Origin of the sequence: Rhodococcus mengyinensis, assembly GCF_048381435.1 — a bacterium.
GTDB lineage: Bacteria > Actinomycetota > Actinomycetes > Mycobacteriales > Mycobacteriaceae > Rhodococcus_F > Rhodococcus_F opacus_D.
Map to the genome: position 1 here is coordinate 172012 of NZ_JBLWIT010000121.1, position 57671 is coordinate 229682.

47 protein-coding genes and 1 pseudogene (2 of these 48 only partly in view) are annotated in these 57671 nt (G+C 68.6%); 27 read left to right on the plus strand and 21 right to left on the minus strand.

The window, feature by feature from the left end:
* The 3 genes from tnpB to ACNJ7E_RS27775 all read right to left on the minus strand — a co-directional run.
* A protein-coding gene (tnpB, locus tag ACNJ7E_RS27765; RefSeq protein WP_418341483.1) for an IS607 family element RNA-guided endonuclease TnpB crosses the window boundary here: on the minus strand, positions 1-352 show its 5' end (the start). Its footprint begins 1193 nt before the window's first position; 352 of the gene's 1545 nt are visible here — the first part of the coding sequence; the start codon lies at positions 350-352; the stop codon falls past the left edge of the window.
* Between the two features lie 595 nt (positions 353-947).
* Positions 948-1409, minus strand: a complete 462-nt coding sequence (arfB, locus tag ACNJ7E_RS27770; RefSeq protein WP_164062823.1) for an alternative ribosome rescue aminoacyl-tRNA hydrolase ArfB — start codon at positions 1407-1409, stop codon at positions 948-950.
* Entirely contained in the window at positions 1406-2398 is a 993-nt protein-coding gene (locus ACNJ7E_RS27775) for an alpha/beta hydrolase (RefSeq protein ID WP_280780659.1), read from the minus strand. The genes arfB and ACNJ7E_RS27775 overlap by 4 nt, the downstream gene beginning before the upstream one ends.
* A gap of 172 nt (positions 2399-2570) precedes the next feature.
* Between ACNJ7E_RS27775 and ACNJ7E_RS27780 the strand changes: the two genes are divergently transcribed.
* Both ACNJ7E_RS27780 and ACNJ7E_RS27785 read left to right on the plus strand, forming a co-directional pair.
* The gene (locus ACNJ7E_RS27780) at positions 2571-3677 is read left to right on the plus strand and encodes a GmrSD restriction endonuclease domain-containing protein (protein WP_418341484.1); all 1107 of its coding nucleotides are present in this window, start codon (positions 2571-2573) and stop codon (positions 3675-3677) included.
* A gap of 107 nt (positions 3678-3784) precedes the next feature.
* Complete coding sequence (locus ACNJ7E_RS27785; RefSeq protein ID WP_280780657.1) at positions 3785-4081, plus strand: response regulator transcription factor; 297 nt, start codon at positions 3785-3787, stop codon at positions 4079-4081.
* A gap of 5 nt (positions 4082-4086) precedes the next feature.
* On the opposite strand, the gene ACNJ7E_RS27790 is transcribed toward ACNJ7E_RS27785, so the two are convergent.
* Complete coding sequence (locus ACNJ7E_RS27790) at positions 4087-5373, minus strand: alpha-hydroxy-acid oxidizing protein (protein WP_418341485.1); 1287 nt, start codon at positions 5371-5373, stop codon at positions 4087-4089.
* 104 nt (positions 5374-5477) lie between these two features.
* Between ACNJ7E_RS27790 and ACNJ7E_RS27795 the strand changes: the two genes are divergently transcribed.
* Positions 5478-6251: a VOC family protein gene (locus tag ACNJ7E_RS27795; RefSeq protein ID WP_317570005.1), complete on the plus strand. Its 774-nt coding sequence runs from the start codon at positions 5478-5480 to the stop codon at positions 6249-6251.
* A gap of 33 nt (positions 6252-6284) precedes the next feature.
* Here ACNJ7E_RS27795 and ACNJ7E_RS27800 read toward each other — a convergent pair whose 3' ends face one another.
* On the minus strand, positions 6285-7214 hold the full coding sequence (locus tag ACNJ7E_RS27800) for an alpha/beta fold hydrolase (protein WP_011597417.1): 930 nt from the start codon (positions 7212-7214) through the stop codon (positions 6285-6287).
* Positions 7215-7263: 49 nt separating this feature from the next.
* The gene (locus tag ACNJ7E_RS27805) at positions 7264-7881 is read right to left on the minus strand and encodes a TetR/AcrR family transcriptional regulator (RefSeq protein ID WP_418341486.1); all 618 of its coding nucleotides are present in this window, start codon (positions 7879-7881) and stop codon (positions 7264-7266) included.
* An 86-nt stretch (positions 7882-7967) separates the two neighbouring features.
* Here ACNJ7E_RS27805 and ACNJ7E_RS27810 point away from each other — a divergent pair, with 86 nt between their 5' ends.
* From ACNJ7E_RS27810 to ACNJ7E_RS27820, 3 genes are all read left to right on the plus strand, one after another.
* The gene (locus tag ACNJ7E_RS27810) at positions 7968-9326 is read left to right on the plus strand and encodes a cytochrome P450 (RefSeq protein WP_418341487.1); all 1359 of its coding nucleotides are present in this window, start codon (positions 7968-7970) and stop codon (positions 9324-9326) included.
* 72 nt (positions 9327-9398) lie between these two features.
* Positions 9399-10559, plus strand: coding sequence for an alkaline phosphatase family protein (locus tag ACNJ7E_RS27815; RefSeq protein ID WP_280780653.1), 1161 nt, complete (start codon positions 9399-9401; stop codon positions 10557-10559).
* Positions 10560-10633: 74 nt separating this feature from the next.
* A complete protein-coding gene (locus tag ACNJ7E_RS27820; protein ID WP_418341488.1) occupies positions 10634-11395 on the plus strand; it encodes an HNH endonuclease family protein in 762 nt (253 codons plus the stop codon).
* On the opposite strand, the gene ACNJ7E_RS27825 is transcribed toward ACNJ7E_RS27820, so the two are convergent.
* Together ACNJ7E_RS27825 and ACNJ7E_RS27830 are read right to left on the minus strand one after the other, a co-directional pair.
* Positions 11396-12019, minus strand: coding sequence for a DUF3060 domain-containing protein (locus ACNJ7E_RS27825; protein ID WP_418341489.1), 624 nt, complete (start codon positions 12017-12019; stop codon positions 11396-11398).
* 34 nt (positions 12020-12053) lie between these two features.
* The gene (locus tag ACNJ7E_RS27830) at positions 12054-13073 is read right to left on the minus strand and encodes a beta-ketoacyl-ACP synthase III (protein ID WP_105417277.1); all 1020 of its coding nucleotides are present in this window, start codon (positions 13071-13073) and stop codon (positions 12054-12056) included.
* A gap of 285 nt (positions 13074-13358) precedes the next feature.
* On the opposite strand from ACNJ7E_RS27830, the gene ACNJ7E_RS27835 reads away from it, so the two are divergent.
* The 4 genes from ACNJ7E_RS27835 (at position 13359) to ACNJ7E_RS27850 (ending at position 18250) form a co-directional block, all read left to right on the plus strand.
* Positions 13359-14474 carry a glycoside hydrolase family 183 protein gene (locus ACNJ7E_RS27835; RefSeq protein WP_280780650.1) on the plus strand — a complete coding sequence of 372 codons (1116 nt, stop codon included), beginning with the start codon at positions 13359-13361 and terminating at the stop codon, positions 14472-14474.
* Positions 14475-14495: 21 nt separating this feature from the next.
* Complete coding sequence (locus tag ACNJ7E_RS27840) at positions 14496-15119, plus strand: class I SAM-dependent methyltransferase (protein ID WP_418341490.1); 624 nt, start codon at positions 14496-14498, stop codon at positions 15117-15119.
* Between the two features lie 82 nt (positions 15120-15201).
* Positions 15202-17037 (plus strand): acyl-CoA dehydrogenase, encoded by a 1836-nt coding sequence (locus tag ACNJ7E_RS27845; RefSeq protein WP_418341491.1) that lies wholly within the window; start codon positions 15202-15204, stop codon positions 17035-17037.
* Positions 17038-17266: 229 nt separating this feature from the next.
* Positions 17267-18250, plus strand: coding sequence for a type IV toxin-antitoxin system AbiEi family antitoxin domain-containing protein (locus ACNJ7E_RS27850; protein ID WP_418341492.1), 984 nt, complete (start codon positions 17267-17269; stop codon positions 18248-18250).
* Positions 18251-18321: 71 nt separating this feature from the next.
* On the opposite strand, the gene ACNJ7E_RS27855 is transcribed toward ACNJ7E_RS27850, so the two are convergent.
* Both ACNJ7E_RS27855 and ACNJ7E_RS27860 read right to left on the minus strand, forming a co-directional pair.
* On the minus strand, positions 18322-20616 hold the full coding sequence (locus ACNJ7E_RS27855) for a VanW family protein (protein WP_418341493.1): 2295 nt from the start codon (positions 20614-20616) through the stop codon (positions 18322-18324).
* Between the two features lie 330 nt (positions 20617-20946).
* Positions 20947-22281 carry an acetyl-CoA C-acetyltransferase gene (locus tag ACNJ7E_RS27860; RefSeq protein ID WP_061700443.1) on the minus strand — a complete coding sequence of 445 codons (1335 nt, stop codon included), beginning with the start codon at positions 22279-22281 and terminating at the stop codon, positions 20947-20949.
* A 130-nt stretch (positions 22282-22411) separates the two neighbouring features.
* On the opposite strand from ACNJ7E_RS27860, the gene ACNJ7E_RS27865 reads away from it, so the two are divergent.
* Entirely contained in the window at positions 22412-23758 is a 1347-nt protein-coding gene (locus ACNJ7E_RS27865; protein ID WP_418341494.1) for a 3-oxoacyl-ACP reductase, read from the plus strand.
* Complete coding sequence (locus tag ACNJ7E_RS27870; protein WP_280780643.1) at positions 23758-24621, plus strand: MaoC/PaaZ C-terminal domain-containing protein; 864 nt, start codon at positions 23758-23760, stop codon at positions 24619-24621. The genes ACNJ7E_RS27865 and ACNJ7E_RS27870 overlap by 1 nt, the downstream gene beginning before the upstream one ends.
* A 48-nt stretch (positions 24622-24669) precedes the next feature.
* Here the strand turns inward: ACNJ7E_RS27870 and ACNJ7E_RS27875 are convergent, their stop codons facing one another.
* A complete protein-coding gene (locus ACNJ7E_RS27875; RefSeq protein WP_280780642.1) occupies positions 24670-25269 on the minus strand; it encodes a TetR/AcrR family transcriptional regulator in 600 nt (199 codons plus the stop codon).
* Between the two features lie 102 nt (positions 25270-25371).
* Entirely contained in the window at positions 25372-26547 is a 1176-nt protein-coding gene (locus ACNJ7E_RS27880; protein WP_418341495.1) for a glycoside hydrolase family 3 N-terminal domain-containing protein, read from the minus strand.
* A gap of 118 nt (positions 26548-26665) precedes the next feature.
* Between ACNJ7E_RS27880 and ACNJ7E_RS27885 the strand changes: the two genes are divergently transcribed.
* The 4 genes from ACNJ7E_RS27885 (at position 26666) to ACNJ7E_RS27900 (ending at position 32915) form a co-directional block, all read left to right on the plus strand.
* Positions 26666-27133 (plus strand): universal stress protein, encoded by a 468-nt coding sequence (locus tag ACNJ7E_RS27885; protein ID WP_005243718.1) that lies wholly within the window; start codon positions 26666-26668, stop codon positions 27131-27133.
* A 29-nt stretch (positions 27134-27162) separates the two neighbouring features.
* Positions 27163-28254 (plus strand): isochorismate synthase, encoded by a 1092-nt coding sequence (locus tag ACNJ7E_RS27890; protein ID WP_283330884.1) that lies wholly within the window; start codon positions 27163-27165, stop codon positions 28252-28254.
* 127 nt (positions 28255-28381) lie between these two features.
* Positions 28382-28555: a DUF2613 domain-containing protein gene (locus ACNJ7E_RS27895; RefSeq protein ID WP_005258546.1), complete on the plus strand. Its 174-nt coding sequence runs from the start codon at positions 28382-28384 to the stop codon at positions 28553-28555.
* Between the two features lie 46 nt (positions 28556-28601).
* The gene (locus ACNJ7E_RS27900; RefSeq protein ID WP_418341496.1) at positions 28602-32915 is read left to right on the plus strand and encodes an alpha-(1->3)-arabinofuranosyltransferase domain-containing protein; all 4314 of its coding nucleotides are present in this window, start codon (positions 28602-28604) and stop codon (positions 32913-32915) included.
* 23 nt (positions 32916-32938) lie between these two features.
* On the opposite strand, the pseudogene ACNJ7E_RS27905 reads toward ACNJ7E_RS27900, so the two are convergent.
* Positions 32939-33985, minus strand: a pseudogene (locus tag ACNJ7E_RS27905) (acyltransferase family protein); the annotation flags it as partial.
* 220 nt (positions 33986-34205) lie between these two features.
* On the opposite strand from ACNJ7E_RS27905, the gene pgfA reads away from it, so the two are divergent.
* Positions 34206-35360 (plus strand): cell envelope lipid trafficking protein PgfA, encoded by a 1155-nt coding sequence (pgfA, locus tag ACNJ7E_RS27910; RefSeq protein ID WP_280780638.1) that lies wholly within the window; start codon positions 34206-34208, stop codon positions 35358-35360.
* A gap of 133 nt (positions 35361-35493) precedes the next feature.
* Here pgfA and ACNJ7E_RS27915 read toward each other — a convergent pair whose 3' ends face one another.
* Complete coding sequence (locus ACNJ7E_RS27915) at positions 35494-36693, minus strand: polysaccharide biosynthesis protein (protein WP_418341497.1); 1200 nt, start codon at positions 36691-36693, stop codon at positions 35494-35496.
* Between the two features lie 63 nt (positions 36694-36756).
* On the opposite strand from ACNJ7E_RS27915, the gene ACNJ7E_RS27920 reads away from it, so the two are divergent.
* Complete coding sequence (locus tag ACNJ7E_RS27920) at positions 36757-38478, plus strand: MmpA family trehalose lipid delivery protein (RefSeq protein WP_418341498.1); 1722 nt, start codon at positions 36757-36759, stop codon at positions 38476-38478.
* Here ACNJ7E_RS27920 and ACNJ7E_RS27925 read toward each other — a convergent pair.
* Positions 38419-39639 (minus strand): glycosyltransferase family 4 protein, encoded by a 1221-nt coding sequence (locus tag ACNJ7E_RS27925; RefSeq protein WP_280780861.1) that lies wholly within the window; start codon positions 39637-39639, stop codon positions 38419-38421. The two genes, ACNJ7E_RS27920 and ACNJ7E_RS27925, sit on opposite strands and share 60 nt — an antisense overlap.
* Positions 39640-39813: 174 nt before the next feature.
* Here ACNJ7E_RS27925 and ACNJ7E_RS27930 point away from each other — a divergent pair, with 174 nt between their 5' ends.
* The 6 genes from ACNJ7E_RS27930 (at position 39814) to ACNJ7E_RS27955 (ending at position 46361) form a co-directional block, all read left to right on the plus strand.
* On the plus strand, positions 39814-40569 hold the full coding sequence (locus tag ACNJ7E_RS27930) for a class I SAM-dependent methyltransferase (protein ID WP_418341513.1): 756 nt from the start codon (positions 39814-39816) through the stop codon (positions 40567-40569).
* A 2-nt stretch (positions 40570-40571) separates the two neighbouring features.
* On the plus strand, positions 40572-41459 hold the full coding sequence (locus ACNJ7E_RS27935; protein ID WP_418341499.1) for an ROK family protein: 888 nt from the start codon (positions 40572-40574) through the stop codon (positions 41457-41459).
* 80 nt (positions 41460-41539) lie between these two features.
* The gene (locus ACNJ7E_RS27940) at positions 41540-42709 is read left to right on the plus strand and encodes a phosphotransferase family protein (RefSeq protein WP_280780634.1); all 1170 of its coding nucleotides are present in this window, start codon (positions 41540-41542) and stop codon (positions 42707-42709) included.
* Positions 42706-43851 (plus strand): Rv3169 family protein, encoded by a 1146-nt coding sequence (locus ACNJ7E_RS27945; protein ID WP_317569981.1) that lies wholly within the window; start codon positions 42706-42708, stop codon positions 43849-43851. Before ACNJ7E_RS27940 ends, ACNJ7E_RS27945 begins: the two co-directional genes overlap by 4 nt.
* A 28-nt stretch (positions 43852-43879) precedes the next feature.
* The gene (locus tag ACNJ7E_RS27950; protein WP_061042465.1) at positions 43880-45328 is read left to right on the plus strand and encodes an aldehyde dehydrogenase; all 1449 of its coding nucleotides are present in this window, start codon (positions 43880-43882) and stop codon (positions 45326-45328) included.
* Between the two features lie 73 nt (positions 45329-45401).
* A complete protein-coding gene (locus ACNJ7E_RS27955) occupies positions 45402-46361 on the plus strand; it encodes a cation diffusion facilitator family transporter (protein ID WP_280780631.1) in 960 nt (319 codons plus the stop codon).
* Positions 46362-46390: 29 nt separating this feature from the next.
* Here ACNJ7E_RS27955 and ACNJ7E_RS27960 read toward each other — a convergent pair whose 3' ends face one another.
* From ACNJ7E_RS27960 to ACNJ7E_RS27980, 5 genes are all read right to left on the minus strand, one after another.
* The gene (locus ACNJ7E_RS27960; protein WP_418341500.1) at positions 46391-46891 is read right to left on the minus strand and encodes a hypothetical protein; all 501 of its coding nucleotides are present in this window, start codon (positions 46889-46891) and stop codon (positions 46391-46393) included.
* Positions 46892-47043: 152 nt separating this feature from the next.
* Entirely contained in the window at positions 47044-48873 is a 1830-nt protein-coding gene (locus tag ACNJ7E_RS27965) for a phosphoenolpyruvate carboxykinase (GTP) (protein ID WP_009478209.1), read from the minus strand.
* Positions 48874-49147: 274 nt separating this feature from the next.
* Positions 49148-49459 carry a DUF6802 family protein gene (locus tag ACNJ7E_RS27970; protein ID WP_280780629.1) on the minus strand — a complete coding sequence of 104 codons (312 nt, stop codon included), beginning with the start codon at positions 49457-49459 and terminating at the stop codon, positions 49148-49150.
* Positions 49460-49564: 105 nt separating this feature from the next.
* The gene (locus ACNJ7E_RS27975; protein ID WP_418341501.1) at positions 49565-51013 is read right to left on the minus strand and encodes a GTPase Era family protein; all 1449 of its coding nucleotides are present in this window, start codon (positions 51011-51013) and stop codon (positions 49565-49567) included.
* Positions 51010-51882 carry a hypothetical protein gene (locus ACNJ7E_RS27980; RefSeq protein WP_418341502.1) on the minus strand — a complete coding sequence of 291 codons (873 nt, stop codon included), beginning with the start codon at positions 51880-51882 and terminating at the stop codon, positions 51010-51012. Before ACNJ7E_RS27980 ends, ACNJ7E_RS27975 begins: the two co-directional genes overlap by 4 nt.
* Before the next feature lie 121 nt (positions 51883-52003).
* On the opposite strand from ACNJ7E_RS27980, the gene trmB reads away from it, so the two are divergent.
* Genes trmB through ACNJ7E_RS27995 form a run of 3 tightly spaced genes read left to right on the plus strand, consistent with a single transcriptional unit; the run spans position 52004 to position 56518 of the window.
* Positions 52004-52780, plus strand: a complete 777-nt coding sequence (trmB, locus tag ACNJ7E_RS27985; protein WP_011597391.1) for a tRNA (guanosine(46)-N7)-methyltransferase TrmB — start codon at positions 52004-52006, stop codon at positions 52778-52780.
* On the plus strand, positions 52777-53508 hold the full coding sequence (locus ACNJ7E_RS27990) for an NYN domain-containing protein (RefSeq protein ID WP_009478204.1): 732 nt from the start codon (positions 52777-52779) through the stop codon (positions 53506-53508). Before trmB ends, ACNJ7E_RS27990 begins: the two co-directional genes overlap by 4 nt.
* Positions 53509-53518: 10 nt before the next feature.
* A complete protein-coding gene (locus ACNJ7E_RS27995; RefSeq protein WP_418341503.1) occupies positions 53519-56518 on the plus strand; it encodes an MMPL family transporter in 3000 nt (999 codons plus the stop codon).
* Here the strand turns inward: ACNJ7E_RS27995 and ACNJ7E_RS28000 are convergent.
* Positions 56493-57671: the 3' portion of a DUF2339 domain-containing protein gene (locus tag ACNJ7E_RS28000; RefSeq protein WP_418341504.1), read on the minus strand. 684 nt of this gene lie beyond the right edge of the window; the window shows 1179 of its 1863 coding nt (coding positions 685-1863); its start codon lies beyond the right edge, outside the window; its stop codon occupies positions 56493-56495. The two genes, ACNJ7E_RS27995 and ACNJ7E_RS28000, sit on opposite strands and share 26 nt — an antisense overlap.

Below are 57671 nucleotides of genomic sequence, written 5' to 3' on the forward strand. Positions count from 1 at the left end.
CCTGCCCGGTGTCGGTGTTGACGGCGACGTCGTCTTTCACGGTGTTCCAGTATTTGCGCAGGCCGTACGCCGACCAGGACACCGGCGGCGTCAACTCCGCGTCCGGGATCTCGTAAGACCGTTCCGCAGTCCGTTGGTCGAGGTTCGCCTTGACCTGCGACAGTGCCCAGTTGTAGGCGAAGCGCTGCGCCCCACAGTGCGACCGCAACACCGACGCCTGCTCCGGGGTCGGCTCGAGGACAAAAACGTAGGCACGGATCACCGTCCGAGAAGAGTCCGCAACCTGGTCGAGCGCCGCGCCCGGAGCCGTAACGTGGTCACCGGGATCGGCGAGCACAGCTGTGGGCGTCACGACAGATCCGCCGCAGCGGTCACCGCAGCTGCGGCACTCCGGCGTGAACCACGCCGCCCGCATCGGCGGGCACACAGCGAGGCCTTCACCTCGGTCATATCGCGCACCAGATCATCACCACCCGTCGTCGGTCAACACAAGCACGGTACGACAGGGCACCGACAACACAGCCTCGATGAGGCCGAACCCGAACCTGGCGAGTCGGTCCCGATGCCGACGACACAATCGGATCAGCCACTTGCCTGCGAAATGTAGTGGTCGGAACCGATCTCGGTGACCGTCCTCGACACACCCAGACCCCGCGTTCCATATTCGGTCACACCACACCCCCGCCTGGCGTTCCAGATCGGCCTACTGACAGGACGACACCCGGCAACACGCACCAACGCACCCACCGCCGGGTCCCGACCGCCGGAACCCCCACCACAATCGTCTCCGAGAGCAAACAGTGAGCCTGGACCGGCAGTGCCGCCGCGTGGAACTACACCAACGGGGTCCGATACTGCACACCGGTCGCCCAACCCCGCAACATCACTGCACTAAACAACACGAAACGACATCAAACATTCAGAACACGCAGACTGTACGCAACCCCCTACATGTCCGGCTTCCTCCGCAGGTTCTTGGTCTGGCCGCGTTGTTTCTTGGCGTCGAGTCTTCGTCGGTGCGAACCCTTGGTCGCCTTGGTCGGACGCCGGGTGCGGGTTTCGGCGAGGACCGCCGCGCGCAACAACGCCGCCATCCGGGCCCGGGCAGCGCGCCGATTGCGCAGCTGCGAACGGGTTTCGGACGCCGTCACGGTGACCACCCCGTCAATGAGCCTGTGTCCCAGCTGAACCTGCATGCGTTCGAGCTGGGACGGCGACAGCGTCGACAACGTCCACAGGTTCACTCGCAACTCCACCCGCGAGTCCGTGGTGTTGACGCCCTGACCGCCGGGACCGCCGGCGCGGGAGAACCGCCACTGCAACTCGGCGGCCGGAACGACGAGCGACCGCGTGATCTCGAGGTCGTCGGTGACCTCGCCGCCGGGAAACACCGGAGGAACTTCGCTCACACTCCCAGCGCCCGAGCGAGCACCGGCCAGGAATCGTGCAGGTCGTCCTGCCAGTATCCCCACGAGTGTGTGCCCGAGTTACGGAAACTTGCGGTTGCAGGTATTCCCAGTTCCCCCAGGCGATCCGTAAATCGGTGGGTGCAGTAGTTGGTCACCGCTTCGATGGGACCACCCGCGTAGATCTGACGCGCGAGCGTCGCGACGTTCCCGTCGATCCCGGGGCCGTCCAGGGTCTCGTGGCGCCCCGGCAGACCGTTGCCGTTGGAGAGGAACAGTTCCGTTCCGCGCAGTTCGGCGGCGTGAACGTAGGGATCGTTCGCCGCCCACGCCGGATCGTCCGCCTTCCCGTACATGTTGGCCGGGTTGCCGTAGCCGTAGTTGTCCATGGTGATCTTGATGAAGAGCTGACCGAGCGGATCACTGGTCAGAGCGCAACCGCTGTAGGCGGCCACACCGCGGAACAGGCCGGGAGCGGCAATCGCCAACTGCAGAGCGGCAGTACCCACCCGTGACATGCCGGCGAGCGCGTTGACTCCGTTGGTGCCGAGGGCAGCGTCGACGACCGGCGGAAGTTCCTGAGTCATAAAGGTCTTCCACTTGTTCACCCCCATCACCGGGTCGGGGCTCTTCCAGTCCGTCCAATACGCGTTCTCGCCGCCGGACGGGCTGACGACGTTCACGTTCCGGTCGGCCAGGAACTCTTCGACATCGGTCTTCTCCCGACGGACCTGACCGTCGAGGAAGTACAGCGTCGGCCTCGGCACGCTCGTGTCGGCGGGGCGCTGCACGTACACCGGAACGACCCGCTGCATCGACGCCGAGAAGACGTGCAACGTCAGGTGTCTCGAATCGATCACGGTGACGTGATCGAGCGTCGACCCGTTCGGCGCCACCGCGGAACCGAGCGCCTGACCGGTGTCGACGATCGGGTCGGCGGCCGCCGCGACGGTGCCGCCGAGGCAGAGAGAGACCACGGTCACGGCCGTCACGGCCGCTGTTCGCAATTTCCCCCGAAAGATCTGTCGTGTCACGACCGACTACCGCCCTCCACCCGCACGAATTCCGGTCCCGGGCATGCTAACAGTTCCCGCGATACCGAGTAACGGAAGAGCCTTTCCGCGCGATGAACATTCGACCCCCCACGTTCATTGAAGGACCGGCATGACGCTTCCCCCGCCCTCATCACCTGCCACTCGTAAGAAGTGGCCCTGGATCACCGGCGGGATCGTCGTAGTCGTGGCCGCGGTCTCGTTCCTCAGCCCCGGACAGGACGACCAATCGGCCCAGGCCACAGCGGTATCCGCGTCCGTGACGCCCACGGTCGCCGATTCGACGACGGCGCGTGCCGCGTGGAGTTCGTCGCCACCGGTGCCGGTTTCGTCTGCGCTCGCCCTCTCACCCGTCGAACCCGCCGCGGCCGGCGGCGCCGGCGCGACCGCCGCGTTGCAGCAACTCGCCGGCCTCGAGGTCAAGGGACGCGCACCGAAGACCGGCTACGACCGGGATCTCTTCGGCCAGGCGTGGACCGACGACGTCACGGTCGACGGCGGTCACAACGGGTGCGACACGCGGAACGACATCCTCGGGCGCGACCTCGAACAGATCGTGTTCAAGCCGGGCAGCCGCGACTGCGCGGTACAGACCGGAACGCTGCTCGACCCGTACACGGGCAACACCATCTCCTTCGTTCGCGGTGAGGGCACGTCGAATGCCGTGCAGATCGATCACGTCGTCGCGCTGTCCGACGCCTGGCAGAAGGGGGCGCAGCAGCTCGACACCGCGACCAGGACGAACTTCGCGAACGATCCGCGGAACCTGAAAGCCGTCGACGGCCCCACCAACCAGCAGAAGTCGGACGGAGACGCCGCAACCTGGCTGCCCCCGAACAAGAGCTATCGGTGCACCTACGTGGCCGATCAGGTGGAGGTGAAGGCCGCGTACGGGCTGTGGGTGACCCAGGCCGAGCACGATGCGATCGCCCGGGTTCTCCAGGACTGCGGGGCGGCGACGCCTGCCGTCGCGCCCGCTCCGACTACCAGCACGGTCCCGGAAGCAGCACCTGCGCCCGCTCCCGCTCCCGTTCCCGTTCCCGTTCCCGCTCCGGCACCCGCACCGGTCCCGTTCGTCGACACGGCACCGCCGAGCGACGTCTACTACAAGAACTGTTCGGCGGCCAAGGCGGCCGGTGCCGCGCCGGTCCACATCGGCGAGCCGGGCTACGGCACCCACCTCGATCGCGACGGCGACGGCGTCGGCTGTGAGAGCTGATCCGGGCCTGACGCGACAAGCACCTCCGCCACCAGTTAACCTGAACTGCCTGCAGGGACGTCGGGTACCTGTAGCGCTTTCGTACATGTCAGAAAGATGAGATCGGCATGACTACTGCACCCGACGCACTCGGGCACCCCCCACATACGGACGAGCCGGCAGTCGCCCGCACGTATTCGAAGCCGGCGTTGTCGGCGCGCGAAATCGAGGTTCTCCGCCACTGGTTGCGCGGCGACTCCAAGCTCGCCGTCGCCGCCGACCTCCACATCGCGCTCGGAACGGTCAACACGCACCTGACCCGCATCCGCGAGAAGTACGCGCTGGTCGGACGTGATGCGTCCACCAAGACGGCGCTGCTGGTACGGGCCCTTCAGGACGGGATCATCACGATCGCCGAGCTCTGACGTGCCTACGCCCTGCGCAGGGCGTCCCGGTCGATCTCGGCCACCGACGTCAGGCCACTGAGACCCATCGTGAGGTCGAACTCGGCGATCACGTTGGCGGTGGCGTCCCGCGCACCGGCCTGACCTGCGAGGGCCAGGCCGTACAGGTGGGGCCTGCCGAGCGTCACCGCGTCCGCACCGAGGGCCAGGGCCTTGAAGACGTCTGCTCCCGTGCGGATTCCGCTGTCGAGGAGCAGCGTCAGCCTGCCGTCGACGACGGGCGCGATGTCCACGAGCGCGTCCAGCGACGACACACTGCCGTCCACCTGCCGCCCACCGTGATTCGACACCACGATGCCGTCCACCCCGGCGTCGAGCGCGCGCCTGGCGTCGTCCGGGTGCAGCACGCCCTTGAGGAGGATCGGCAGCGACGTCCTGCTGCGAAGGGTCTCGATATCGGCCCAGCTCAGCGACGGCCGGGAGTAGATGTCGAGGAACGTCTCCACAGCGGCCCGCGGTTCCGGCGACCGCAGGTTGTCGAGAAAGCGGCCCGGGAAGCGCCGGGTCATCGACACCAGTGACCGGATCGCGCCGAGCGTCACCTCGACGTCCGCCTTGCCTGCGGCGGCCTTGATCCGCTCGTGCACGATCCGGCGGAACACCTGATCGGACGTGTACTGCGCGATCCCCTGCCCCTGAGCGAAGGGCAGCGAGCCGAGGTTGAGGTCTTCCGGGCGCCAGCCGAGCATGGTCGTGTCGAGGGTGACGACGACGGCGTCCGCACGAATGTTCTCGGCACGCTGGAGCAGGCTGTCGACGAGATCGTCGTCGGTGCTCCAGTACAGCTGGAACCACCGGGGTGCGTCGCCCATCGCCGCCGCACTCTCCTCCATCGGTGCGCAGCCCTGGTTGGAGAAGATGTACGGCACACCCAGTTCGGCGGCCGCGGCCGCGATCGCCACATCCGCCTCCGGCCTGGCCAGTTCGGCCGCGCCCACCGGGGCGAGCAGCACCGGGGCCGGAATCCTGCGCCCGAACAACTCGACCCCGATGTCGCGCTTCGAGACGTCGCGCAACACCCGGGGAACGATCTGCCACTTGTCGAACGCATCGCGGTTGGCCTGCATCGTGCGACCCAGCCCCGCGCCGCCGTGGACGTACGCCCACCCCTTCGCGCTCATCTTCCTCTTCGCGCGTCGCTCCAGCGTGTCGAAGTCGGTGGGAACGGAGGGTGTGCGGCCGAGGACGCCGTCGCGGTAGATCAGATTCTGGCGGGCCCGGCCCGGACTGTCCTGGTTCTCGCTCGCAGACATGCGCCGAGTCTTCCACAGGCCGGCACGAACCGACGGCAGGTCGCCGGGACGCGTAGGTTTGTGACCGGCACCACACCGAACCCCAGACATCCCAGGAGACCGAGATGCCCGACCGCCCGTCCCTCACCGGCGCTCCCTGCTGGATCGATCTCACCAGTTCCGACCCACGACAGGTCATTCCGTTCTACACCGGACTGTTCGGGTGGAGGTCGGACACCAACGAGGATCCGCAGTACGGCGGTTACTCCATCTTCAGCATGAACGGCAAACCCATTGCGGGCCTTGGCCCGCAACAGCAGGGCAACCCGTACGGCAACGTGTGGACCACGTACATCGCGTCCGAGGACGCGGAGGCCACCGCGGCGAAGGCCGCCGAGGCGGGCGGCCAGGTGATGATGCCCGCAATGGTCGTGGGCGACCAGGGCACGATGGCCATCCTCGGTGATCCGGCCGGCGCCGTGATCGGCGTGTGGCAGGCCGATCAGCACGACGGATTCGGTCTCGTGGACGAGCCCGGCGCGCCCGTCTGGCACGAAACGCTGTCGCGGAACTACGCGGCGGCGCTCCCGTTCTACGCGGACGTTTTCGGCTGGACCTTCCGGACCCTCGGCGACACAGACGAATTCCGGTACTCGCAGGCGAACCTCGGCGACCACACCGTGGCCGGAGTCATGGACGCCGACTCGTTCCTGCCCGAAGGCGTCCCCTCGTTCTGGCAGTTCTACATCGGCGTCGAGGACACGGATGCGGCGGTCGCGAAGGTGACCGAACTGGGCGGCAGCGTCCGGCGCGAACCGGAGGACACCCCGTTCGGGCGGCTCGCGTCCGTCGCCGACCCGCTCGGCGCCACCTTCCAGATCACGACGCTGCAGTCCTGATCCGGTGACGGTGGCGCGCAGAACGCGCCACCGTCACACCGGGCCGAACGGCGCCTGCGCCTCCTTGGCGTCCCAGATGTCGAGGAGCGAGCGGAGAATCTCCTCCGACATGCCCAGACCCCCGAGATGGCTTTCCCCGTGCATCGTGTGGAACTCGGCGTCGGGAAGAAGCGACACCATGTGCTGCCCGTGCCGGAGCGGAATGATGTGGTCGCAGTCGCCGTGCCACCACCGCACCGGGGTCTTCACCGCATTCACCCGGAATCCCCAGTCCCGCGCGAACAGGACGAGGTCGGCGAACGGTGCACTGAGCTGCTTACGGCCGCCGTTGAGCAGGTCGTCGAGGAACATCGCCTTGAACTCCGGCCGCGCGAGCAGACGGCGGTCCCCCTCCGGCGACAGCCGCCCATACAGGTCGATGATCGGCGACGCGAACGGTCTCGCCAGCCTGATCACGGAACTCGCCGCCAACCCGACGGGGACACCGCCCGCCGACAGCACCGGAGCCGCCAGGACGGCGAGATCCATCAGCCCGCTGCGGATCGCGTCGGGACCCTTCGTCGGCGCGACACCCCCGAGGATGCCGGTCGCGACCACGCGGTCGGGCATCGCGTACGCCGCGGCCAGTGTGTAGGGCCCGCCACCGGACAGGCCGACCACGGCCATCTGGTCGACGCCCAGCGTGTCGGCGACCGTCCGCAGGTCTTCGGCGAAGTCGATCACGGCGCCGTAGCGGTGCGGCGTCGACGACCCGACCCCCGGCCGGTCGATCCCGATCAGCCGCACGTGCTCGCGTTCGGCGAACGCCCGGGCCTCCATCGGCACCTGACGCCGCGCACCGGGTGTGCCGTGCAGCCAGAACACCGCCCTGCCCTGTGCCGAACCGAACTCCGCGAAGCCGAGCCGACGCCCCTCGCCTACCGCGACCGTGCCCTCCAACTGCGGGCGTGCGATATCCACCATGCCCACAGCTTCGCACGTGACACCCGTCACGTTTCCGCCCGGGACCCGCTCAGCGGTGTGCGGTGGACGTGAACTGGTAGGTCGCGGCATCGACGATCTGCTCGGGAGACACCTCGATCTCGCCGTTCAGCCACGCCGTCATGAGCTCCGCGAGCCCGCCCACGAACAGCAGCGCGGTGATCTCGTCCTGCGGCGACGACCACGCCCGGTCGCCGTAGAGTTCCTTCGATTCCTCCGCGACCAGCAGGGCGAACGCCCGCAACAATTCACGCCGTCGCGTCCGCAGCGGTTCGGCGCCCGCCGATTCGATGATCGACACCCGCCCTTTCCGCGGGTCCGCCGTCAGGATGTCGACGAACGTCGCGATCGCCGCCCGCGCCCGCACCTCGGGGTCGCCGGTCACGGACTGGAGAGTGACCCCCGTCGCCTCCGCGATCTCCGCGGCAATGCCCTCGATCACCTGCACCAGCAGGTCGTCCCGGTCGCGGAAGCTCTCGTAGAAATAGCGTTCCGTCAGTTTCGCCTCGGCGCAGATCGCGGTCATGGTCGCCTTCTCGCCGCCGACGGTGCCGAACACCTGTAGTCCCGCCTCGAGTAGTCGCGCGCGGCGCTCCGCGGCGCGTTCCTCCGAACTTCGACCGCGGTACTGGCGCGCCGGTGAACTCATGACTCGATGTTGACAGACCCGCCGGTGTGACGCACACTACAGGCATCTGACAGAGGGTCCTGTCACATATGCCACTAGGAGGGCCGATGCCCAAAGTTCTCGCTGCTCCCCCACCGCAAAGCACCCTGCAACCCATCTCGGGCAATGCCGGATTCCCCGTCATCGGACACTCACTGGACTACTTCCGCGACCCGATGGGACTGCTGCAGAGTCGCTGGGATCGCTACGGCCCCGTGTCGTGGCTGAGCATGGCCGGCAAGCGGTGGGTCACCGTGCTCGGACCGGACGGCTGCCAGACGGTGCTGCAGAACAAGGACCGGGCCTTCGTCAACAGCGACGGATGGAGCGTGCTGATCGGGCCGTTCTTCCACCGCGGGCTGATGCTGCTCGACGGCGACGAACACCTCGCCCACCGGCGAATCATGCAGCAGGCCTTCACCCGCGACCGACTGTCGCGCTATACCGAGGCACTCCATCCGGCCGTCGAGAAGGGGCTCGACGGCTGGCAGCCCACCCCGGGCTTCGCCGCGTACCCCGCGCTGAAGGAGCTGACACTCGATCTCGCCACGAGCATCTTCATGGGAGGCGCCGAGGGGTCGACGCCCCGGGAGATGGCCGAGATCAACAAGGCGTTCATCGACAGCGTGCAGGCCGCCACGTCGGTGATCCGGTATCCCCTGCCCGGAACGCGATGGAAGCGTGGCATCGACGGGCGCGCACGACTCGAGGAGTTCTTCCGCCGCTACCTGCCCGCGCGGCGAGCGGGCGCCGGCGACGACCTGTTCTCCGCGCTGTGCCACATCGAATCCGAAGAGGGGCAACGGTTCAGCGACGACGACGTCGTCAACCACATGATCTTCCTGCTGATGGCGGCGCACGACACGTCCACCATCACGCTGTCGACGATGATGCAGTACCTCGGTCAGCACCCCGACTGGCAGGAGCGGTGCAGACGGCAGTCGGCGGCACTGGGCACGTCCACCCCGACCTACGGTCAACTCGACGAACTGACCGACCTCGACCTCGTCATGAAGGAATGCCTGCGCCTCGTTCCGCCGGTCCCGGTGGTCGCCCGCCGCGCGGTCGAGGACACCGAGGTGCTCGGCCACTACATCCCCCGGGGCACGTACATGTCGGTGGTCGTGCACTTCACCCATCACATGCCCGAGTACTGGCCCGATCCGGAGAGGTTCGACCCCGAACGGTTCGCACCCGAACGCCGCGAGGACAAGGTTCACCGGTTCGCGTGGGAGCCGTTCGGCGGCGGCGTGCACAAATGCCTGGGGATGCACTTCGCGGGCGCCGAGATCAAGACGGTCATGCACCACCTGCTGCGGCGATTCGACTGGCAGGTGAGCCCCGGCTACGTCGCCCCGCTCAACTACACCTCGCTGCCGTTTCCCTCCGACGGCCAGCCCGTGGACCTGTACCACCGTGTCGGCTGAGCCGACTCTCCACATTGCGGGCTGAGCCGATATCCCAAGTGCAGCCCGAGCCGATCCACCATAGTGGAAGTCATGACCGTTACGGCGCCCCCGCTCGACGTGTATTCGCAGCCGACGCTGTCCGCCCTGATGCCGTCCGTCCTCGCCGCACTCGGCGTTGCCGGCGAACCCAACCGGCTGCACCTGCCGGACAGCAGGCACACCGTGGTGTTCTTGATCGACGGCCTCGGCTGGACATCGCTGCGTCGCCACCGCGAACACGCCCCGTTTCTCGACAGCCTGACGGGACGGCCGATCCGGGCCGGCTTCCCCACCACGACCGCCACCAGCATCGCGTCGTTCGGCACGGGGTTGCCGTCCGGTAGTCACGGCATCACCGGCTACCAGTCATACGTTCGTGAGGTTCGCGGCACGCTCAACTGGTTGTCGTGGCGCGCGGGCCACAAGGGCGACGAACTCACCCGGCTGGTGCCCGAGGTCGTCCAGCCCGCTCCGACCGTGTTCGAACGCGCCGCGGCAGCCGGTATCACGTGTACGACGGTGGTTCCCGCGAAGTTCGACGGGTCCGGGCTCACCCGCGCCGTCCTCCGCGGCGGCACGTTCGCAGGAATACACGCATACGGTGACCTGATCGCGCACGTCGTCACCGCGGCCCGGGCAGGCGACCGGACCCTCACCTACTGCTACCTCAGCGAAATCGACACGCTCGGTCACATTTACGGACCGGGATCCGAATCCTGGTTGCACCAGGTCGCCCTCGTCGACCGGCTCGTCGAGAGGCTCGCCGCGGGACTCGCGGCGGCACAACCCGACACCCACCTGTACGTCACCGCCGACCACGGCATGGTCATCGTCGACGACGCGGACAAGATCGACTTCGACGCCACTCCCGCCCTGTCGGACGACGTGGTGGCGCTCGCCGGCGAACCGCGGTGCAGGCACGTCCACACCCGCGCCGGAGCCGGGCACGACGTCGCCGACCGGTGGAGGAGTGAACTGGGACACCGCATGTGGATCGGCACGAGGGACGAGGCTGTCACGGCGGGACTGTTCGGCCCGGCCGTGCGGTCCGAGGTGCAGGGCCGTATCGGGGACGTCGTCGCCATCGCCCAGGGCGGCGTCGCGGTGGTCCGCCGCAAGGCGGAGTCGAGGCTGTCCGCCCTGCCCGGGCAGCACGGCGCACTCAGCGACGACGAGTTGCTGATTCCTCTGCTGCACGGCGCCACCACGTAAACCCGGGTCGCTCACCGGTCCGCGCGGCCACTCCTGATAGAAATGACGAACAGCGTTGATTTCAGGAGAGATTCATGCCCCGCTCTGCGGTACCGAACACCGGCTCCATCATCACGACCATCCGCACGAAGTGGCCCTGGATCCTCGCCGGGCTGTTCATCGTCGTGCTCGTCACGATGCTCACTCCGGACCCCGACGACACCCTTGCCGCCGGAACCGGACCGGTCGCACCCTCGGAAGTCACTGACGCACAACAGATACAGACGGCGTTCACGCAACTGTCCACCCTCGAGGTGAAGGGCCGGGCACCCAAGACGGGCTACGACCGGGAACTGTTCGGCGCCAGCTGGACCGACAACGTGTCGGTCGAACTCGGACGCAACGGCTGCGACACCCGCAACGACATCCTGCGACGCGACCTCGTCGACATCACGTCACGGGACCGCACCCGCAACTGCGTGGTGCAGTCGGGCACGTTGCGGGATCTCTACACGGGCACCATCATTGCGTTCACCCGGGGCACGAAGACGTCGGACGCCGTGCAAATCGATCACGTGGTGGCACTCTCGGACGCGTGGCAGAAGGGCGCTCAGCTCCTCGACGCGCAGACCCGGGCGGACCTCGCGAACGATCCCCGCAATCTGCAGGCGGTGGACGGACCCACCAATCAGCGCAAGAGCGACGCCGACGCGTCGACATGGCTGCCCCCGCTGGCGGCGTACCGCTGCACCTACGTGGCGCGGCAGGTGGAAGTGAAAGTGGCGTACCGGCTCTGGGTGACGCCGCCCGAGCGCGATGCGATGTCCGCGGTGCTCACCGGCTGCGGAGCCCGGTGATCACGCGCCGGGCGGGGTGAGCCGGTTCTCGGAGCCCGTGTCGACCGACGGGGCCGGCGCACCGGAATCCCAGTCGACGGAGTTGTTGGACCCGGTGAGTTCGAGGGAGTCGAGGGACACGGCGCGCACGAAGTTGTCGTTGCCACTCACCGTCATCGAACCGGAGTCGTCCACGGTCACGGAGTTCCCGCTGCCGCCGACCGAGATCCGCCCCGCCTGCTTGCCGAGCACGGTGACGGCGTTGCCCTGCACGTCGATCGACTCGACGACGTCGATGGTGGCACTGTTGCTGCGTCCCGAGATGGTGAGCGTTCCGGTCTGCCCGCCGACGACGTTGGTGTCCTGACCGTTCACGACGACCGCGTTCGACGTCGCGACGTTCGCCGAGACGCCGTTGGCCTCGATGGTGACGGTGCCGCACTCGCCGTCGAGGACGACCACGGCACCGTCCCTGTCGACGATCACGTCGCGGCCCGCGCAGTCACCGCCCGAGTTCAGTTCCACCGCGGAGCCGGACACCGTCGAGGTGCTGCCGCCGCCGGTGCTCCCGCCGCCGCAGCCCGCGAGGGCCACGGCGCCGGACATCAGCACCGCGACGGCGACCGACTGCCGGGTGATACTCATCGACCCCTGCTTTCCTGACCCCGACGGGCCCGGATCAGTTCTTCGCGAGTACCGGCATCGTCACGACCTGGGCCGCGTAGGACAGCCCGGCTCCGAAGGCGAGCAGCAGGGCGGTGTCGCCGGGCTTGGTTGCGCCGGACTGCAGCATCTCCTCCATGGCGAGCGGCACCGACGCGGCCGACGTGTTGCCGCTCTCGGCGATGTCGTCGGACACGGGCACGTTCTCGGGGAGCTTCATGCTGCGGGCGATCACCTCGGTGATCCGCGAGTTGGCCTGGTGCGGGACGAACGCGTCGAGATCGTCGACCGACATGCCGGCCTTCTCGATCGCCCGCAGGGCCACCTTGCCCATCTCGAAGGCGGCCCAGCGGAACACCGCGGTACCGGCCATCTTGATGTACGGGCGCGTGGCACCCGGCGTCGTGATGTATTCGTACCAATCCAGGTCCTGCACGATGGCGTCGGCCTGGGCGCCGTCCGAACCCCACTCCACCGGACCGATGCCGGCGACGTCGCTCTTGCCCACGACCACGGCGCCGGCGCCGTCACCGAAGATGAACCGCGTCGAGCGGTCGGTGGGGTCGGTGGTGATGCTCATCTTCTCGACGCCCACGACGAGGGCGTAGTCGACGGACCCTCCGCGAACCAGATCCGACGCCACGGTCAGCGCGGTGCAGAAGCCCGCGCAGCCACCACCGAGATCGAACGCTCCGGGCCCGTTGGTGCCCAGGGCGTCGGCCACCACCGCCGCGGCGGGCGGGGTCAGCAGGAGGTACGTCGACGTCGCGACGATGACGCAGCCGATCTGCTCGGGATCGATCCCGCTCGCTTCGATCGCCTTACGCCCGGCTTCGATGGACATCGTGACGACGTTCTCGTCCTCCGCCGCGAACCGCCGGTTGCGGATACCCGAGCGCGACTGGATCCACTCGTCGTTCGAGTCGATCAGTTCACAGATCTCGTCGTTGGTGACGACCCGTTCGGGCCGGTACACGCCGAGCCCGAGAAGGGCGGACTGCCGACCTCCAGCCACGGTGGCAATCTGCTTTCCCATCGATCGATCTCCTCATCAGGTCCCGCGTGGTTACGCGCAGTGTGGACTTGTCGCCAGCACACGTTACGTCGGCGACCGCCCAGCGGGTAGCACCGGTTCCTGTTACTCGTCGGTAATATCGGTTCGGTGGGGGTGCCGATGAAACGAACACTGCGGTCAAACCGACACTTTCGTAAGAACAGACTTGTTAGACTTCTGGCGATTTCCAGCAGTTGATCACCGGTAGGGGGAGTGGTCTCTTCGGGCCACGCAGTGCCGCCTGCTGCTAGAGATGGAGTGTCCTTCGTGAAGCGAACCAGAGCTCTTGCAGCAGCGTCACTCGTCGGCGCGGCCGTGACATTGATCGCATTCGCCGGCCCAGCCGCCGCGAATCCCAACGCCATCAATCCGATCCCCGGACTCAACGGCACCAACGGGATTCCGCACCTCACCGGACGCACCCAGGCGGTCGCACAGCAGACCGGCATGCTCAGCCCGAACCGCACCCAGGACGCCAACGTCCTCGGCACCGACCTCGGCATCATGTGGGACAACGGCCAGGGGCAGGTCCTCACGGCGTTCGGCGACTCCGCCGGGCTCGGACTGCCCAACCTGCTGTCGGGCAGCCTGTGGGCCTGGCGCAGCAGCACACTGTTCCGCAGCACGGACGGCATCCTTGCCGACGGGATGAACTTCGACAGCTCTCCCCGCGACATCTTCGGCCAGTCCAAGGAGCTCGTCCCGAGCCCGAAGATCCCGTTCGTCGAAATCAGCCGCATCCCCACCGCCGGCGTCGCCGTCGGCAACACCCAGGTTCTGAGCATGATGTCGGTGAAGAACTGGGGACCGGCGGGAACGTGGGACACCAACTACTCCGGTCTCGTGTACTCACACGACAACGGCGAGAACTGGACCGTCGCCCCCGAGACGCAGCGCCCGAACGTCGGCGGCAACGCCAACTTCCAGATGAGCGCCTTCGTCAAGGCCGACGGCTTCGTCTACCAGTACGGAACACCCGCCGGCCGCGGCGGACTCGTCCACGTCGCGCGGGTTCCGGAACCCCAGATCATGGACCTCGGCGCGTACGAATACTTCGACGGCGCCAAGTGGATCAAGGGCAACCCCGACGTCGCCAAGCCGATCATGCCGGGCGGAGTCGGCGAACTGTCCGTCGCGTACAACGAGTACCTCGGCCAATACCTCATGCTGACCACCGACCAGTACAACTCCGTGGTCATGCGACGCTCCCCGTCGGTCACCGGACCGTGGGGCCCACCGGAGGTGCTCGTCGACACCCGGGAGCTGCCCACGGCGTACGGCGCCTACATCCACCCGTGGTCGTCGGGCCGCGACCTCTACTTCCTCACGACGGTGCACAACAACTACAACGTGCTCCTCATGCGGACCACACTCACGCCGTAGCCCGCGTACTAGCGTCGGGGCATGGATGCAGCTGCCTGGGACGAACGGTATTCACAGAGCGACTTGGTGTGGGGCGCGCCACCCAACGCCGTCGTGGTCGAGCGGGTCACCTCGCTCCCCCGCGGCCGCGCACTCGACCTCGCATGCGGCGAGGGCCGCAACGCGCACTGGCTCGCCACCCGCGGCTGGGAGGTGACGGGGCTCGACTACTCGGCCGTGGCCGTCGACAAGGCCCGCCGGGTGGCCGCCGAGGCACCCCGCTCGGTCCGCGAAAGGCTCGACTACCGCGTCGCCGACGTCACCGATACGGACGTCGGCGGCGAGTACGACCTCGTGCTCATGATCTACCTCCATCTCGCCCCCGAGGAGCGTCTGCAGGTTGTGAACCGCGCCATATCTGCGCTGAAACCTGATGGAATCCTCATGATTTTGGGGCATGACGCCGTTAACTTGTCACAGGGAGTCGGGGGTCCCCAGGACGCTGAAATCCTATACACACCAGACGATTTGGTGAACGCGTTCGGCGGGCAACTCTCCGTCGACGTCGCCGAACGACGATTCCGCGAGACGGACGCCGGAACGGCGATCGACGCGCTCGTCGTCGCACACCGCCCGAGTCTTGGCAGTCAGGTAAATCGGGCGTAATATCGCTGATGTTACCGACGAGTAATAACTTGGGCGGTACTAACGGATAGACCGCACCATCTCACTGGGAGAGACAGAAGACATGGGCCATTACAAGAGCAACGTCCGCGACCTGGAGTTCAACCTCTTCGAGGTACTCGGTCTCGAGCAGCCGCTGAGTGAAGGCGTGTGGGGCGATCTCGACGCCGACACCGTCCGCAACATGCTCAGCGAAGTTGCCCGCCTCGCCGAGGGGCCGCTGGGCGAGTCCTTCGCCGACGCCGACCGCAACCCTCCGGTCTTCGACCCCGAAAACCACACCGTCACCCTGCCGGAATCGTTCAAGAAGTCGTTCCGCGCACTGTGGGACGCCGAGTGGTACCGCATGGGACTCTCCGAGGAGATCGGCGGCGTACCCGTCCCCCGGTCCGTCGTGTGGGCCATCGGTGAGCTGATCCTCGGCGCCCAGCCGGCCGCGCACATGTACCAGGCCGGACCCGCGTTCGCGGACGTGCTGTTCCACAACGGCACCGAAGAGCAGAAGAAGTGGGCCGCCACCTGCGTCGAACGCGGCTGGGGCGCCACCATGGTCCTCACCGAACCCGACGCCGGCTCCGACGTCGGCGCAGGCCGCACCAAGGCCATCAAGCAGGAGGACGGCTCCTGGCACATCGAGGGCGTCAAGCGGTTCATCACCTCCGCCGACTCCGACGACCTGTTCGAGAACATCTTCCACCTGGTCCTGGCCCGCCCCGAGGGCGCAGGCCCCGGCACCAAGGGACTGTCGCTGTTCTTCGTCCCGAAGACGCACTTCAACTTCGAGACCAACGAATTGGGCGAGCGCAACGGCGTCTTCGTCACCAACGTCGAGCACAAGATGGGCCTGAAGGTCTCCGCCACGTGCGAGGTCACCTTCGGCGGCCACGGCATTCCCGCCCAGGGCTGGCTCGTCGGCGAGGTCCACAACGGCATCGCGCAGATGTTCGACGTCATCGAGCACGCCCGGATGATGGTTGGCACCAAGGCCATCGCCACCCTCTCCACCGGCTACCTCAACGCCCTCGACTACGCGAAGGAACGCGTCCAGGGCGCCGACCTCACGCAGATGACGGACAAAGCCGCGCCGCGCGTCACCATCACGCACCACCCCGACGTCCGTCGCGCCCTCGCCATGCAGAAGGCGTACGCGGAGGGCCTGCGCGCCGTGTACCTGTACACCGCGGCGCATCAGGACGAGGCCACCGCCAAGCTGGTGTCCGGTGCCGACAAGGACCTCGCGTTCCGCGTCAACGACCTGCTGCTCCCCATCGTCAAGGGCGTCGGTTCCGAGCGGGCCTACCAGTACCTGACGGACAGCCTGCAGACCTTCGGTGGCTCCGGCTTCCTGCAGGACTACCCGATCGAGCAGTACATCCGCGACGCCAAGATCGACTCGCTGTACGAGGGCACCACCGCCATCCAGGCGCAGGACTTCTTCTTCCGCAAGATCGCCCGCGACCGCGGTGTGGCACTCGCCCACGTCGCAGGCGAGGTCAAGAAGTTCATCGACAGCGAGGCAGGCAACGGTCGCCTCAAGGCCGAGCGCGCCCTGCTCGCCACCGCCCTCGAGGACGTCCAGACCATGGCCGCCACCCTCACCGGGTACCTCATGGGTGCGCAGGAGCAGCCGTCCGAGCTGTACAAGGTCGGCCTCGGTTCCGTCCGCTTCCTGATGTCCGTCGGCGACCTGCTCATCGGCTGGCAGCTCCTCCGCCAGTCCGAGATCGCCATCAAGGCCCTCGACGAGGGTGTCTCCGACAAGGACAAGGCGTTCTACGAGGGCAAGGTCGCCATCGCGTCCTTCTTCGCGAAGAACGTTCTGCCGGAACTGACCGCCACCCGCAGCATCGTCGCCAACATCGACAACGACATCATGGAGCTCGACGAAGCAGCGTTCTGATCGGCTTCAGACGGCCCGGCGGCCGGGGTAGCTCCCCGGCCGCCGGGCTTTTTCGTGTCCCGACCATGTGGACTCCGGCACTCTTTCCCGGTCGACGCACCCCTTTTCGGCTCCCATAGGTAGTGCGCGAGCCGAGAGAGAGTGCGGGAGTTGTCCACAAGCCTCAGTTCATCCACAGCCGGGCACTTCGGACCGGATTCTTCAGGCGGCTCCGGCGAGAATCGTTCCCATGGAACATGACCCGGGGGCGATGCTGCGACGCCAGGAGGCGTTGGACCGCGGATACAGCGACGACGAGATCCGACGCCTGTACACACGCGGCGAATGGCAGCGCATCGGGCGCGGCGCATATCTCTCCGCGTCGATGTACTCGGCGCTCGGCGAGAAGGAACGTCATCGCTTCCTCATCGACTCGACAATTCACGCCGTGTCGGACGACGCAGTGCTCAGCCACCAATCCGCGGCCGTCGTGTACGGGCTGCCGTTGTGGAAGACGCCCCTCGACCGCGTGCACGTCACCAGAAACCGACGCGGAGGTGGCCGGATCAAGCGGCGGACCACGGTGCACTGCGCGCCCATCGGAGAGCGTGTGGCAGTGGTGGACGGGCATTCGCTGACCCTCCCAGCGCGGACCCTCATCGACCTCGCGAGAACTCTGCCGTTCGAGCAGGCCGTCGTGGTGGGTGACGCGGCCGTCCGGAGGTTCGGCATCAGCCGAGAGGACCTGGACGCCGAAATCGCCCGCGCTGCGCGTCGTCACGGTGTCGATGCGGCGCGGAGGGTCGTCCGCTTCGTGAGCGGGCACAGCGAAAGCGTCGGTGAATCTCGAAGCCGGGTCATGTTGTCGAGTGCCGGGCTGCCCGCCCTGTCCCAGCAAGGCGAGGTGTTCGAACCCGGCGGGCGCCGAATCGGACGCGTCGACTTCCACTTCGACGGCATCGTGCTCGGGGAGTTCGACGGACGCGTCAAGTACGGACGGCTGCTGAAACCCGGGCAATCCCCCGGCGACGCGGTCTTCGCCGAGAAGCAACGCGAGGACGCGCTGCGCGACCTCGGATTCCAGGTGGTGCGGTGGACCTGGGACGACCTCGGGTCACCGCGGCTGGTGGCGGAGCGTGTCCGCCGCGCGATCGCGCGTGCCGGGTCGCCACGAGGCTGGGTGACGCAGGCACCGCTCCCGTCCGCCCAGCGGCTTACGGTGCGGTCGCTGTAGTCGCACCCTTTCTCGGTTCGCGCTCTACTTTTCGGGCCCGAAAAGCGGTGCGCGAACCGAGAGTGGTGCGGCTACTCGCCGTCGTTCGGATTCGGCTTCGGGGTGGGTTTCGGGCTTTCCGCCGGGGCGGAGGGGGCCGGCGAGGCGGCGGGGGTGCGCTCGTCGGGTTTGGGTGCGGCGGCGGGTTCCTCGCACTTGACGATCGGGACGGGGTCGTAGCGGACCGTCCTGGTGTTCCGGGAGATTTCCTGACCGGTCGCGTGATCGGAGATCACCCGGGTGTCGCTGGCGGTGAATCCCGGTGCGCCACTGGAGGCGATGCAGTGATCGCCGGCGGGCAGGGTGACCGTGTCGGGCTCCGTCGGCTTGGTCCGGTTACCGGTGATCGACTCGACGTCGACCGTCTTGGTTCCCCAGAACCGGATGGTCAGATCCGAGGCGCCGCCGATGGCCTGGATCATCACACCCGTCTTGGCGGTGTTGCGGAACTGCAGGTCGATGGCGCCTTCGAAGACGGTGGCCTCACGCGCCTCGGGGTAACGCGAGATGTAGTACGAGTGCTCGGTGTGCGCGACGTCCTCCATGCCGGCGAAATACGCGGCGTTGTAGAGCGTCGTCGCCACCTGGCTCACACCGCCGCCGACCGCGGTGTCCGGGCGACCGTTGTTGATGATGCCCGACTCCACATAGCCCTGGGCCGTGCCGCGCGGGCCGGTGTACCCGTTGAGGGAGAACGTGTCGCCCGGCTTGATGAGCGCCCCGTTGATCTCACTGGCGGCGAGCCGGATGTTGGTACCCGACGCCGCAGAGAAGCCGCCGGTCGTGAACTCGCCGATCACTTCCTTCACGCCGAGCGCCTGCGCGGCCTCCGTGGTGAGGGCGGGAGGAACAGGCCCGTACACCGCGGCAGTGGCGTGAGAACCATTGCCGCGCAACAACTCGGGCAACGTCTCCAACGTCTTGGGCCACTGCACCAGGTCGCCGACGACCGCGGGGACGACGGTGGGCGATCCGCCGTCGAGCGTGATCGTCGCGTCCTTCGGTGCGATCTCCGTCGAGACGAGCTGCGGCGCCAGGATGCCGATCGCGGCCTCGATGTTGTAGGTGGGCTTCAGCCCACCGTTGCCGTCCGGTTCGAAGCCGACGATGGCACCGATCTGCTGACGCGCCGCGGTCGCGACCTTGCCGTCACGACCGGTCACCACCAGATCGGCGGAGGCAGCGGGCACCGCCACCTCGGCGAGCGCCCGCTGGACGCCTTCCTTCGTCACCGTCACGGGCACGACGTCGACGGGCAGGTCCACGGTCCGGCCGAACGCCCATTCCTCGGTCAACGCCGCCTCGGCGCCCTCGCCGTTCAGGTTCTGCCCGGTCGACGGGTCCACCGGAACCGGGGTCGGGCCCTCGAACACGACGGTCCCCTCACGGGACGCGCGATCGGTCTCACTGCGGAGGCCGTCGACGGCGGAGGCCAGCGCGGCCTCGTCGCGGGTCGACACCACACCGATCTCGTCGGTGGTGAACAACGACGTGAGCCTCGTGAACGGGTTGAGCGGCTGCGAATCGGCCCGGTCGAGGGTGGCCTCCCAGTCGACACCGAGCCCGGCGGCCGACGGAACGAGTTGCGTCGACACGTCGCCGGCAGTCACCGTCAGCGGCTGATCGGCGCGCGGGCCGACCTGCGCCTGCAGAATGGCCTCGGCCTCCTCGCGGGACGAACCGCCCACGTCGACGCCTGCCACGGTCACCCCGCGCGGGACGTTCCCGGAGGACACCGCGAGGTCCGCGGCGTACGCGATGCCGATCAGGGCGATCACACCACCGGTGACTGCTGCGATCTTCACCCAGGGAGCACGGGCAGGTTTGGTCGGTTCCGCGGACGGCTCGGCGGGCGCGGAAGTTTCCGGTGCCGGCTGCGGCGGGACCTGCGCCGCGGCAGCCGGAGCCACCACGGTCGACTCGTCCGCCGGTGTGGTGTACGCCGCCGTGGGCCCGGGGACGGGTCCCGGCGGAATGGCGGGGATCACCTGCGTGACGTCCTCGTTGGCCGGGGGCTCCACCCACAACGGCGCGTCGGGAGCCTGCTCCTCGGAGCGTTCCCCGAGGTCACCGAGGTTCAGCTGCGTCGTCGGGGCGTCGTCGGCACTCGGCTGTTCCGCCTGATCCTCGAGAGCCGGGGCATCGTCGACGGCCGGAGCGTCCTCGGGAGCCGGAGCGTTTTCGGGTTCCGGGGCATCGTCGGGAGCGGGGACCTCGGCGGCCGGGTCGGCCACGGTCTCGGGTTCGACACTCTCGGGCGTCGCGGAAGGGTCCGGCGTCGACCGTTCGGGTGTCTTGCTCCCCTTGTCGCCGTCTTCGTCGTTCACCGTGGCCCTCTCACCGAGTTGTCCTTCGTGCGGGCCTCAGCTTGCCGTCGGTGCTCGTTGCATTTCAAGCGCGATCCGATCCGAGCGAGGCCCGGTCGAGACCCCCACGTCAGCGTACCGGCCGCCGGAAATGCAAGAGCCCCGCGCTGCTGCCAGGTCGGGGGTCAGGCAGCAACACGGGGCTGACAGGGATATCGCCAGCTAATCTCCAGCGTTACACCTGTCGGAAAAGATTTCGGGGATCCGGCCACCCCTCGTTGCCGGATCCCCGCTCGCACTGCGCGCACGCTGGCCTTTCCGGTCTCCCAGCTACCGGAAAGGCCAGTCGGATCACGCCTCTATGATTGCCGTCACACCCTGGCCGCCGGCGGCGCAAATCGAGATCAGGCCGCGGCCCGAGCCCTTCTCCGCCAGCATCTTGGCGAGCGAGGCGACGATGCGGCCGCCGGTCGCGGCGAACGGGTGCCCCGCCGCCAGCGAGGACCCGTTGACGTTGAGCTTGCTGCGGTCGATGGACCCCAGTGCGCCGTCGAGGCCCAGGCGTTCCTTGCAGTACTCGTCCGATTCGAACGCCTGCAGCGTCGCCAGCACGACGGACGCGAACGCCTCGTGGATCTCGTAGTAGTCGAAATCCTGCAGGGTGAGGCCGTTGCGGGCCAGCAGGCGCGGGATGGCGTACGTCGGCGCCATCAGGAGCCCGTCCTTGCCGTGGATGTAGTCGACGGCCGCGGTCTCGGAGTCGACGAGATGCGCGAGCACCGGAAGCTTGCGCTCGGCGGCCCATTCGTCCGTGGACAGCAGGACTGCGGACGCGCCGTCGGTGAGCGGGGTGGAGTTACCCGCCGTCATCGTGGCGTCGCCCGCCTTCACCCCGAAGACCGGCTTCAGCTTGGCCAGCTTCTCGGCGCTGGAGTCGGGCCGCAGGTTGTCGTCGCGGGTGAGTCCGAGGAACGGCGTCACCAGGTCGTCGAAGAATCCGCGGTCGTAGGCGGCGGCCATGTTCTGGTGGCTGGCGGCGGCGAGTTCGTCCTGGTCCTCACGGCGGACGCCGAATTCCTTGGCCGTGATGGCGGCGTGCTCGCCCATGGACAGCCCGGTGCGGGGCTCGCCGTTGCGGGGGATCTCGATGCCGAGCATGGACGGGCGGACGTTGCCGAGGAGCTTGATGCGGTCGCCGGTGCTCTTCGCGCGGTTCAGCGACAGCAGGAACTCGCGGAGTTCGTCGTTGACGCCGATCGGCGCGTCCGACGTGGTGTCGACGCCGCCGCCGACACCCGCATCGATGCGGCCGGCCGCGATCGCGTCACCGACGGCGACGATCGACTGCAGTCCGGTGCCGCAGGCCTGCTGCAGGTCGAAGGCCGGCGTGTACGGGCTGAGGGCGCTGCCGAGGACGCATTCGCGCATCAGGTTGAAGTCGCGGCTGTGCTTGAGCACGGCGCCGCCTGCGACGAGGCCCAGCTTCTCGCCCTGGAGGTTGAAGCGGCTCACCAGTCCGTCGAGGGTGGCGGTGAACATGTCCTGGTTGGACGCCTGCGCGTACTTCCGGTCGGAGCGGGCGAACGGAATGCGGTTTCCGCCGACGATCGCGACGGGACGCTGCTGCTTTCCGCCTGGCTTCGGCGCCGCTGCGGAGTTCGAGTTGGTGCGAGCTTTGCTGGTCACTGACGTCTCCAAGGATCTGGTGCGATTACCTGTTGGCTACTATTCTTACTCAGGAGTAAGTTACTTGTCGACACCGCACTTCACTCGGTGCTCGGTGACTGACCGCCAAACGACGACAGAAGGTAGGACCGTGGCAGCCAGCAAGGGAGCTCCCGACCTCTATTCCCAGTTCCTCTCATCCGCACCCGGCGCATTCATCGCCGCGAAAGCAGGACTGCCGCGACCCGAGAACCTGCGGCGATACAAGCACAGCGAACCGCCGCTCGCCGGCCCGGTCCTGATCGGCGGCAAGGGCCGTCTCGTCGAGCCGTTGCGCGAACTGCTGTCCGACTACCCCGCCGCGGGATCGGGTGACGACACGTACGGCGCATTGGTGTTCGACGCCACAGGCATCGGTTCGGTCACCGAACTCGAGCAGTTGTTCGAGTTCTTCCAGCCGGTCGTCCGCAACCTCGCGCCGTCCGCGCGCGTCGTCGTCATCGGCACCACCCCCGAAGAGACGTCCGGCGTCGACGAGCACATCGCCCAGCGCGCGCTCGAGGGCTTCACCCGCAGCGTCGGCAAGGAGGTCAAGCGCGGCGCCACGGCTCAGCTCGTCTACGTCTCGCCGAAGGCTTCCGCGGGACTGTCGGGTCTCGAATCCACGCTGCGGTTCCTGCTGTCGGCCAAGTCCGCGTTCGTCAGCGGCCAGGTCATCCGGGTCGGCGCCGAGGATTCCGTCGCACCCGCCGACTGGGACAAGCCGCTCGACGGGAAGGTCGCCATCGTCACCGGTGCGGCCCGCGGCATCGGCGCGACCATCGCCGAGGTCCTCTCCCGCGACGGCGCGCACGTCATCTGCGCCGACATTCCGGCCGCCGGTGAGGCGCTGTCGGAAACCGCCAACAAGGTCGGTGGCACGTCCCTCGCCCTGGACGTGACCGCGGACGACGCGGCAGACAAGCTCGCCGAGTTCGTCCTCGAACGGCACGGCGGCGCGGACATCATCGTCCACAACGCCGGCATCACCCGCGACAAGACCCTCGCCAACATGGACGAGGGCCGCTGGAACATGGTGATCGGCGTCAACCTCCTTGCACCGCAGCGCATCACCGATGTCCTCGTCGCCAAGGGTGCACTGAAGGAAGGCGGCCGCGTCATCGACGTCTCCTCCATCGCCGGCATCGCGGGCAACCGGGGCCAGACCAACTACGGCACCTCCAAGGCCGGTGTCATCGGCCTCGTGCAGGCCTCCGCGCCGGTGCTCGCGGCGAAGAAGATCACGATCAACGCCGTCGCACCGGGCTTCATCGAGACGGCGATGACCGCGGCGATCCCCTTCGCCACCCGCGAGGCCGGACGTCGGATGAGCTCCCTGCTGCAGGGCGGCGAGACCGTCGACGTCGCCGAGACCGTCGCCTACTTCGCGAGCCCCGCGTCCAACGCCGTCACCGGACAGATCGTCCGTGTCTGCGGCCAGAGCCTGCTGGGGGCGTGATGTCCGGCAAGGTCGTGCAACTCACGGAGAAGCCAGGCACGCTCGACATCTACACCCGGGCCGTGCGCAGCGCGCTGCCGGTCATCGGCGCGAGCGGGCACAGTGCCCCGGACACGACGCTGGTCTTGAACGGGGTGCGCGTCGACCCCGACAACCTGGCGGCGTACGACCGGGTGACCGGGCTGCGATTCGGCGACCACCTGCCGCTGACGTACCCGTTCACGCTGGTGTTCCCGGTCGTGATGAAGCTGATGGTGTCCGACGGTTTCCCCTTCCCCGCCATCGGTTCGGTGCACGCGGAGAACGTCATCGAACAGTTCCGTCCCATCTCGGTGACCGAGCCCCTGGACGTGTCGGTGCACGCGGAGAATCTGCGTGAGCACCGCAAGGGACTCCTGATCGACGTGATCAGCGAGATCCGGGTCGGACGCGAACTGGTGTGGAAGCAGACGTCGACGTTCCTGCGTCAGCAGAAGACGTCGCTGTCCGGTCAGCCCGGTCCCGAGCCGAAGGCCGAGGAGGAGCCGCCGCGTCCGCTGCGGACGCTGCGGGTCGATCAGAAGACGATCGGCAAGTACGCCGCGGTGTCCGGTGACCGGAACCCGATTCACGTGTCGACGTTGGGCGCCAAGGCTTTCGGATTCCCGAAGACCATTGCGCACGGCATGTGGAGTGCTGCCGCCGTCCTCGGGTCGGTGGAGGGCCGGATCCCGGACGCCGTCACGTACAGCGTGCGCTTCGGCAAGCCGATCCTGCTGCCGTCCACGCTGAACGTGTACGCCGATCAGACGGGCGACGGCTGGGATCTGTCGATCAAGCACCCGAAGAAGGGGTACCCGCACCTCACCGCGACACTGCGCTGACGGGGACGAACGGGACGCTCGTTCGATCTGATCGAACGAGCGTCCCGTTCACTCCGGCTTCTTCTTGCCCGCGAGGCCGCGCCACGCCAGGGATTCCAGCAGATCGGCGGCGGCGTCGACCTCGATCTCGCCGCCGGCGACGCGGTCGGCCACGGCCTCACCCGCACCGACGAGGGCGATGGCGATCAGTTCGAAATCCTGTCCAGGCTGGGGATCCTTGGTGCTGGACTCGAGCAGGTGCGCGGTCAGCTCGATCAGCCGGTCGCGGCTCGACTGCACCGACCCCACGAACGCCTGCTGCCCCATCGCCTGGCGGTACAGCACCATCCACGACTTGCGGTGCTTGCCCACGAATCCGAGAAACCCTTCGAGGGCCCGGCGCAGCTGTTCGCGCGGACTCAGCCCCGGATCGCCCGCCGGAGCGAGCGCTTCGACGAAGCGCAGGCCCTCGCGTTGGATGCACGCCGCGAACAGTTCGTCCTTGGAACCGTAGTAGAGGTACAGCATCGGTTTCGAGATTTCCGCCTTGGCCGCGATCGCGTCCATGGACGTTTCGTGAAAACCTCTGTCGGAGAAGACGTCGACAGCAGCGTCGAGCATCTGCTGCTCGCGCACTGCGCGCGGCAGTCGCTTGGTGCCGCCGGCCATTCGTCCTCCATCATCGTCGAACCCGCTATCTTACTCTACGGTAATAAAGTGGGCCCGACCGGCGGACGAGAAGAATACCAGCACCCGGTCGCGGACTCCGCACTAGCAGGCGATGACGCCCTTGGCGCGCGCGACGGTCAGGACCGCCTCGTCGACACGCTGCTGCGGCAGCTTGCCCGAGGCCACAACGCTTTCGAGGTGATCGAGCACCCGCGGGACGTCGTCGGTGGTGAGCCACAGGGCGACATCGACACCGGATTCCAGCGCGGTCTCGACGGCGACGGTGATGTCGTAGCGGTCGGTGATCGCCTGCATGCCGCTGAGGTCGTCGGTGAAGATCGGCCCGGTGAACGGCGGCGCCCCGTATCCGGTGCCGCCGCGCAGCAGCGCCACGGCGTCGGGACTGATGCTGGCGGGAATCCCGGGTGCGGTCAGACCCGGCACCTCGAGGTGGCCGAGCATGACGCCGACACCCGTGGACACCAGGTTCCGGAACGGGACGAGGTCCTTCGTCTGCAACTGCTCGAGCGGCGGGGTGGTGACGGCCCCGGTGTGTGAGTCGCCGGACGCCGATCCGTGTCCGGGGAAGTGCTTGATGACGGGCAGGATTCCCGCGTCCCGCATTCCGCGCGCATACGCGTCGGCGTAGCGGGTGACCACGGCGGGATCGTCGGAGTAGGAGCGGTCGCCGATCACGCTGTCGTCCGGCTGGCTGCTCACGTCCACGTCGGGGGCGAAGTTCACGGTGACACCGAGGTCCTTCAGTCCGCGACCGCGCTCGAGCGCCATCTGGTACGTCTGCTCCTCCGTCATCGTGGCTGCGGTCTGCCGGGCGGACGGATCGGCACCGAGCAGGTTCTCGACGCGCGACACGCGCCCACCCTCCTCGTCGATCGTCACCATCAGGGGCAGCGACGACGCCGACGCCACCTGGGGAATCTCACGGTTCGCGAGCATGGCCTCGTCGGTCCAGCTTCCGACGAAGATGCCGCCGATCTGCTCGTCACGGACCACCTGAGCCGCATCCGCCGTGCCGGTCACTCCGACGTTCAGCAGTTGAGCGAGCTTGCGCCGCAACGGCAAAGACTGCAGGAACTCCGTCTCGCACGACGCCGGCGCGGCGGCGGGCGCTGCGGTGCCGGTGTGCGACGCCGGCTCGACGGAGGACGGCGACAGTGCCGCCGACGACGACTCCGCGACCATCTCGCCACCACCCGACGAACATCCGGCGACGAGGCCGGTACAGGCAGCGAGCGCGAGTGCATACTTGATCCGCATGGGTTCGACGGTAGCCCAGTTCGCCGTCGGCACCCCCGCGGCAGGCGCCGAATCGACGACCGCTGCCGCCCGTCTTGGTAATCTGGACACAGAGGAAGCCCGTACTCAGGAGGTCGTAGTGCCCGGTGGTTTGATGTTGATCGCCTACGACGGATCCGACAACGCCAAGCGTGCGGTGGAGTGCGCAGGTCGTTTCCTCGCCTCCAATCGCGCTGTGCTGGTGACGGTGTGGGAGCCGATGGTCCGTCAGGCCGCCCGCATGTCAGGTCTGTCCGGTGTGATGCAACCCGAGTGGGTGCCCGACGAGGAGACCGAGGACGTCGCGTTCTCCGACGCCAAGGTCACCAACGAAGAGGGTGTCCAACTCGCCGAGGCCGCCGGACTCGCCACCGAGGGTCGCTGCATCGAGTGCACCAGCACGATCTGGACGGCCATCGTCGAGACGTCCGACGAACTCGCGGTCGACATCATCGTCACCGGCACCCGGGGCACCACCGGCCTGCGGTCGTTGCTGCAGAGCAGCGTCGCCGACCACGTGTTGCGCCACAGTCACCGCCCGGTGCTGATCGTGCCTCCCGGGAAGTAGTCCGGACGCCCGACTACTGTCGGGTGACCATGGACGGCTTCCTTCTCTCCCGCGCCGACCGGACGTTGCGTACGTCCGGTGCGCGGCACGGGTACGACACCGCGGCAGCCGCTGTCGCGGCCCTCGCGAACGGTGATACCGAGTTGATCGTCGGAGCGCTGCCGTTCGATCCCCAGCGTCCTGCCGCGCTGACCGCCCCGGAATCGTGGGAGTTCACGGACGGTCCGTGGCGGCCCGGCACCGTTCCCGACCTCCCGCCCGTACGCCTCACGCGACAAATCCCCGACCCCGCCGAGCACGTGGCTCGGGTGCGGTCCCTCGTCGACCGCCTGCGCGAGGGCATCCTCGGCAAGGTGGTGGCCGCACGCAGCGTCACCCTCCGTTCGGACACCCCTATCTCCGCAGAAGCGTTGGCCGCGAGAATGATTCACCAGAATCCCACCGCGAACGGGTTCGCCGTCGACCTCTCCGCGGCCGGCGAGGGCTTCCGCGGACGCAGCCTCGTCGGCGCCAGCCCCGAGGTGCTGCTCAGTCGGCGCGGGCGACGCGTCACCTGCCGTCCCCTCGCCGGAACAGCCCCGCGGCGCGCCGATCCGGAGGCCGACGAGAAGGAAGGTCGCGGCCTCCTGGAGTCCACGAAGAACCTGGCCGAGCACGCGTTCGTCACTGCCTGGATCAGGGAGGTCCTGGCGCCGCTCTGCACCGAGTTGACCGTCCCGGACTCCCCGGTTCTGACGAGCACGCACGAGGTGTGGCATCTCGCGACCCCCATCGAAGGCGTGCTGCGCGACGCGTCGACCAGCGCTTTGAGCCTGGCCACCCGGTTGCACCCGACCCCCGCGGTGTGCGGCACCCCCACCGACCTCGCCCTCGCGACCATCCGGGACGCCGAGGAGGATCGGCGGTTCTACGGCGGCGCCGTCGGGTGGTGCGACGGCGACGGCGACGGCGACTGGGTGGTGGCCATCCGCTGCGCCGAGATCGCCGCGGACGGACTCGAGGCACTGGCGACGGCGGGCGGGGGCATCGTCGCCGAGTCCGACCCGGAGTCCGAACTCGACGAGACGACCACCAAACTGCGCACGCTGCTCCGGGCGCTCGGCGTGCAGCAGAGCCTGTGAACTGCAAAAACGGTGGCCCACGAGCACCAATCAGCAGTTCGCCGGCCCGTGGGTGATACCTTGACCCGAGCAATTCGTACGCGGGAGTAGCCGTGTGCGTCGATGGCACGACGGTGGGAGATGTCTGATGGGGAAGTTCCTTGTGCCCGGTGTGGTCAGCGCCGTGGTCGGTGTCGCTCTCGGCACCGTGGCGACGCTCGGCATCACCGCAGCCGCACAGGACAACACGCGTCCCGAGATCGACCGCAGCGGCAACGCGGATTCCTCGCTCCTGAACCAGGTTGAGTACGGCAGCCGCTGAGAGCGCCGGCTCAACAAGTTCCCGCACTTCCCCCGAGTCGGCGGCCATGTCGTCCATGGCGCCCTCGGCGGAGCCTCTGTCACGGCGGTGGCTGTTCGGCGCCTCTGTCGTAGCGTTTCTTCTCGCATTTCTCCAAACCCCCGGCCGGCTCGCCGCTGACACCAAGTACGACCTGTCCCAGAATCCGATCGGATTCCTGGAACGGGCCGCGCATCAGTGGAGCAGCCAGGCCCCCATGGGCCAGGTGCAGAACCAGGCCTACGGTTACTTCTTTCCGCACGGCGCGTTCTTCGCGCTCGGCGACGTCCTGAGCGTCCCGCCGTGGATCACCCAGCGGATCTGGTGGGCCCTGCTGCTCGTCGCCGGATTCTGGGGCATCGTCCGTCTCGCCGAGGCGCTCGGCGTCGGCAGCCGCTCGTCCCGCATCATCGCCGGTGTCGCGTTCGCGTTCTCCCCCCGTGTCCTCACCACCCTCGGTTCGATCTCGTCGGAAACCCTCCCGATGATGCTGGCGCCGTGGGTCCTTCTGCCCGTGGTCGTCGCCCTCGCCCATGTGAGTGACAAAGCGTCCCGGGACACACGGTGGCACTCACCTGCACGGCTGGCGGCCCAGTCGGCGCTCGCCGTCGCGTTGATGGGTGCCGTCAACGCCGTCGCGACCGTCGCCGCGTGCCTCGTCGCAGGTCTGTGGTGGATCGCGCACCGGCCGAACCGTCGGTGGTGGGTGTTCACCGCCTGGTGGTTCCCGTTCCTGGCGCTGGCCACGCTGTGGTGGATCGTGCCGCTGCTGCTGCTCGGCAAGGTGAGCCCGCCGTTCCTCGACTACATCGAGTCGTCCGGGGTGACCACCCAGTGGACGTCCCTCGCCGAGATTCTCCGCGGCACCGACAGCTGGACGCCGTTCGTCTCCCCCGAGCGCATCGCAGGCGCGGTCCTCGTCACCCAGCCCGCCGCGGTCGCGGCGACCGGCCTGATCGCCGCCGCCGGTCTCGCCGGACTGTGCATGCGGGCGATGCCGGCCCGCGGTCGCCTCACTCTGATCCTGTTCGTCGGCGTCGCCGGACTCGCGGCCGGGTACATCGGCGAACTGGGCTCCCCGTTCGCCGAGCAGGTGCGACTGTTCCTCGACTCCACCGGGGCACCCCTCCGGAACGTGCACAAACTCGAGCCGCTCGTCCGACTGCCCCTCGTGCTCGGGTTGGCGCACCTGCTGGCGAAGGTGCCGCTGCCCGGGTCCGCGCCGGTCGCGCGGTGGCGCAGCGCGTTCGCGCACCCCGAGCGCGAACCGATGGTCGCGGTGACGAGCCTGGTGCTGGTCGCCCTCACCCTGGCGACGTCGCTGGCGTGGACGGGCAAGCTCGCACCGCGGGGCACGTATTCCGAGGTCCCCGACTACTGGCAGCAGGCCGCCTCGTGGCTGGAGGACAACGCCGGGGGCACGAGCCCCGACGGTTCCGACGCGGAGCGTGCGCTTGTGGTGCCGGGCGCACCGTTCGGCAGCCAGCTCTGGGGTCTCACCCGCGACGAGCCGATGCAGGCGCTGGCGTCCACGCCGTGGGCGTCCCGCGACGCCGTCCCGCTCACCCCGCCCGGCACCATCCGGGCCATGGACTCGATCCAGCGGCTGATCACGGACGGCCGCCCGTCGGATGGCATGGCGCAGACCCTGCTCGGCCAGGGCATCCATTACCTCGTCCTCCGCAACGACCTCGACCCCGAGACGTCGCGGTCGACGCGCCCACTGCTCGCGCACCAGGCCGTCACCGGCTCGCCCGGATTCACGCAGGTCGCGGAATTCGGCGAGGACATCGGTCCCGGCGATGTCGAAGGCCTGGTGATCGACAGCGACCTGCGTCCCCGGTATCCGGCGATCGAGATCTTCGAGGTGTCGATGCCGGACGGTTCGCCGACGACGAGCGGGCCGTACACCGCGAACCTCGACGGCATCCCCCGGGTGCAGGGCGGGCCCGAATCGCTGCAACGCCTGCGGGAGAACGGCGCCCTGCCCGGAGCCGGACCGGTACTGCTGGCCGCGGACGCGACGCGCGCCGGCCTACCGGTCGACGACGTCACCGTCACGGACACGCCCCGGAACCGGGAAACCGATTACGGCCAGGTCGACAATCACAGTTCGGCACTGCGCACCCCGGACGACGCCCGCCGCACGTTCAATCTCGTCCCCGACTATCCGGTGGCGGACACCCCGCTGGTGGAGGGGCAGTGGGAGGGCGCGACGCTGAGCGTGTCGAGTGCGGCGTCCGACGCCACGCAACTCGGCGGCACCTCCCCCGCCAGCAGCGCCGCCGCGACCGTCGACGGCGACCCGGCGACGGGCTGGTTCAGCAACGGCATCGAGCGGGCGCTGGGCCAGTGGCTCCAGATCGACTTCAACACCCCACTCACGAGTTCTCTGCTGCACATCACGACCAGCCCGGCGGCGATCGGCGCCCCCGTCCGCTGGATGGAGGTGTCGACCCCCAACGGCAGCACGGCCGTGAAGGTGGATGCCCCGGGCAAACCGATCGCCGTGTCCGTTCCCGGCGGTGTCACCCCGTGGGTGCGGATCACCGCGACCCGAACCGAGAACGGTTCCGCGGGAACGCAGTTCGGCATCAGCGAGGTGTCGGTCGAGGACTTCTCCCAGCGTGACGCCCCGGTTACCGTGCCGATCCGGTACCGGACCGTGTTGCCTCCCACTCCTCAGGGTGTGTCCGTCTCGGGTTGGGATCTCAGCCAGGAACTCCCCGGCCGCAACTCGTGCGCCGAGTCCCCGGACCGCGTGCGGTGCAGTAACGCCTTCGTCCTGCCGCCCGAGGAGGTCGGCACGTTCGAGAGAACGTTGTCGGTGCCCGAACCCACCGCGGTCACGCCGCAGCTCGCGCTGCGGGCACGCCACGGCGCACCGCTGGAAGAGATTCTCACTCAACGGGATTCGCCGTCCGCCCACGGGACCAGCAACATCACCGACCTTCGTGGGTCGGCGTTCGCCGCCACCGACAACGATCCGCGTACCAGCTGGTCGGCGAAGCAGGACACCACCAGCGGCAAGGGCGCGAAACCGACCCTCACGATCGACCTTCCCCAACCCACGCTGGTCACCGGCCTGCAACTGACGCCCAGCGCGGGCGCCGTGCCCGCCGCCCCCGACCGGGTCGCCGTCGACCTCGGGAACGGACCGCAGGTGCGCGACGTCGACGAGGACGACGGGACCGTGACGGTCGAACCCCGGGTGACCGACCGGATAGTGCTCAGCCTCGTGTCCTGGAAGAGCACCCTCGATCAGAACGCGCTGGGTTTCGCCCAGCTGCAGCCGGCGGGCCTCGCAGAGGTCGGGGTGCTGGGCGAGGACGGCGTCCTGCTGCCCGGTTCGGGTCCGGCCGACGACGCCGGCGCCCGCCCGGTGACGGTGCCCTGCGAGGAGGGGCCGGTCGTGACGATCGGCGGGCAGCCGGTGCGCACGAGCGTCACGGCAACCGTCGGGCAAGTGCTGTCCGGTGACCCGGTTCCCGCAACCCTCTGTGACACCCCCGGCCCCGTTCCGCTGGGAGCCGGATCCCAGGACGTGACCGTCGACCCGGGGTCGGCGTTCTTCGTCGACAGTCTCCGCCTCGACGCCGGACCGCAGGCCCAGGCCGTTCCGACCGAGCAGGTGTCGACCACCGCATGGACGGAGAACCACCGGGAACTCACGGTGCCCCGCTCGGACGCCGAGCGCGTCGTCGTCGTCCCCGAGAGCACCAACGTCGGCTGGGTGGCCACCGCACCGGACGGCAGCGAACTGACACCGATCGTCGTGGACGGCTGGCAGCAGGGGTGGATCCTGCCCGCGGGAACCGAGGGGACGGTGACCCTCGACTTCCCCACCGACCACTGGTACCGCCTGGGGATCTTCGGCGGTCTGCTCCTGCTGATTCCGCTGATCGCCGCCGCACTGTGGCCGCGCCGCGCACGCGAGCGCGATCCCGGCCCGGCACCGCGGACCTGGGGCAGCGCGACGGTCGGGTGGCTGGGAATCCTCGCTGCCGCCACCGTGATCGGTGGTCCCGTCGGCGCGGCGACGACGGTCGTGGTGACGCTACTGGCCGTCACCCTCGTCCGCCTACGCGGAACCGCCACCACCGCGCGCGTGCTGGTGGGGGTCGCCGGAGCGTCGACGATGCTCGGCATGGCGATGCTCTCCACCGGCCCGTGGCGGGCACCCGGCGGGTACGTGGGGCACTCGTTCCTCGTTCAGTTCCCGCTGCTGCTGGCGCTCGTCGCCACCGGGCTGGCGGTGCTGCCGCTCGGACGGTCGGCGCTCCTGGCGCGCGCCTCCCAGCGCTTGACGGCGCGGCGGGCGGGTTCCTCCACCAACGCGTAACTGGCCGACGCGACCGCGACGCTCATCACGGTCGTGAGGAACAGGATGTAGACGAAGTGGCCGGTGAACGGAACGAGCCCGAACACCGGAAAGACGATCGACAGCACCGCGAGGTGCCAGATGAAGATGCCGTACGACCAGCGGCCCACTGCGAGAGCGAGCGGACTCGCGAGGTAGCGGTGGGTGGACGTGTCGGACAGCACCAGCGGGGCCATCAGCGCGAAGCTGATGACGGCGCCGAGCGCCATCTTGACGGCGTACTGCCACGGTTCGGGACGCACCAGCCCCTCCGGGCCGGCCAGATCGGTCGCGGTGAGCGCGAATGCCACTGCGGCGACGAGAAACATCCGGACGCGATGATGCGCCCAGCGGTGCATTCGCCCGGGCGGACTCACCGCCAGCTCGGCGAGCAACATCCCGGCTCCGAACCAGGGCAGGTACCCCGGTAGCCAGTTGTCGTGATGAATGCCACCCGGCGTCGACACCGGCACGAATGCCCACGTCAGACTCACCGCGATCAACGCGAGAATCGCCGGAACCCGCAGCCGCGCAGCCGGACCCCGCAACCGGACCAGCGCGAACGCCAGCAGCGGAAGCACCAGGTAGAAGGCCACCTCCACCGACAGACTCCACATCTGGGTCAAACCGTCGGTGAGCGTAAGGGGCACGAACACCTGCACGAGACCGAGATTCGCCCACCACGTGCGGTAACTCGCGTTCGCGGTGGGCAGGAACGTCAACACCACCGCCACGGCGACCCAGTACGCGGGCAGGATGCGCGTCGCCCGCGAGATCCAGTACCGGACGATTCCCTGGGCGGGGCCCATCCCCCGCGCCGCCCCGGCATGGCTGCGCCACAACAGGAATCCGGACAGCGCGAAGAAGACCGCCACCGCCAGATCGAATCGTCCCCAGATGCGCCCGAGAACGGGCACGTGCGTCGCACCGGTCTGGAACGCGACGTGCGTCACGAGCACCCCCAGCGCCGCGAGACCGCGCATTCCCTCGAGTGCGGGAATGAAACTGCGCGGCGGTGCGGTCGTGCTCGTGGTGGTGGCCGAGGTGCTCATCACCAACAGTGTGCCTGGTCCGGGGGCTGTGACGGAAAACTCCGTTCGAGTCACTTCGCTGGCGAACGGTCGATGCGTTTACTATCCGATGGGGCAAATGCGCATTCGAGACTGTTAGTGTTTTGCCTCACGTGGTGTCGATGTGGGCTCCATGCGATCCGTGCAGCCGTGCTGCCGGTGGGGGAATCTCAATCGACAGAATTGGGTTAGGAGAGAAAGCATGGCGGAGCGCTCAGGGCCGAGCCGGATACTTGCTTGCATTCTGGTGGGCCTCGGTGCCTTCCTCTTGGCCGTCGCCATTCTCATTCCCACCTACACGGTGGGCAAATTGGAGAAGACGCCCTTGGACCTCGAAGTGACCACGATCGCCGAAGGTTCCGGCAGCGTGCTCAACTCGCAGGCTCTTCTCGCAGGCAAGGCCGAAGTCAACACGAACGTTCCACTGGTGTCACAGCGCTACGTCACCACCGAAGACCCCGCGGACGCGGACGTCGTCACTCTCCAGGCGGGTCAGACGCTGCGGCGCACCGACAAGCAGGGCGACACCGGACTGCTGTCCGCGATCGTCGACCGCAACACCGTCGACCGTAAGACGTCGATGCCGACCAACGACCCGGTGGGCACCATCCAGACGCAGCCCAACCAGCCTGCCGAGGAAGTTCCGCGCGACGGACTGCAGTACAAGTTCCCGTTCAACTCGGAGAAGCAGAGCTACCCCTACTTCGACCTGAACGCGCGCGCCACCCAGGACATCAACTTCGTCGAGGAGACGGAGATCAACGGCCTGAAGGTGTACCACTACAACCAGACGATCGATCCGGTCGACCTGTCGAAGGTGGTCAGCTCGCCCACCAACAAGCTGACGCTGCCCGCCGAGGCGTGGGGCGTCCCCGGTGGGACCCTCCCCGTCACGATGACCCGCTGGTACACCAACGTGCGCGACCTGTGGGTCGAGCCCGAGACCGGTGTCGTCGTCAAGGGCCAGGAGCAGCTGCACCAGTACTACGCCCGCAACAAGGACAAGCCGGAGATCGACGTCCTGAAGGTGGAACTGCCGTTCAACGAGCAGACCATCGAATACCAGGTCCAGCAGGCCAAGGACGGCATGGACAAGATCAGCACGTTCGGTCGCACCGTGCCGATCATCGCCGGCATCCTCGGTGTCATCGCACTGATCGCAGGACTCGTCCTGGGACTGCGCGGCGGCAAGGGCAGGCAGCCCGCGCACACCGCCGGCGACGACTACCCGCCGAGCGACGGTGGCCGCCACGTCGACCTGGACAAGTCGGAGGCTCCCACCGAGCAGCACGACTGGACCACGGACAAGACGGAAGAGATTCCCGTGCAAGATCCGCGCAGGTACGACGAGCGCTAGACGTAAGGAGCCGGACGCCACGTAGTCCGGTGTGAAGGGGACCTCGGTAGTGCACCGAGGTCCCTTTCGTCGTTCCCGGGGGCCTGTGCGGTGTCGCCCCATGTCACAGTCGGCTCGTCGGACCGACCGGATGTCAGATCGGGCGCGGGGCATCGCGCCGCGCGCTGCGCACGGCGAGGACGCTGGCGACCAGTGCGGTGCTCGACGCGACCGTCACGGCGACGGCGATGAACTGGCCGATCGTGGACGCGAGGGTCAGCATGCCGGTCATCTCGACGGCGAAGCCGATCCAGGCGATCACGGCGAGGTACGTCCGCTCCCCCGCGATGGCGGACAGTAGGGCGCCCTGCAGGACGGCCAGACAGGCACCGTGGAGCGCGAACAGCCACAGCAGCGACTGGACGGGCTGGTATGCGTCGCCGACGAGGAGCGGGACGAGAGGTGCGGCCACCGCGACGGCAGCGACGAGGACCGCTCCGAGTCCGACGAGGACGGCGAGCGCCGATCGGATCGCTTGGGCGGAGTGCGCGGGATTCGCCATCCGCGGATAGAGCACCACCCCGACGGCCTGCGGCAGCCAGAACGCGGCCTTGGTGGCGACGGCGCCCAGCGCGTACAGGCCGGCGTCGTCGTTGCTGAGCACGATCCGGGCGATCACCAGGTCCATCGACGACAACGCGATCAGCGCCAATTGCACCTGCGACGCCTTCAGCACGGCCGCGACGCCGATCCGGGTGCTCGACTCCCCGGTGATCGCGGAATCGGCGAACAGGCGCGCACACAAGGCCACCAGCCCAGTGCCGACCGCACTCGCGGCGAGGGCGAGGCCCGGCCCGGCGCCGACGGCCAGAACCACGACCGCGGGCACGACCTTCGCGACACCGGCCGCCGCGAGGACGACACTGAGCGGACCGAACCGTGCGGCGCCCTGCAGCAGTCCCTGCTCGGTGGCGAGCAGGACCAGGACGGGCGCCGTGATGAGCGCCGAGAACGTGGCGAGCATGCCGGTGTCGAGGGCCCACGACACGAGGGGGGCGAGCAGCATCGCGGCGACCGCGACGATCACCGCGCAGCGGTACCCCAGCAGGCGGACCGCGTGGGCTCCCTTGCCCCGGACCACCTCGCGGGCGACGACGGTCTGCAGCGCGAGAGCGGGGACGGCGAGGACGAGTTGGGCCGCGAGCAGGCTCGCGAACTCCCCGTAGCCGGCCGGGCCGAGCCACCGGCTCGCCGGCAGATGCAGCAGGTAGGACGCGATGTTCGCGATCATCGAGCCCGCCGTCACCATCGTCACCCCGGCGACCGCCGAGCTGGTGAGGGTCTGGCGTGGCATGCGCCCCATGATGCACTACGTGCCCTGCGAGCCGGGTCGATGCACCACGTATCGTGACGGCCCATGACCGCCCGGCGCCGAGCATCGTTCGTCGCGCCGGTCTACAGCCTCCTTCTGGCGCTGCTGATCCTCGGGCCGCTGCTCGGTCCGGGCTATCTGCTGTTGCGGGACGCGGTCAGCACTCCCCGCTCGTATCTCACCGACTCGGCGCTCGGCCTCACGGACGCCGCCGCGCGGGCCGTGCCGCAGGACACTCTGCTCGCGACGCTGAGCGTTTTCGTCGACGGCGGCCTGGTGGTGAAGGCGATCCTGCTGCTGGCGCTGTGGGCGGCGGGCTGGGGCGCCGCCCGGATGGTCCGCACCGTCCTGCCGACGGCGGGGCTCGGACCGCAGCTCGTCGCCGCGACGGTGACGGTGTGGAACCCGTACGTCGCCGAGCGGCTGCTGCAGGGCCACTGGAGCCTGCTGACCGGGTACGCGGCACTGCCGTGGACGGTGTGCGCGGCGGTCGCGATTCGACGGGGTCACCGCCGGGGGTGGTTCGCCCTCGCGGCCTGCCTCGCCGCGGCCGGTCTGACACCCACCGGGGAGTTGCTCGCGGCGGTGACGGCGGTGGCCGTCCTCGCGCTCCTCGGCGGACGATCGGCCGCGTGGCTCCGGGTGACGGGCGCACTGGGCCTGTTCGTCATCGCGAGCGCGCCGTGGCTGGCGGCCACGGCACTGGCCGGCGGCGGCGGGGACGGCTCCGATCCCGCAGGGGTCGCGGCGTTCGCGGCGCGCGCCGAGCCGGGGCTGGCGACGCTGGGCAGTCTCGCCGGACTCGGCGGCGTGTGGAACGAGACCGCCGTCCCGGACACCCGGACCACACTGTTCGCCCTCGTCGGAACGGTCCTGCTGCTCGGGGTCGTCCTGTGCGGACTCCCGGCGCTGTGGCGGCGGCGACGGCATCCCGTGGTGGCCGCACTGACAGCGCTCGCGCTGGTGGCAGTGCTGCTGCCCGCACTCGGCGCGACCGCGTGGGGACTCGACGTCGGCCGCTGGCTGGTGCAGAACGTGCCCGGCGCGGGATTGCTCCGGGACGCGCAGAAGTGGGTGGCGCTCGCGGCGCCGCTGTATGCGCTCGCCGCCGCGGCCGCGGTGCTGCGACGCCCCGGCACGTGGTCCGTCTCGGCCGTCCTGGTCGTGCTGCTCGCCCTCCCCGACCTCGCGTGGGGCGTCGGGGGCGCGCTGCGCCCGGTCCACTATCCGCCGTCGTGGGAGCAGGTGGCCGCCGAGGTGGCGCACGAGTCGGACAGCGGGGACGTCGCCGTGCTGCCCACCGGCATGTTCCGCAAGTTCTCCTACAGCGGTGCCGCTCCCGTTCTGGACCCCGCCCCGAGGATGCTGCCGGATGACGTGCTGCAGACGGGCGAGCTGGTGGTGGCCGGTGGCACGGTGACGGGCGAGGGGTCCCGGGCGCAGCAGGTGGAACGGGTGCTGCTCACCGGCGGTTCCGCCGCCGAACTCGCGTCGCTGGGCGTCCGGTGGGTCCTGGTCGAGCGCGACACGCCCGGGCCGCGCGGCGAATCCGCGACCACCCTGGCCGGTCTGGAGCGACAGTTCTCGGACGAGCATCTGGAGCTGTACCGCGTCGGCGGCGACGTCGCGCGGCACGAGGCGTCCGACCGGGCGCGTGCGACGGTGGTCGCGGCCCACGTGCTGTGGGCGCTGCTGCTGGCCGGCGGTCTACTCGGCGCGGGCGTGCTCGAGGCCCGGACGCGCCAGCGCCGGCGACACCAGCCCTGATGTCCGCAGGCCCGCGGCCGTGCCCGCCAGCACCTCGTGAACGCCGTTACCGGTGTGCTTCCAGGAGAACTCACCCGCGCGGACCCGTGCCTTCTCGCCGAGGACCATGCGCGTCTCGGGGTCGAGCAGGAGGGTGTTGACGGCCGCGGTCAGTTCGCCGACGTCGGCCGTCGCCGCTTCCGCGCTGCCGACGAGCACACCGGTCACGCCGTCGACGATCGAATCCGTCAGCCCCTTGGAGCTGCGGTAACCGACGGTCGGGACCCCGTGCTGGGCGGCCTCGATGACGGCCAGACCCCAGCCCTCCTTGCGGGACGGCATCACGTGCACCCAGGACTGCGACAGCAACTGGTGTTTACGGGTTTCGTCAACGTGCCCGTGGAACGTGACGGCGTCGCCGATGCCCAGTTCGTGCGCGCGGTCGCGGAGATTCTGTTCCCACCAGCCGCCACCGATGACGTCGAGGTGCACATCGGCGATCGTGGGACGCAACGCCGCGACGGTCTCGAGGGCGTCCTCGATCTGCTTGTGCGGCACCAGCCGGGACAGGACGCACACACTGGGGTGCACGGTACGGGTGTCGGCGCCGCCGATGTCCACGCCGACAGGAATGTCGTCGGCGCCGTTGCGTACCACCGCGATCCGTTCGCGCTCGACACCGAGTTCGACGAGTTCGTCGGCGGACGGCAGCGACACGGTGAGGTACTGGTCGTCCCGGTGGGTACGCGGCGACAACCGTGATTCCACCCACCAGCCGATCTTGCCCATCAACCGGCCCGCCACGGGCCACTGCTCGCGATGACAGTGATGCACGAGCAGCGTCACGGGTGCACCGGCGACGACGCGGGAGAAGAACGGGATGCCGTTCTGGGTGTCGATGACGGCGTCGGGCCGGATGCCTCGCAGCGGTCCGAACCCGAGCCGGCCCGCGGCGATCGCGGCGAGGGCGCGGGGGTAGACGCTGTACCGTCCGCCCGCCCGGCTGATCTCGATGCCGTCGACGGTCTCCTTCTTGGCGGCGCCGCGGTAACCGGCGGTGCGGAGGGTGACCTTGATTCCCCGCGCCGCGAGCTGGGCGCCGACCTCCTCGAGGTACCGCTCACTGCCGCCACCCTGCGGGTGACCGGTGTCGCGCCAGCAGAGCAGCAGAACCTCTCGCACGTTCATATACTCCTGTGGTCGGTGCGGTACATGTGGTCTCGGGGCGGGACGGTCCGCGCTGTAGTCCCCGAACACCCTATCGGTCGCGTTCCACCGGATGTTGCAGCCACCGCGAACGGATTGCGGCCCCGGCGGCTGTACTCGCTAAGGTTCAGTCTCGTGACGACGCCTCCCGTGACCCGGCGATTCGGTCGACGGGCAACCCTGAAGCGGTCGTTCGGCCTGCTCAGCGACTTCCGGCACGAACAGACCGCACCCGACCTGTTCTACGGCGCCCTCGCCCGCGACTCCGTCGAACTGATCGGTGACCTGTACGGCGGTCTCACCGACTCGGATCTCACCGGGACGACGGTCCTGGACGTCGGCGGCGGCCCCGGTTACTTCGCGGACGTGTTCCAGCGGGCCGGCGCCCGGTACGTCCCGGTGGAGCCGGATCCGTCCGAGATGCATGCGGCGGGCCTCGCCGTGGGCGGCGCGGTCCGCGGGTCGGGGTTGGCGCTGCCGTTCCGGACGTCGTCGGTGGACATCTGCTTCTCCTCCAACGTCGCCGAGCACGTCAGCGAACCGTGGGCGATGGCGGACGAGATGGTCCGGGTGACGAAACCCGGCGGCCTGATCGTGCTGTCCTACACGTTGTGGTGGGGCCCGTTCGGCGGCCACGAGACCGGGCCGTGGCATGCACTGGGCGGCGAGTACGCCGCCCGCCGCTACCTGCGCAAGAACGGCCGCGAACCCAAGAACCGCTACGGTGTCTCCCTGTTCAAAGTGGGTGCGGCCGACGGACTTCGGTGGGCCCGGCGCGCCCCGGACGCGGACTTCGTGGCGGCCTTCCCCCGCTACCACCCGCGCTGGGCGTGGTGGATGGTGCGCGTCCCCGGACTGCGGGAGTTCCTGGTGAGCAACCTCGTTCTCGTGTTGCGGAAGCACTGACCGTGGTCGCGCTGGCTCTCGACATCGGCGGCACCAAGATGGCCGCCGGGATCGTCGACGCGGACGGCACGGTGCCGCATCCGGCGACCACCCCGACGCCGGCGACCGGCGTCGCCGACGCGTGCGCCGCCCTTCTGCGCGAGGTTGCGGGAGCGGCGACGATCACGTCGGTCGGCATCGCGTGCGCGGGGCCGGTCGACACGGTCGCCGGCACCGCGTCACCCATCAACATCGACGAGTGGTCGGGCGGATTCGGCCTGGTCGGCTTGGTGCAGGAACTTTTTCCCGGCGTCCCCGCGAGGCTGGCGATGGACGGTGCCGCCGCCGCTCTCGGCGAGCATCACCACGGTGCCGGGCGCGGTGCCCCCGACCTGCTGAGCCTCGTGGTGTCCACCGGTATCGGCGGCGGAGTGGTCCTCGGCGGCCGCATCGCCACCGGCCGGACCGGAAACGCGGGTCACATCGGTCACCTGGTGGTCCCCGGCGGAACCGAGCCGTGCACGTGCGGCGGGGTGGGGTGTCTGGAGACGGTGGCGAGCGGACCGTCGTCCGTGCGCTGGGCCCGCTCCCGGGGATGGCGCGGCACGACGGGCGTCGAATTGGCGAGGGCCGCCGCGGACGGGAACGACGTCGCCGTGGCCGCCCTCGACCGCGCGGGGACCGCACTGGGGCAGGCCATCGCGTCCGCGGCAGCCCTCCTCGACGTCGATCTCGCGGTGATCGGTGGCGGATTCGCGCAGGCCGGACCCGCGTTGTGGGACCCGATGCGCAGGGCCGCCGCCCGCCACGCCCGGTTGTCGTTCGTCGCGGATCTGCGGGTGGTCCCGGCGGAACTCGGCGCCTCCGGAACCCTCGTCGGGGCGGGAGTCCTGGCCGTCGACGAGGGCTGACGCAGCGGGATCTCCTCACCTGTTCCGAAATTCTGTAACGTGTTCTAGTGTTCAGGGTCACACCACGTTCAGGAGAGGAGGTGACCGTGAGCACGAGCACTGCCCGATCCGCCGACGACTCCGATCACTCGTCCGAAGTCGCCCGGCCCACTGACTCCCGCCGCGATCCGGAGGTGCTGCGAGACGCGCTGCAACGCTGGCTCGCCGCCCAATTGCCCGCCGACGCCGCACCAGAGGTCACGCACGTCCACCTCCCCGACGCCAACGGCATGTCGAGCGAGACCATCCTGTTCGACGCCACCTGGTCCGGAGAGGTTCACCCACTGGTCGCGCGGGTCGCGCCTGCCGACACGACGATGCCCGTCTTCCCGGAGTACGACCTCGACGGACAGTTCCAGGTGATGGCGCAGGTCCGGGAACACTCCGCCGTCCCGGTCCCGGTCGTCTACTGGTCCGAATCCGATCCCGGTCCGCTGGGCGCCCCGTTCTTCGTCATGGCCCGCGTCTCCGGACAGGTCCCGCCGGACGTGATGCCCTACAACTTCGGGTCGTGGGTGACGGAGGCGACCGAGGAGCAGCGCGCGCTGCTGCAGCACAGTGCGGTGAATGTGCTTGCGCAGCTGCACGACATCGACCGACCGTGGGAGCGGTTCGCGTTCCTGCGACTGCCCGGCTCCGGTCCCACCGTCACCGAGGCGCTCGCCGCGCACATCCGGCAGCAACGCGACTACTACGAATGGACGACGCTGTCCGGTCCCCGGTCCCCGCTGATCGAACGCGGCTTCGCGTGGATGGAGGAGAACCTCCCGGACGACCCCTCCCCCGCCGTGTTCTGCTGGGGCGACGCCCGTATCGGCAACATGATGTTCGAGGACTTCCGGCCCGTGGCCGTACTCGACTGGGAGATGGTCGCACTCGGGCCCCGCGAACTCGACCTGGGCTGGATGACGTACCTGCACCGGTTCTTCGAGGACATCGCCGCGGCCGCCGGACTCGACGGGATGCCCGACTTCCTGCGCCTCGACGACCTCGCCGCCCTGTACGAGGAGCTGACGGGCCACACGCCCCGCGATCTCGAGTACTACACCGCCTACGCGGCACTGCGGCAGGCCACCATCATGCTGCGGATCCAGGAGCGCGCCATCCACTTCGGACAGGCCGTCGCTCCGGAGGACCCGGACGACATGATCATGCACCGCGCGTCGCTGGAGGCGATGCTCGACGGCACGTACTGGGAGAAGATCCGATGACCGCCGACTACGCGGGAAATCCGCTCTCCCCGATGGACGACTACCCCATCCATCAGGTGGCCGAACCCATCCGGCGCGTCGCCACGTCCGACCGCAACTTCTACGACCGCTACTACTTCAACTGCTATCCCTCGGCCGAGTCCGACCTCTTCCTCATCATCGGTCTCGGTCAGTACCCCAATCTCGGGGTGACGGACGCGTTCGCGGTGCTCCGCCGCGGCGACGACCACATCGTCGTCCGCGGGTCGGCGGCGCTGGGTCACGACCGCGCCGTCAGCACCGTCGGTCCGTTCCGCGTCGAGGTCCTCGAGGGTCTGCAACGCTTGCGGGTGGTGCTCGAGCCCGGCGACTACGACCTCTCCTTCGATCTCACCTTCGACGGCGCGATCCCCGCGACGCTGGAGCCCCGCCACTTCCGCAGGCAACTCGAGCGCGTCACGTTCGACACGAGCCGCTTCGTCCAGACCGGCACCTGGGCAGGCGAACTCACGATCGACGGGCAGAGCCGCCCCGTCACCCCCGACACCTGGCGCGGCAACCGCGACCGGTCGTGGGGAGTGCGCCCCGTCGGCGAGTCCGAGCCTCCCGGACGGCGCGCGGTCGACGGGATCCAGAACTTCTTCTGGATCTACTCGGTGATGCAGTTCGACGACTACTCCGTCTCCGTAATCCTGCAGGAGGACGAACTCGGCAGGCGCATCGTCGAGGAAGCCGTCCGCATCTGGCCGGACGCCGACCGCGAACCCGAATGGCTGGGCCGACCCGAACACGAGCTGAAGTTCGAACCGGGGACACGCGACGTCACGTCGGCGTCGCTGAGTTTCCACCGCCCGACCGGCGAGGTCGTCACCGTCACCTGCGACCTACTGGTTCCCAACTACATCGGTATCGGCACGGGGTACGGGCTCGAAGCCGATTGGCGTCACGGCATGTGGCAGGGCGAACTCGTGGTGCAGGGACTGCGCAAACGAGCGTCCGAGATCGAACCGGGACTCCGGATGTTCTGCCCCGTCGACAATCTCACCCGCTTCCGGCTCGAGGACGGCGGCGAGACCGTTGTGGGGACAGGGCTGTTCGAGGTCGCGGCGATCGGCCCACACGCACGGTACGGATTCGACAGTTTCACCGACACCGCCTCCTGACCGGGGGAACGACACGAGGAATGGACTCATGACCGACTACGACAAGCTCTACATCGGCGGCAAGTGGGTGGCCCCGGCCACCGATCAGGTGCTCGAAGTGTTCTCCCCGGCAACCGAGGAACGCGTCGGCAGCTGTCCCGTCGCGTCGCCGGCCGACATCGACGACGCCGTCGCCACGGCCAGGCGGGCATTCGACGAAGGTCCGTGGCCGCAGACCACTCCCGCCGAGCGCGGCGAGATCCTCGCGAAGGCGGCGAAACTCATCGAGGAGCGCGGCGACGCCCTCAACGCGCTGATCTCGTCCGAGATGGGTCAGCCGCCCGCGATGGTCGGGATGATGCAGCAGACGCCGTCGCTCGCGACCCTCAACTTCTACGCCGGTCTCGCGAACGAGTTCGAGTGGGAGCAGACCCGCACCGGCGCGTTCGGGCAGACGAAGGTGCTGCGGGAGCCCGTCGGTGTGGTGGCCGCGGTCCTCGCCTGGAACGTGCCACTGTTCCTCGCCGTCAACAAGCTGTCCCCGGCGCTGCTCGCGGGCTGCACCGTCCTGCTGAAGCCGGCACCCGAATCCCCGCTCTCCACGCACCTTCTCGCCGAGATCTTCGCGGAGGCGGGGGTTCCCGAGGGTGTCATCTCCGTCCTGCCCGGCGGCGCCGAGACCGGCGAATACCTGGTGTCGCATCCCGGCATCGACAAGATCACGTTCACCGGCAGCAGTCCCGTCGGCCGCAAGATCGGGGCGATCGCCGCACAGAACCTCAAGCGCTGCTCCCTCGAACTGGGCGGCAAGTCGGCGGCCATCATCCTCGAGGACGCCGACCTCGCGTCCACGATGCCGATGCTGGTGATGTCCGGACTCATGAACACCGGGCAGGCATGCGTCGCGCAGACCCGGATCCTCGCCCCGCGCTCCCGCTACGACGAGGTGCTGGACGCCCTCGTGGCGGGTGCCGGATTCATGACCGTCGGCGATCCGTCCGACCCGGCCGCGCAACTCGGTCCGCTGATCTCCGAGAAGCAACGCGACCGCGTCGAGGGCTACATCGCCAAGGGCAAGGAACAGGGCGCCCGCGTGGTGCTCGGCGGCGGCCGTCCGGAAGGCCTCGACAAGGGCTGGTACGTGGAGCCGACCATCTTCGCGGACGTCGACAACTCGATGACGATCGCCCGCGAGGAGATCTTCGGACCCGTCCTGTCCGTGATCCCCTACGACTCCGAGGACGAGGCGATCAAGATCGCCAACGACTCCGACTACGGACTCGCCGGCTCGGTGTACACCACCGACATCGATCACGGTCTCGCCGTAGCGAAGCAGATCCGCACCGGCACCTACGCCATCAACTGGTACGCGTTCGACCCCGGCTCCCCGTTCGGCGGCTACAAGGCCTCCGGCATCGGTCGCGAGAACGGACCGGAGGGGCTCGAAGCGTTCTGCGAGACCAAGTCCGTCCTCATGCCGCCCGGCTACAGCGGATAGGCGGCTTCGCCGCCCGTGCGCCTTTCTGGTTGCTGCAGCTACCAGAAAGGCGCACAGGCGTTAGCGTGATCGGGTGACCGCATCGACCCCGGACACCACCCGCGACGCCGACGGTGAGAGTGCACTCACCGTCGTTCTCGCGTTCGGCGCGAACATTCTGATCGCACTGGCCAAGACCGTCGCCGCGGTGGTCACCGGCTCGGCGTCGATGGTGGCGGAGGCCGCCCATTCGTGGGCCGACTCGGGCAACGAGATCCTGCTCCTGATCGCCAATTCGCGGGCCAAGCGCACGCCGGACCGCATCCATCCGCTCGGGTACGGGCGCGAGGCCTACGTGTGGTCGATGTTCGCGGCGCTCGGGTTGTTCGCGCTGGGCGCGGGGGTGTCCGTCACGCACGGCATCCAGGAGCTCGTGCACGCCGAGCCGGCTACGAACTTCGCCGTCGCATACGTCGTGCTCGGTGTCTCGTTCGTGCTCGAGTCCATCTCCTTCCAGCAGGCGTACCGACAGTTGCGCGCCGAGGCCATCGCCATCGACCGCGACGTCCTGGCCCACGCACTCCGCACGTCCGACCCGACCACCCGGGCCGTGTTCGCGGAGGACGCCGCGGCGCTCATCGGTTTGGTCATCGCGTTCCTGGGCGTTCTGCTGCACCAGATCACGGGATCGGCGATCCCCGACGCAATTGGCTCCATCCTGGTCGGGATCCTGCTCGGCGTCATCGCGCTAATTCTGATCGACCGCAACCGGCGATTCCTGATCGGCGAGGAGGCATCCCCCGCCCTGCGCCAGGCCGGCATCGAGGCGCTCGAGGCGCTGCCCGAGGTCGACCGGGTGACGTTTCTGCGCATGGAGTACCTGGGACCACGACAGGCGTACCTGGTGGCGAGCGTCGACCTGGTCGGTGACTACGCGGAGTCCCGTGTCGCCCATACCCTCCGCGACCTCGAGGCCCGGCTCGAACGGAGCTCGCACGTGGTCCGCGCGATACTCACCCTGTCGACAGAGGACGAGCCGACGATCACCGTGTGAGATCGCCGGCTCGCCGCCGTTTCTGCGGTCTAGCTGCCGAACTGGACCCCGCCCAGCGGGCCGCCGATGAGGATGATCTGCGGCATCGTGGTCTGGGGGTTGGCGACGGTGGTCAGCGACAGGCATTCGCCGAGGACCGCGTACGCGCCGTCGGGAAGTTCCGGTGTGGTGAACGTCTTGACCGCGTTGCCTGCGGCGTTCGCGACGACGCGCTCGATCGGGTTGGTGGCCCACGCGACGAATCCCGGTTCGAGGACGACGGTGGGATCGGCGAGGACGGCGGGCAGCTTGGTGGCGTCGAATGCCACGGCACCGCAGGATTGGGCGTCCAGCAGATTCAGGACGTTGGGGTTGGTGACTGTGATGTCGAGGGTGTTTCCGTCGACCGCGGTCACCACGGTGGGAGGCTGGACTTCCGGCGCTGCGGAAGCGGTCGCCGGCATGGTCATGGCTACGGTGGCGGCGGCAGCGGCAGCGAGTGCGGCACCTCCGGCGAGTCGTTTCATGCCCCTGCTGGTCCCTGTCTGCATCTGCAATCCTTTCGTCGGGTGCGAGCTTCGAGAATCGAGGCTTTACAAACCGAATGGTATGCGTTTACTGCAGAATCCTCCCCTGAAACGACGAATGTCACAGTGGTTCAGTCGGACTGAACCACTGTGACATTCGGTCACCCGGGGAGGGACTAGCTCAGGCGCTGCTTCAGGGCCTCGAACTCGTCACGGATGCCGGAGGGAACCTTCTCACCGAGGAACTCGAACCATTCCTCGATGAGCGGCAGCTCCTGCTTCCACTCGTCCACGTCGACCTTCAGCGCCTCGTCGACGTCGTCGGCGTCGACGTCCAGGCCACCGAGCTCCAGATCGGCCGCGGTCGGAACGAATCCGATCGGGGTGGACTCGGCGCCGGCCTTGTGCTCGATGCGGTCGACGATCCACTTCAGCACGCGGGAGTTCTCGCCGAAACCGGGCCACAGGAAGCGGCCGTCGTCGCCGCGACGGAACCAGTTGACGTAGAAGATCTTCGGCAGCTTCTCGGAATCCGCGTGCTTGCCGAGGTTGATCCAGTGGTTCAGGTAGTCGCCGGCGTTGTAGCCGATGAACGGGATCATGGCCATCGGGTCGCGGCGGACGGTGCCCACGGCACCCTCGGCGGCAGCGGTCTGCTCGGACGACAGCGTCGCACCGAGGAACGTGCCGTGCTGCCAGTCGAAGGACTCGCTGACCAGCGGAACCGTGGTCTTACGGCGTCCACCGAACAGGATCGCGGAGATCGGAACACCCTGCGGGTCGTCCCACTCGGGCGCGAGGATCGGGCACTGCGACATCGGGGTGCAGTAGCGCGAGTTGGGGTGCGCGGCCTTCTCCCCCGACTCGGGCGTCCACTCGTTGCCCTTCCAGTCGGTGAGGTGCTGCGGGTCGCCTTCGAGACCCTCCCACCAGACGTCGCCGTCGTCGGTCTGCGCGACGTTCGTGTACAGCGAGTTGCCGGCCTCGAGCGTCTTCATCGCGTTCGGGTTGGACCCGTAGTTCGTGCCCGGCGCGACGCCGAAGAAGCCGTACTCCGGGTTGACGGCGTACAGGCGGCCGTCCTCGCCGAAGCGCATCCAGGCGATGTCGTCGCCGAGGGTCTCGGCGCGCCATCCGGGGATGGTCGGCTGGATCATCGCGAGGTTGGTCTTGCCGCAGGCGCTCGGGAACGCGGCCGCGATGTAGTACGGCTTGTCCTCCGGGGAGATCAGCTTGAGGATCAGCATGTGCTCGGCCAGCCAGCCCTCGTCGTGGGCCATCGCCGACGCGATGCGCAGCGAGTAGCACTTCTTACCGAGCAGCGCATTTCCGCCGTAGCCGGACCCGTAGCTCCAGATCTCGCGATCCTCGGGGAAGTGGGTGATGTACTTGGTGTCGTTGCACGGCCACGGGACGTCGGCCTGGCCCTCTTCGAGAGGTGCGCCGACCGAGTGCAGCGCCTTCACGAACGGCTTGTCGGTGCCGAGCTTCTCCATCGCGGCGGTACCCATGCGCGTCATGATGCGCATCGACACGACGACGTACTCGGAGTCGGTGATCTCGACACCCAGCTTCGGGTCGTCGGCACCGAGGGGACCCATGCAGAACGGCACCACGTACATGGTGCGTCCGCGCATGCTGCCGCGGTAGAGGTCGGTCATGAGCGACCGCATCTCGGTCGGGTCCATCCAGTTGTTGGTGGGCCCGGCGTCGATCTCCTCTCGCGAGCAGATGTAGGTGCGGGACTCGACGCGTGCGACGTCCGACGGGTCGGAGTTGCCGACGAACGAATTCGGCTTCTTCTCGTCGTTGAGTCGCGTGAACGTGCCGGCCTCGACGAGCTGCTCGGTCAGTCGATCCCATTCGGCGTCCGAGCCGTCGGCGAAGACGACGCGGTCGGGCTGAGTGAGTTCGGCAACCTCTCGAACCCAGGCGAGCAGCTCACTGTGCTCCGTGGGGGGCGTGCCGTCAGTTCCGTTCAGACCGGGAATGGTCGCTGAGGTCATCAAACTCTCCTGGGGTGAGCCGGAACCGGACCATCTGCCGTCCGCTGAGAGAACCTCGCAGCGAGTGCCAGACGGTCCGATTTCCCCTCTCGGCGGGGTCCAGCCAGGCCGTCCATGCCACATGGAAGACGCGGGCGCCGGGTGTCCTATCCCTAGAGGTTAACGCCGCGAGTCCCGTCTCGGGGAATCGGGTGCGGTTGGAATGGTCACAGAAACGATTCAGTAGAGCTACCAGGGGCCTTTCCCGCGTCTGCAGTGCGGATTTCGGAGGTGTTCAGCCGTTACCGAGAGTCCCACCATCGGTCTGCTGCCAGTGCACGACGCCGTCGCCGTCGCGGCGAAACTCCCAAGACGCGTACGCGCCGTCCTCGTGGATCATCGTCAGATGGTCTGCGTCGCCGTCCGAGTCGAGGTCGGAGGCGATGACGACGGCGTCGCCCGCGTCGAAGGTCTGGGTGTCGAGGACGCCGTCTCCGTCGATGTCGTGGGTCGGACCGGTGAGCGCGACCGCCCCGGAATCGGGACCGAAAGTGTCCGTATCGAGGTCCGGCACGTCCGGGACCAGAAAACTCTCAGTCGTCGCCACCGCGGTCTCCCTTCGCATTTCGGACCAGTTTCCCGCACAAATCAAGACATATCAAGATAATTCAACACGATTCCACACAAAAGCGGGCGAACCTCGGTCAGGCATCTATGTATTCAGACGTTCACTGCGGCGATTCGGTTCCCCCGGCTGCCGGCGGACCTCCTGCAGACCCCGATCGACGGCCCCGAGGTCGCGTTCGCAGGACGACAGCTGCCCGTTGCGTCTCGCGGCCAGGCGGCGGAGTTCGCCGTCGATCTGCGCGACCCGCTCGTCCACGTCCCGGGCGCACACCCGGCTCTCGGCGATGATCGCCTCACTCACCTGAGCCTCGGCCGCCAGCAGCCGGCCGAGGACGAACTGCTCCCACTGGGACCGCACGTGCACCAGCGCCTCGGCGGCCCACTGCCGCACGTGGGCACGTTCGGCGACGTGCCCGCGCGCCCGCGTCAGCCACCACGCCGCCACGGCTCCCAGCGCGAGGGTGAGCGGGATGGTCGCGATGTCGAGCGCCGGCACCATCGACAGCGGCGAGACCACCAGCCTGCCCAGACCGAGCCCGGCGGACGCACCGATCAGGATCGTCATCCGGTCTTCGAGTCCGCGGTGTCGCGGTTCGAGTCCGTCCGGCGCAACCGGCTCCGGCAACGGAACGTCGCTTTCGGGCGCGGCCACGGTGACGCCGACCCGCGACCGCAGGTCGTCGAGGCGCGCGGTGACCGCAGCATCGACCGCACCACTTCTCTCGCGCACCATTCCGGCCAGCCGGTCGGGGTAACCCTCGAGCGTCCCGCGGCCGGCGCGGTCGATCTCGGCGCGTGCGGTCGTGCCGGCCGCGCGACACTGGGCGGCCACCTCGTGCATCAACTCGACCTTCGCGAGCTGGACCTGACCGCGGAGCTGCGCGACCCGTTCGGTGCGCCTGCCGTCCCGCAGCGTCAGCGCGCGAACCCGCTCGGCGCGCAGTTCCGCGCCGGGCTCGGTCTCCCGCACGGACCGGGCGGTGGCCACGATCATCCGCCGGGTCTGCTCGAGCACGGTCTCGGTGGCAGAACGCGGGTCGGGGGTGTGGGCGCGGGCGGCACGCAGGAGTGCCGCGAGCAGCGCCTCGGCCCCGGAGCCACCCGCCGCCACCGGGTGGATCTCCACGTCGGCGAATCGCGCCGAGTGCCGGGCGAGCAGGGCCCGATTGCGTTCGCTCACACCTGCCCAGTTCCGGTGGACATCGGTCTTGGTGAGCGCGAAGACCACGGGACGGGCCGGTCGCGCGACGACGTCGAGAACGGAGAGCTCCTCCCGTCCGAGTGGTGCCGCGGCATCGAGCACCATCAGGATCACGCGGGCGTCGATCGGGTCCTCCACGAACGCGAGCGCGGATGCGTCCAGTGCGCGGAGCCCAACGACGAGCGTGGACTTCCCGGCGCGCCGCGGCCCCGCCACGAAGACACCGGGCTGCGGGGCTTCACCGGACTTCAGGCGGGCGACGCCGTCCGGGTTCCATCGCGTCACCACGTCGACGGTCTCGGCGGGCAGATCCGACAGCTGTTGCGTCGTCACGTTCCGGGGCTGCCGCTCAGCTGCTGCCAGACGCGAACGTAATGACGCCGGACGTCGACGACCGCCCGGCGGCGGCGGGCCGTCGGTTGCCGGGCGAGTTGCGCCCTCCACCAGTCCGCGCACCGGGCGGCGTCCGCGGCGCTGCGCGGTGGCTCCGGCGCCTCCGCGGCGCAGTCGTCGAGATGAAGCCGGGCCGCGGCGGCGGCGAGCGCGACGGCATGGTCGCCGGCGAGGTACCGCTCCAGCGCGTCGCGGGACGCGGGGCTGCGCGCCGCCTGCGACCGCAGCGCGTTCAGCAGGGTCTCGCCGCGGCGCGCCCGGGTGCGTGCGACCCGGTCGGTGACGGCAGCCGACACCGCGTCGATTCCGGACTCCGGTGACGTTCCTGCGAGCGTTCCGATGAGGGGCAGAGTCGGGAGGCCGCCTTCGTCCGAGCACTCGGCGGCACGCGCGGTCGCCGTCGCCGCCCAGGCGTCGGCCGCCGCGCGCGACGCGCCCAACGTGTCGGATTTGTTGAGGACGAACAGTGCCTGCGCCGGGTCCAGCGTCCGCACGGCGTCCCGGTCGGCGTCGCGCACCGACTCGACGAGGACGTAGACCACGACGTCGCCGTCCAGCGTGGGGTCGGGTGCGCCGGGCACGTCGACGGCGTCCGCCTCCTCCACGACGGCGCCGGCGATCCCGTTCGCGGTCAGCGCCGCGGCGACGGTCGACCTGCCCACACCCGCTCGACCCGCGGTCTGGACCCGGATCGGCGCCCGAAAGGCGGCCACGGCTTCGCGCACACGGTCACCGGAAACCCCGTCCAGTGCCGCCACAAGTTCGGCGAGATCCGCCAGTTCCCCGCCCCCGGCATCTGCAGTGCCCATGACGCAGTCACCCCCTTCGTCCCGCGCCGATTCTGTCAGACCGACCCCGAATCGGCGTGGACAACCGTGCAGGCTGGGCACCGGATTACCGAAAAAGTCTCAAGGTGAACTTCAGACCCGTATGCCAGAAACGCCCCTCATGCGTGACAATGGTCCGGTGAACCACGCTGATCAGGATGCACCCGCCGTCCCCGAGGAGGGGCAGACGAAGGACTCGAAGGGGTCCCGTCTCCACCCGAGGGTGACAAGTTTCCGCTCGCGCAGGGGCGCTCTGACCGTTGCGCAGCAGGAGTCGTGGGACCGGCAATGGCCCCGGATCGGCGCGGACGTCTCGGACCACCGCCTGGATGCGCCGTCGTGGTTCGGCCGTGACGCCCCTCTGATCCTCGAGATCGGCTCGGGAACGGGCACCGCCACCGCGGCGATGGCGAAGGCCGAACCGCACGTGAACCTCATGGCCGTCGAGGTCTACCGGCCCGGGCTCGCACAGTTGCTTCAACAGATCGAACGGGACGAGATCCCGAACATCCGGGTCCTGCGCGGCGACGCCATGGATGTCCTGGAGAACATGATCGAACCGGAATCGCTCACCGGAGTCCGTGTCTTCTTCCCGGACCCGTGGCCGAAGGCCCGCCATCACAAGCGGCGCCTGCTGCAGTCCCCCACTTTCGCCCTGATCGCGAGCCGCCTGAAGGCCGGTGGTGTGTTGCATGTCGCAACAGATCACGCGGAGTACGCCGAGGCCATCGCCGAGGCAGGCAACGCGGAACCCCTCCTGACCTCCCTCGACTGGGAATCGCCGATGACGCACGAGCGACCGGTGACGAAGTTCGAGGACAAGGCCCACCAGGTCGGCAGTGCGATCACCGAGTTGATTTGGGGGAAGATCAGGTCATGAGCGTCAGCGAGCAGTACTCCGACATAGCCGGTGCGGCCCCGGCAGGCACCGCGGTGTCGTCAGGATCTCCCGTGGTGGGTGCACGTGACGGACGCCACCAGAAGCGGGTCCTTCTCGTCTGGGACGCACCCAACCTCGACATGGGTCTCGGCGCCATCCTCGGCGGCCGGCCCACGGCTGCCTACCGGCCACGATTCGACGCACTCGGCCGCTGGCTGCTCTCCCGGACCGCGGAACTGTCCGCGTCCGGCACCGACACACTCGAACCCGAGGCGACGGTCTTCACCAACATCGCGGCTGGCAGCGCCGATGTCGTGAGACCGTGGGTCGAAGCCTTGCGTAATGTGGGCTTCGCGGTGTTCGCCAAGCCGAAGATCGATGAGGACAGCGACGTCGATTCCGACATGCTGGACCACATCGCCCTTCGTCACGGCGAGGGGCTGGCCGGTGTCATGGTCGCCTCCGCCGACGGTCAAGCGTTTCGCGAACCGTTGGAGGACATCGCCGCGACCGGCATTCCGGTCCAGATACTCGGGTTCCGCGAGCACGCCAGCTGGGCGGTCGCGTCCGACCTTCTGGACTTCGTCGATCTCGAGGACATCCCCGGCGTGTTCCGGGAGCCACTCCCTCGGGTCAGCCTCGACACACTGCCCGACGAGGGTGCCTGGTTGCAGCCGTTCCGACCGCTTTCCGCCCTGCTCGTCGGGCGGAAGAGTGCTGCCGAGTAGGAGTTGATCAGTGTTCGCGAGCTGGGGAAGCGTCGTCTACCGGGCCCGATTCACCGTCATCGGCATCATGGTTGCCTTGTTGCTCGGTTCGGCCGCGTACGGCCTGGGCCTCGAGAAGCATCTCAGCCAGAGCGGCTGGGACGATCCGGGCTCGGAGTCGGTCGCCGCGGCCAAGCTGGCTGACGGCACCTTCGGTCGCGACACCAACAGCGACGTCGTGGCGCTCTACACGGCGCCCGAGGGCAAGACGATCGAGGACCCCGAGTTCCAGGCGAAGGTCGTCGAGAACCTCGAGCGGCTGGCCGCGGAACACCCGGACAAGATCCTCAAGATCAACGGCGGTTACTTCAAGGTCGGCAACGCACCACAGTTGGCGTCCGCCGCGGACGCCGACAAGCAGCACGCGATCGAGAGCATCGCGATCGTCGGCGACAACGACACCGAGGTCACTGCCAATTTCCGCGACGTCAAGGACGAGTTCTATATCGACGGCGTCGACGTGCAGCTCGCCGGCCTCCAGCCCGTGTCGGGTGCGCTCAACGACACGATGGCCAAGGACATCAGGCGAATGGAGATCCTCGCGATCCCGGCCGTCGGCATCCTGCTGTTCTTCGTGTTCGGTGGTGTCGTCGCGGCGGCGCTGCCGCTGATCATCGGCGGCCTGACCGTGGTCGGGGCCAACGGCGTCGTCCGGCTGATCACCAACTTCACCGAGGTCAACTCGTTCGTCGCGCCCGTGGTCTCCCTCGTGGGGCTCGGTCTGGCCATCGACTACGGGTTGTTCATCGTCAGCCGGTTCCGAGAAGAGATGGCGGAGGGGTACGACACCCGCTCCGCCGTCCGCCGAACGGTGATGACCTCGGGCCGCACCGTGGTCTTCTCGGCGACGATGATCGTCGCCAGCCTCGGCGGTCTGCTGCTGTTCCCACAGGGCTTCCTGAAGTCCGTCGCCTACGGCGCCATCGCCACGGTCGGCCTGGCGGCGCTGACGTCGATCACGATCCTGCCCGCGATCCTCGGCATCCTCGGCAAGCGCATCGACGCCCTCAGCCTCGACCGTTTCCGTCAGACCAAGAACACCGAAGAGATCGAGGCGAGCATCTGGGGCCGGCTCACCCGTTGGGTGATGCGTAACCCGCTCAAAGTCACCATCCCCATCGTCGTCGGGTTGCTCCTGCTGATCGTGCCCCTCACAGGCATCAAGTTCGGTGGCATCAACGAGACCTACCTTCCGCCGGACAGCTCGACGCGAGCCGCGCAGGAACAGTTCGACGAGATCTTCCCGAACCTGCGCACCGAACCGGTCAAGCTGGTTGTGTCCGACGCCGACAACAAGGCGCTCGGCCAGATCATCAAAGAAGCCAGCGGCGCGCCGGGGCTGATCGAGCGATTCACCCCGGAGGGTGCGGCCAAGGACGGTGTGGTCGTCCTCAAGGCGGGCCTCGTCGACCGCAACGAGTCCAAGCCGACCATCGACTATCTGCGCGCCATGGACAGTCCGGACGGCGTGCAGGTGCTGGTGGGCGGTACCCCGGCGATCGAGCAGGACAGTATCGCCGCGCTGCTCGACCACCTGCCCACGATGGTGATCTCCGTCCTCGTCCTGACGACGCTGCTGATGTTCCTGACGTTCGGCTCGCTGGTGCTGCCGATCAAGGCGGCGTTGATGAGCGCGCTGGGCCTCGGGTCCACGCTCGGCATCCTGACGTGGATCTTCATCGACGGTCACGGTTCGGAGTGGTTGAACTTCACCCCCGGCCCGATCATGTCGCCGGTGCTGGTGCTGATCATCGCGATCGTGTACGGCCTGTCCACCGACTACGAAGTGTTCCTGCTCTCGCGCATGGTCGAGGCGCGGGCGCAGGGGGCCAGTACGACGGAGTCGATCCGCATCGGCACGGCGCACACGGGCCGCATCATCACCGCGGCCGCACTCATCCTCATCGTCGTCACCGGTGCGTTCGGGTTCTCGGAACTGGTGATGATGAAGTACATCTCCTACGGCATGATCGCCGCGCTCATCATCGACGCGACCCTCATCCGTATGTTCCTCGTGCCGGCCACGATGAAACTCCTCGGCGACGACTGCTGGTGGGCGCCGGCGTGGATGAAGCGAATCCAAGAGAAGACGGGTCTCGGTGAGCCCATCCTCGACAACGAGCTGATGCCCACCGACGTCCCGGAGCTCACCCCGATCGGTGCCGTCCCGCCGCAGCGCAAGCTCGCGGCGCCGCCCGCACCCCGCAAACCGGAACCGCTCACCGAGCCGATCCCGTTGGTCACCGCGCGGGCGCTGGCCGCGAAGATGTCCGAGGACGACGCGAAGGCGCGCCGGGCGCAGAACGAGGCCCGCCGCTCGGCGACCGGCCGCCCCGCTCGGGCACCGGAGATCGAGGACACGCCGACCGCGGAACCGCAGACCACGGTGCTGCCGCAGCCTGCTCCGCCGCGTCCGGCCCCGACGCAGTCGCGCCCCGCACCCCCGTCGCGGCCCGCGCCGCAGTCGCGTCCTGCTCCGCGGCCCCGTCCGGCGGCTCCCGCCCCGGCCCCGGGTCCGGCCACCGAGTCACGTCCGATCGAGAGTTGGCTCGCGGACCTCCGGTCCACGTCGGCCGCCGAACCGCGGCCGATCTCCTCGCCCGCCGAACCGCGACCCAGTGCGTCGGCGCCGTCACTGCCGACCCGCTCGCCGCGCTCGGTGCCTGCACCGTACGAGCAGGAGACCCCCCAGTCGTCTCCTGCCCGCCCGGTGCCGCCGATTCCGTCGAGGCGTCGTGCCGCCGAGCCTTCGGACCCCGTGAACGGCGGCAGGCGCAGCAACGGCTCGCCTGCGCACGGAACCCCGTCCAACGGCGCCCCTGCCAATGGAACGCCGGCCAACGGCTCGCGCCGCCGCAGCGTCGAGGAGCCGCCCGTCGATCCGGACGACGCCGCGAGCGGCAGGCACCGCGCGGACGACGGCAACGCCGTCAGCGTCAGCGAACTCATCGCTCGGCAGAACCGGCGCTGACGGAGCCGTTCGGCGTTCCCCGTCCGGCCTCCCGCTCCGCGAATTCACGCGCGTAGCGGGTGCCGGCGAGGAGCAACAGCAGGCCGACCACGAGGAACGCGAGGACGCGGAACAGGCCGTCGAGGGTGGCCAGGTCGAACAGGAACAGTTTGGCCAGCGCCGCAGCGGTCAGTCCGAGCCCGACGCCGAGTGCCGTGTGCGCGTAGTCGCGGCGGGCCAGTCCGAACACCAGTGCCGCCGTCGCCGCCGCCATCCACGCGATGGTCGCGGCGCAATGTCCGGCGATGAATCCTGCGGACGTCCCGGTGAGCGCCGTGCCCGCGGACACCGTCGCAGTGGTGACGGCGTACAGGATCACCAGTCCGGCGAGCACCCACCACGGCTGGGCGGTGCTGTCGCTCAACAGTTTCAGCGTGTGCTCATACCAGACGAACAGGAACACGGTTCCCGCCAGCACCAGCGAGGACAGCACCGTGGTCACCCCGAGCGAGTCGAGCGCGCTGTGCTCGTCGACGAGGACGAACGGCGGCGCGGTGATCACGAAGGCGAATCCGCCGACGACGGTGAAGACCGCGCCGACGGCGTACGCGATCCGCGACTCCGCCTGCCCGCCGATGGTGAGAAACAGTGCCGCCACCCCGAGCAGGACGAGCGGCGCGAGGTCTTCGCTCGATCCGACGAGGCAGGCCTCGAGCAGAGCTAGGGCACCCACGCCCGCGAGCGCGATCCGTGCGTGTCGCGGCAACGACCGCGCCGCCGCGAACGCGGCGAACATCGCTGCGGCCAGTACCAGCGCGATCACCGTGGACCCGAGCCGGTCGAAAAGGTGGCCGATCACCAGCGTCGGGACGGCCGTCGTGACGATCATCGCGGTCGCGGTGACGTCACGAGAATTGCTGCGCAACAGGATGATCGACGACACGAGCCCGAACAGGGCGACCAGCGCGGCGGACGCGAGCAGCCAGAATCTCTCCGGCCGGTCGGACAGTCCGGAACTCGCGATCGCGATCAGCAACGCGATCACCACCGGGCACGTCCGCGCGACCGCCAGGTACAGCCAGTCGCGACCGAGTTGCGCGGGGAAGCTGGCGACCTGGATGACGAACAGGAACCCGATGAGGGTGAGCGTGATGCCGTCGGTGAGGACGGGTGC

What these genes read in the sequence shown, in the direction of transcription:
- ACNJ7E_RS27870 (WP_280780643.1), top strand. Translation starts at nt 23,758, where the DNA reads ATGTCCGGCAAGGTCGTGCAACTCACGGAGAAGCCAGGCACGCTCGAC.
- ACNJ7E_RS27800 (WP_011597417.1), bottom strand. Translation starts at nt 7,214, where the DNA reads ATGGTGGATATCGCACGCCCGCAGTTGGAGGGCACGGTCGCGGTAGGC.
- ACNJ7E_RS27915 (WP_418341497.1), bottom strand. Translation starts at nt 36,693, where the DNA reads ATGCCACGCCAGACCCTCACCAGCTCGGCGGTCGCCGGGGTGACGATG.
- ACNJ7E_RS27780 (WP_418341484.1), top strand. Translation starts at nt 2,571, where the DNA reads ATGACGCTTCCCCCGCCCTCATCACCTGCCACTCGTAAGAAGTGGCCC.
- ACNJ7E_RS27820 (WP_418341488.1), top strand. Translation starts at nt 10,634, where the DNA reads ATGCCCCGCTCTGCGGTACCGAACACCGGCTCCATCATCACGACCATC.
- ACNJ7E_RS27960 (WP_418341500.1), bottom strand. Translation starts at nt 46,891, where the DNA reads ATGCAGACAGGGACCAGCAGGGGCATGAAACGACTCGCCGGAGGTGCC.
- ACNJ7E_RS27845 (WP_418341491.1), top strand. Translation starts at nt 15,202, where the DNA reads ATGGGCCATTACAAGAGCAACGTCCGCGACCTGGAGTTCAACCTCTTC.
- ACNJ7E_RS27920 (WP_418341498.1), top strand. Translation starts at nt 36,757, where the DNA reads ATGACCGCCCGGCGCCGAGCATCGTTCGTCGCGCCGGTCTACAGCCTC.
- ACNJ7E_RS27980 (WP_418341502.1), bottom strand. Translation starts at nt 51,882, where the DNA reads ATGGGCACTGCAGATGCCGGGGGCGGGGAACTGGCGGATCTCGCCGAA.
- ACNJ7E_RS27890 (WP_283330884.1), top strand. Translation starts at nt 27,163, where the DNA reads ATGGACGGCTTCCTTCTCTCCCGCGCCGACCGGACGTTGCGTACGTCC.
- pgfA (WP_280780638.1), top strand. Translation starts at nt 34,206, where the DNA reads ATGGCGGAGCGCTCAGGGCCGAGCCGGATACTTGCTTGCATTCTGGTG.
- ACNJ7E_RS27790 (WP_418341485.1), bottom strand. Translation starts at nt 5,373, where the DNA reads ATGTCTGCGAGCGAGAACCAGGACAGTCCGGGCCGGGCCCGCCAGAAT.
- ACNJ7E_RS27965 (WP_009478209.1), bottom strand. Translation starts at nt 48,873, where the DNA reads ATGACCTCAGCGACCATTCCCGGTCTGAACGGAACTGACGGCACGCCC.
- ACNJ7E_RS27810 (WP_418341487.1), top strand. Translation starts at nt 7,968, where the DNA reads ATGCCCAAAGTTCTCGCTGCTCCCCCACCGCAAAGCACCCTGCAACCC.
- ACNJ7E_RS27815 (WP_280780653.1), top strand. Translation starts at nt 9,399, where the DNA reads ATGACCGTTACGGCGCCCCCGCTCGACGTGTATTCGCAGCCGACGCTG.
- ACNJ7E_RS27830 (WP_105417277.1), bottom strand. Translation starts at nt 13,073, where the DNA reads ATGGGAAAGCAGATTGCCACCGTGGCTGGAGGTCGGCAGTCCGCCCTT.
- ACNJ7E_RS27895 (WP_005258546.1), top strand. Translation starts at nt 28,382, where the DNA reads ATGGGGAAGTTCCTTGTGCCCGGTGTGGTCAGCGCCGTGGTCGGTGTC.
- ACNJ7E_RS27950 (WP_061042465.1), top strand. Translation starts at nt 43,880, where the DNA reads ATGACCGACTACGACAAGCTCTACATCGGCGGCAAGTGGGTGGCCCCG.
- ACNJ7E_RS27840 (WP_418341490.1), top strand. Translation starts at nt 14,496, where the DNA reads ATGGATGCAGCTGCCTGGGACGAACGGTATTCACAGAGCGACTTGGTG.
- ACNJ7E_RS27805 (WP_418341486.1), bottom strand. Translation starts at nt 7,881, where the DNA reads ATGAGTTCACCGGCGCGCCAGTACCGCGGTCGAAGTTCGGAGGAACGC.
- ACNJ7E_RS27990 (WP_009478204.1), top strand. Translation starts at nt 52,777, where the DNA reads ATGAGCGTCAGCGAGCAGTACTCCGACATAGCCGGTGCGGCCCCGGCA.
- ACNJ7E_RS27850 (WP_418341492.1), top strand. Translation starts at nt 17,267, where the DNA reads ATGGAACATGACCCGGGGGCGATGCTGCGACGCCAGGAGGCGTTGGAC.
- ACNJ7E_RS27945 (WP_317569981.1), top strand. Translation starts at nt 42,706, where the DNA reads ATGACCGCCGACTACGCGGGAAATCCGCTCTCCCCGATGGACGACTAC.
- trmB (WP_011597391.1), top strand. Translation starts at nt 52,004, where the DNA reads ATGCCAGAAACGCCCCTCATGCGTGACAATGGTCCGGTGAACCACGCT.
- ACNJ7E_RS27880 (WP_418341495.1), bottom strand. Translation starts at nt 26,547, where the DNA reads ATGCGGATCAAGTATGCACTCGCGCTCGCTGCCTGTACCGGCCTCGTC.
- ACNJ7E_RS27900 (WP_418341496.1), top strand. Translation starts at nt 28,602, where the DNA reads ATGTCGTCCATGGCGCCCTCGGCGGAGCCTCTGTCACGGCGGTGGCTG.
- ACNJ7E_RS27875 (WP_280780642.1), bottom strand. Translation starts at nt 25,269, where the DNA reads ATGGCCGGCGGCACCAAGCGACTGCCGCGCGCAGTGCGCGAGCAGCAG.
- ACNJ7E_RS27785 (WP_280780657.1), top strand. Translation starts at nt 3,785, where the DNA reads ATGACTACTGCACCCGACGCACTCGGGCACCCCCCACATACGGACGAG.
- ACNJ7E_RS27825 (WP_418341489.1), bottom strand. Translation starts at nt 12,019, where the DNA reads ATGAGTATCACCCGGCAGTCGGTCGCCGTCGCGGTGCTGATGTCCGGC.
- ACNJ7E_RS27795 (WP_317570005.1), top strand. Translation starts at nt 5,478, where the DNA reads ATGCCCGACCGCCCGTCCCTCACCGGCGCTCCCTGCTGGATCGATCTC.